The organism is Streptomyces sp. NPDC056738, assembly GCF_042790435.1.
Lineage (GTDB): Bacteria > Actinomycetota > Actinomycetes > Streptomycetales > Streptomycetaceae > Streptomyces.
On the sequence record NZ_JBHTZF010000005.1, the window covers coordinates 250,540 to 303,822 of the forward strand.

Annotated in this window: 59 protein-coding genes; 30 read left to right on the plus strand and 29 right to left on the minus strand. The window is 71.1% G+C overall.

From position 1 onward, the window contains the following. Positions 1–144: 144 nt before the first annotated feature. Positions 145–729, minus strand: a complete 585-nt coding sequence (locus ACFRIC_RS15210) for a dihydrofolate reductase family protein (RefSeq protein WP_382784890.1) — start codon at positions 727–729, stop codon at positions 145–147. 254 nt (positions 730–983) lie between these two features. Between ACFRIC_RS15210 and ACFRIC_RS15215 the strand changes: the two genes are divergently transcribed. Further along, on the plus strand, positions 984–1,994 hold the full coding sequence (locus tag ACFRIC_RS15215; protein ID WP_382784893.1) for a sigma-70 family RNA polymerase sigma factor: 1,011 nt from the start codon (positions 984–986) through the stop codon (positions 1,992–1,994). A 33-nt stretch (positions 1,995–2,027) separates the two neighbouring features. On the opposite strand, the gene ACFRIC_RS15220 is transcribed toward ACFRIC_RS15215, so the two are convergent. Next, the gene (locus ACFRIC_RS15220) at positions 2,028–2,945 is read right to left on the minus strand and encodes an RNA polymerase sigma-70 factor (RefSeq protein ID WP_382784895.1); all 918 of its coding nucleotides are present in this window, start codon (positions 2,943–2,945) and stop codon (positions 2,028–2,030) included. Next, positions 2,942–4,135: an NAD(P)/FAD-dependent oxidoreductase gene (locus ACFRIC_RS15225; protein WP_382784898.1), complete on the minus strand. Its 1,194-nt coding sequence runs from the start codon at positions 4,133–4,135 to the stop codon at positions 2,942–2,944. The genes ACFRIC_RS15220 and ACFRIC_RS15225 overlap by 4 nt, the downstream gene beginning before the upstream one ends. 320 nt (positions 4,136–4,455) lie before the next feature. Between ACFRIC_RS15225 and ACFRIC_RS15230 the strand changes: the two genes are divergently transcribed. Further along, positions 4,456–5,160, plus strand: coding sequence for a Clp protease N-terminal domain-containing protein (locus tag ACFRIC_RS15230; protein WP_382784900.1), 705 nt, complete (start codon positions 4,456–4,458; stop codon positions 5,158–5,160). A 27-nt stretch (positions 5,161–5,187) separates the two neighbouring features. On the opposite strand, the gene ACFRIC_RS15235 is transcribed toward ACFRIC_RS15230, so the two are convergent. Beyond that, entirely contained in the window at positions 5,188–5,484 is a 297-nt protein-coding gene (locus ACFRIC_RS15235; protein ID WP_382784903.1) for a hypothetical protein, read from the minus strand. Positions 5,485–5,698: 214 nt separating this feature from the next. Here ACFRIC_RS15235 and ACFRIC_RS15240 point away from each other — a divergent pair, with 214 nt between their 5' ends. Next, positions 5,699–6,067, plus strand: a complete 369-nt coding sequence (locus tag ACFRIC_RS15240; protein WP_382785914.1) for a hypothetical protein — start codon at positions 5,699–5,701, stop codon at positions 6,065–6,067. A gap of 15 nt (positions 6,068–6,082) precedes the next feature. On the opposite strand, the gene ACFRIC_RS15245 is transcribed toward ACFRIC_RS15240, so the two are convergent. Further along, the gene (locus tag ACFRIC_RS15245; RefSeq protein ID WP_382784906.1) at positions 6,083–8,596 is read right to left on the minus strand and encodes an ABC transporter substrate-binding protein; all 2,514 of its coding nucleotides are present in this window, start codon (positions 8,594–8,596) and stop codon (positions 6,083–6,085) included. Positions 8,597–8,947: 351 nt separating this feature from the next. Here ACFRIC_RS15245 and ACFRIC_RS15250 point away from each other — a divergent pair, with 351 nt between their 5' ends. Then, positions 8,948–9,133 carry a hypothetical protein gene (locus tag ACFRIC_RS15250; protein WP_382784885.1) on the plus strand — a complete coding sequence of 62 codons (186 nt, stop codon included), beginning with the start codon at positions 8,948–8,950 and terminating at the stop codon, positions 9,131–9,133. A gap of 55 nt (positions 9,134–9,188) precedes the next feature. On the opposite strand, the gene ACFRIC_RS15255 is transcribed toward ACFRIC_RS15250, so the two are convergent. The 4 genes from ACFRIC_RS15255 to ACFRIC_RS15270 form a co-directional block, all read right to left on the minus strand. Continuing rightward, a complete protein-coding gene (locus ACFRIC_RS15255; RefSeq protein WP_382784909.1) occupies positions 9,189–11,792 on the minus strand; it encodes a lysylphosphatidylglycerol synthase domain-containing protein in 2,604 nt (867 codons plus the stop codon). A gap of 60 nt (positions 11,793–11,852) precedes the next feature. Beyond that, positions 11,853–12,551, minus strand: a complete 699-nt coding sequence (locus ACFRIC_RS15260; protein WP_382784911.1) for a B3/4 domain-containing protein — start codon at positions 12,549–12,551, stop codon at positions 11,853–11,855. A gap of 117 nt (positions 12,552–12,668) precedes the next feature. Then, entirely contained in the window at positions 12,669–13,316 is a 648-nt protein-coding gene (locus tag ACFRIC_RS15265; protein WP_382784914.1) for an FMN-binding negative transcriptional regulator, read from the minus strand. Between the two features lie 26 nt (positions 13,317–13,342). Then, positions 13,343–14,179: an EamA family transporter gene (locus ACFRIC_RS15270; RefSeq protein WP_382784917.1), complete on the minus strand. Its 837-nt coding sequence runs from the start codon at positions 14,177–14,179 to the stop codon at positions 13,343–13,345. A gap of 117 nt (positions 14,180–14,296) precedes the next feature. On the opposite strand from ACFRIC_RS15270, the gene ACFRIC_RS15275 reads away from it, so the two are divergent. After that, a complete protein-coding gene (locus ACFRIC_RS15275) occupies positions 14,297–14,881 on the plus strand; it encodes a helix-turn-helix domain-containing protein (protein ID WP_382784920.1) in 585 nt (194 codons plus the stop codon). Positions 14,882–15,035: 154 nt separating this feature from the next. Here ACFRIC_RS15275 and ACFRIC_RS15280 read toward each other — a convergent pair whose 3' ends face one another. Beyond that, the gene (locus tag ACFRIC_RS15280; RefSeq protein WP_382784923.1) at positions 15,036–15,998 is read right to left on the minus strand and encodes a Ku protein; all 963 of its coding nucleotides are present in this window, start codon (positions 15,996–15,998) and stop codon (positions 15,036–15,038) included. A 363-nt stretch (positions 15,999–16,361) separates the two neighbouring features. On the opposite strand from ACFRIC_RS15280, the gene ACFRIC_RS15285 reads away from it, so the two are divergent. Genes ACFRIC_RS15285 through ACFRIC_RS15295 form a run of 3 tightly spaced genes read left to right on the plus strand, consistent with a single transcriptional unit; the run spans position 16,362 to position 17,448 of the window. After that, positions 16,362–16,670: a cupin domain-containing protein gene (locus ACFRIC_RS15285; protein WP_382784926.1), complete on the plus strand. Its 309-nt coding sequence runs from the start codon at positions 16,362–16,364 to the stop codon at positions 16,668–16,670. Positions 16,671–16,708: 38 nt separating this feature from the next. Further along, a complete protein-coding gene (locus ACFRIC_RS15290) occupies positions 16,709–16,888 on the plus strand; it encodes a hypothetical protein (RefSeq protein ID WP_382784928.1) in 180 nt (59 codons plus the stop codon). Next, positions 16,885–17,448, plus strand: coding sequence for a DUF4402 domain-containing protein (locus tag ACFRIC_RS15295; protein ID WP_382784931.1), 564 nt, complete (start codon positions 16,885–16,887; stop codon positions 17,446–17,448). The genes ACFRIC_RS15290 and ACFRIC_RS15295 overlap by 4 nt, the downstream gene beginning before the upstream one ends. Here ACFRIC_RS15295 and ACFRIC_RS15300 read toward each other — a convergent pair. The 8 genes from ACFRIC_RS15300 to pnuC form a co-directional block, all read right to left on the minus strand. Beyond that, positions 17,429–18,523, minus strand: coding sequence for a S8 family peptidase (locus ACFRIC_RS15300; RefSeq protein ID WP_382784934.1), 1,095 nt, complete (start codon positions 18,521–18,523; stop codon positions 17,429–17,431). The two genes, ACFRIC_RS15295 and ACFRIC_RS15300, sit on opposite strands and share 20 nt — an antisense overlap. A gap of 185 nt (positions 18,524–18,708) precedes the next feature. Next, positions 18,709–19,209: a hypothetical protein gene (locus ACFRIC_RS15305; protein ID WP_382784937.1), complete on the minus strand. Its 501-nt coding sequence runs from the start codon at positions 19,207–19,209 to the stop codon at positions 18,709–18,711. Between the two features lie 10 nt (positions 19,210–19,219). After that, positions 19,220–19,633 (minus strand): transposase, encoded by a 414-nt coding sequence (locus tag ACFRIC_RS15310; RefSeq protein WP_382784939.1) that lies wholly within the window; start codon positions 19,631–19,633, stop codon positions 19,220–19,222. 76 nt (positions 19,634–19,709) lie between these two features. Continuing rightward, the gene (locus tag ACFRIC_RS15315) at positions 19,710–19,961 is read right to left on the minus strand and encodes a hypothetical protein (protein ID WP_382784942.1); all 252 of its coding nucleotides are present in this window, start codon (positions 19,959–19,961) and stop codon (positions 19,710–19,712) included. Positions 19,962–20,157: 196 nt separating this feature from the next. Then, positions 20,158–20,463, minus strand: coding sequence for a hypothetical protein (locus ACFRIC_RS15320; RefSeq protein WP_382784946.1), 306 nt, complete (start codon positions 20,461–20,463; stop codon positions 20,158–20,160). A gap of 82 nt (positions 20,464–20,545) precedes the next feature. Next, entirely contained in the window at positions 20,546–21,424 is an 879-nt protein-coding gene (locus tag ACFRIC_RS15325) for an NAD-dependent epimerase/dehydratase family protein (RefSeq protein ID WP_382784949.1), read from the minus strand. A gap of 31 nt (positions 21,425–21,455) precedes the next feature. Next, entirely contained in the window at positions 21,456–22,547 is a 1,092-nt protein-coding gene (locus ACFRIC_RS15330) for an AAA family ATPase (protein WP_382784952.1), read from the minus strand. Beyond that, the gene (gene pnuC, locus ACFRIC_RS15335) at positions 22,544–23,152 is read right to left on the minus strand and encodes a nicotinamide riboside transporter PnuC (RefSeq protein WP_382784955.1); all 609 of its coding nucleotides are present in this window, start codon (positions 23,150–23,152) and stop codon (positions 22,544–22,546) included. Before pnuC ends, ACFRIC_RS15330 begins: the two co-directional genes overlap by 4 nt. A gap of 273 nt (positions 23,153–23,425) precedes the next feature. Here pnuC and ACFRIC_RS15340 point away from each other — a divergent pair, with 273 nt between their 5' ends. Both ACFRIC_RS15340 and ACFRIC_RS15345 read left to right on the plus strand, forming a co-directional pair. Further along, positions 23,426–23,956, plus strand: coding sequence for a hypothetical protein (locus ACFRIC_RS15340; protein WP_382784958.1), 531 nt, complete (start codon positions 23,426–23,428; stop codon positions 23,954–23,956). A 112-nt stretch (positions 23,957–24,068) separates the two neighbouring features. Then, positions 24,069–24,536 (plus strand): DUF5959 family protein, encoded by a 468-nt coding sequence (locus ACFRIC_RS15345; RefSeq protein ID WP_382784960.1) that lies wholly within the window; start codon positions 24,069–24,071, stop codon positions 24,534–24,536. Between the two features lie 228 nt (positions 24,537–24,764). On the opposite strand, the gene ACFRIC_RS15350 is transcribed toward ACFRIC_RS15345, so the two are convergent. From ACFRIC_RS15350 to ACFRIC_RS15360, 3 genes are all read right to left on the minus strand, one after another. After that, positions 24,765–26,051, minus strand: a complete 1,287-nt coding sequence (locus tag ACFRIC_RS15350; protein WP_382784963.1) for an MFS transporter — start codon at positions 26,049–26,051, stop codon at positions 24,765–24,767. Next, entirely contained in the window at positions 26,048–26,587 is a 540-nt protein-coding gene (locus ACFRIC_RS15355) for an ArsR/SmtB family transcription factor (RefSeq protein ID WP_382784965.1), read from the minus strand. The genes ACFRIC_RS15350 and ACFRIC_RS15355 overlap by 4 nt, the downstream gene beginning before the upstream one ends. A gap of 158 nt (positions 26,588–26,745) precedes the next feature. Then, a complete protein-coding gene (locus tag ACFRIC_RS15360; protein ID WP_382784967.1) occupies positions 26,746–27,531 on the minus strand; it encodes an AraC family transcriptional regulator in 786 nt (261 codons plus the stop codon). Between the two features lie 105 nt (positions 27,532–27,636). Here ACFRIC_RS15360 and ACFRIC_RS15365 point away from each other — a divergent pair, with 105 nt between their 5' ends. The 6 genes from ACFRIC_RS15365 (at position 27,637) to ACFRIC_RS15390 (ending at position 34,564) form a co-directional block, all read left to right on the plus strand. Further along, the gene (locus tag ACFRIC_RS15365) at positions 27,637–28,446 is read left to right on the plus strand and encodes a sulfite exporter TauE/SafE family protein (protein WP_382784969.1); all 810 of its coding nucleotides are present in this window, start codon (positions 27,637–27,639) and stop codon (positions 28,444–28,446) included. 93 nt (positions 28,447–28,539) lie between these two features. After that, entirely contained in the window at positions 28,540–29,229 is a 690-nt protein-coding gene (locus tag ACFRIC_RS15370; protein ID WP_382784971.1) for a M24 family metallopeptidase, read from the plus strand. Between the two features lie 58 nt (positions 29,230–29,287). Then, positions 29,288–30,535 (plus strand): MalY/PatB family protein, encoded by a 1,248-nt coding sequence (locus ACFRIC_RS15375; protein WP_382784975.1) that lies wholly within the window; start codon positions 29,288–29,290, stop codon positions 30,533–30,535. A 195-nt stretch (positions 30,536–30,730) separates the two neighbouring features. Further along, positions 30,731–31,453, plus strand: a complete 723-nt coding sequence (locus tag ACFRIC_RS15380) for an alpha/beta hydrolase (RefSeq protein WP_382784978.1) — start codon at positions 30,731–30,733, stop codon at positions 31,451–31,453. A gap of 427 nt (positions 31,454–31,880) precedes the next feature. Further along, positions 31,881–32,039 (plus strand): hypothetical protein, encoded by a 159-nt coding sequence (locus ACFRIC_RS15385; protein ID WP_382784981.1) that lies wholly within the window; start codon positions 31,881–31,883, stop codon positions 32,037–32,039. After that, positions 32,036–34,564, plus strand: coding sequence for an FtsX-like permease family protein (locus tag ACFRIC_RS15390; RefSeq protein WP_382784983.1), 2,529 nt, complete (start codon positions 32,036–32,038; stop codon positions 34,562–34,564). The genes ACFRIC_RS15385 and ACFRIC_RS15390 overlap by 4 nt, the downstream gene beginning before the upstream one ends. 77 nt (positions 34,565–34,641) lie before the next feature. On the opposite strand, the gene ACFRIC_RS15395 is transcribed toward ACFRIC_RS15390, so the two are convergent. Both ACFRIC_RS15395 and ACFRIC_RS15400 read right to left on the minus strand, forming a co-directional pair. Next, complete coding sequence (locus ACFRIC_RS15395; RefSeq protein ID WP_382784986.1) at positions 34,642–35,187, minus strand: hypothetical protein; 546 nt, start codon at positions 35,185–35,187, stop codon at positions 34,642–34,644. Between the two features lie 193 nt (positions 35,188–35,380). After that, a complete protein-coding gene (locus ACFRIC_RS15400; RefSeq protein ID WP_382784988.1) occupies positions 35,381–36,094 on the minus strand; it encodes an SDR family oxidoreductase in 714 nt (237 codons plus the stop codon). A gap of 111 nt (positions 36,095–36,205) precedes the next feature. On the opposite strand from ACFRIC_RS15400, the gene ACFRIC_RS15405 reads away from it, so the two are divergent. The 6 genes from ACFRIC_RS15405 (at position 36,206) to ACFRIC_RS15430 (ending at position 40,161) form a co-directional block, all read left to right on the plus strand. Continuing rightward, positions 36,206–37,033 carry a helix-turn-helix domain-containing protein gene (locus ACFRIC_RS15405; protein WP_382785917.1) on the plus strand — a complete coding sequence of 276 codons (828 nt, stop codon included), beginning with the start codon at positions 36,206–36,208 and terminating at the stop codon, positions 37,031–37,033. A 103-nt stretch (positions 37,034–37,136) separates the two neighbouring features. After that, entirely contained in the window at positions 37,137–37,961 is an 825-nt protein-coding gene (locus tag ACFRIC_RS15410) for an SDR family oxidoreductase (protein ID WP_382784991.1), read from the plus strand. 93 nt (positions 37,962–38,054) lie between these two features. Then, on the plus strand, positions 38,055–38,396 hold the full coding sequence (locus ACFRIC_RS15415; protein ID WP_382784994.1) for an ArsR/SmtB family transcription factor: 342 nt from the start codon (positions 38,055–38,057) through the stop codon (positions 38,394–38,396). Positions 38,397–38,399: 3 nt separating this feature from the next. After that, a complete protein-coding gene (locus ACFRIC_RS15420; protein ID WP_382784996.1) occupies positions 38,400–38,906 on the plus strand; it encodes an SRPBCC family protein in 507 nt (168 codons plus the stop codon). Next, a complete protein-coding gene (locus ACFRIC_RS15425) occupies positions 38,906–39,574 on the plus strand; it encodes a dihydrofolate reductase family protein (RefSeq protein ID WP_382784999.1) in 669 nt (222 codons plus the stop codon). The genes ACFRIC_RS15420 and ACFRIC_RS15425 overlap by 1 nt, the downstream gene beginning before the upstream one ends. Before the next feature lie 86 nt (positions 39,575–39,660). Beyond that, the gene (locus ACFRIC_RS15430) at positions 39,661–40,161 is read left to right on the plus strand and encodes a GNAT family N-acetyltransferase (protein ID WP_382785001.1); all 501 of its coding nucleotides are present in this window, start codon (positions 39,661–39,663) and stop codon (positions 40,159–40,161) included. A 43-nt stretch (positions 40,162–40,204) separates the two neighbouring features. On the opposite strand, the gene ACFRIC_RS15435 is transcribed toward ACFRIC_RS15430, so the two are convergent. After that, positions 40,205–40,552 carry a VOC family protein gene (locus ACFRIC_RS15435; RefSeq protein WP_382785004.1) on the minus strand — a complete coding sequence of 116 codons (348 nt, stop codon included), beginning with the start codon at positions 40,550–40,552 and terminating at the stop codon, positions 40,205–40,207. Positions 40,553–40,753: 201 nt separating this feature from the next. Here ACFRIC_RS15435 and ACFRIC_RS15440 point away from each other — a divergent pair, with 201 nt between their 5' ends. Then, positions 40,754–41,344 (plus strand): GNAT family N-acetyltransferase, encoded by a 591-nt coding sequence (locus ACFRIC_RS15440; protein WP_382785007.1) that lies wholly within the window; start codon positions 40,754–40,756, stop codon positions 41,342–41,344. Here ACFRIC_RS15440 and ACFRIC_RS15445 read toward each other — a convergent pair. Continuing rightward, on the minus strand, positions 41,335–41,922 hold the full coding sequence (locus tag ACFRIC_RS15445) for a hypothetical protein (protein WP_382785011.1): 588 nt from the start codon (positions 41,920–41,922) through the stop codon (positions 41,335–41,337). The two genes, ACFRIC_RS15440 and ACFRIC_RS15445, sit on opposite strands and share 10 nt — an antisense overlap. A gap of 491 nt (positions 41,923–42,413) precedes the next feature. On the opposite strand from ACFRIC_RS15445, the gene ACFRIC_RS15450 reads away from it, so the two are divergent. Further along, entirely contained in the window at positions 42,414–43,166 is a 753-nt protein-coding gene (locus ACFRIC_RS15450) for a dienelactone hydrolase family protein (protein ID WP_382785920.1), read from the plus strand. 107 nt (positions 43,167–43,273) lie between these two features. Here the strand turns inward: ACFRIC_RS15450 and ACFRIC_RS15455 are convergent, their stop codons facing one another. After that, on the minus strand, positions 43,274–43,840 hold the full coding sequence (locus ACFRIC_RS15455) for a GNAT family N-acetyltransferase (RefSeq protein WP_382785014.1): 567 nt from the start codon (positions 43,838–43,840) through the stop codon (positions 43,274–43,276). Between the two features lie 305 nt (positions 43,841–44,145). Between ACFRIC_RS15455 and ACFRIC_RS15460 the strand changes: the two genes are divergently transcribed. After that, a complete protein-coding gene (locus ACFRIC_RS15460) occupies positions 44,146–44,781 on the plus strand; it encodes a hypothetical protein (RefSeq protein WP_382785016.1) in 636 nt (211 codons plus the stop codon). 53 nt (positions 44,782–44,834) lie between these two features. Here the strand turns inward: ACFRIC_RS15460 and ACFRIC_RS15465 are convergent, their stop codons facing one another. Then, positions 44,835–45,617, minus strand: a complete 783-nt coding sequence (locus tag ACFRIC_RS15465) for a VOC family protein (protein ID WP_382785019.1) — start codon at positions 45,615–45,617, stop codon at positions 44,835–44,837. A gap of 460 nt (positions 45,618–46,077) precedes the next feature. Between ACFRIC_RS15465 and ACFRIC_RS15470 the strand changes: the two genes are divergently transcribed. From ACFRIC_RS15470 to ACFRIC_RS15490, 5 genes are all read left to right on the plus strand, one after another. Further along, positions 46,078–46,746 carry a DUF4097 family beta strand repeat-containing protein gene (locus tag ACFRIC_RS15470; RefSeq protein ID WP_382785021.1) on the plus strand — a complete coding sequence of 223 codons (669 nt, stop codon included), beginning with the start codon at positions 46,078–46,080 and terminating at the stop codon, positions 46,744–46,746. A 91-nt stretch (positions 46,747–46,837) separates the two neighbouring features. Next, positions 46,838–47,851: an ATP-binding cassette domain-containing protein gene (locus ACFRIC_RS15475; protein ID WP_382785024.1), complete on the plus strand. Its 1,014-nt coding sequence runs from the start codon at positions 46,838–46,840 to the stop codon at positions 47,849–47,851. Next, positions 47,848–48,624 (plus strand): ABC transporter permease, encoded by a 777-nt coding sequence (locus ACFRIC_RS15480; RefSeq protein ID WP_382785027.1) that lies wholly within the window; start codon positions 47,848–47,850, stop codon positions 48,622–48,624. Before ACFRIC_RS15475 ends, ACFRIC_RS15480 begins: the two co-directional genes overlap by 4 nt. A gap of 353 nt (positions 48,625–48,977) precedes the next feature. Beyond that, the gene (locus ACFRIC_RS15485) at positions 48,978–49,784 is read left to right on the plus strand and encodes a winged helix-turn-helix domain-containing protein (RefSeq protein WP_382785029.1); all 807 of its coding nucleotides are present in this window, start codon (positions 48,978–48,980) and stop codon (positions 49,782–49,784) included. Further along, positions 49,781–50,503: a sensor histidine kinase gene (locus ACFRIC_RS15490; protein WP_382785033.1), complete on the plus strand. Its 723-nt coding sequence runs from the start codon at positions 49,781–49,783 to the stop codon at positions 50,501–50,503. The genes ACFRIC_RS15485 and ACFRIC_RS15490 overlap by 4 nt, the downstream gene beginning before the upstream one ends. A gap of 137 nt (positions 50,504–50,640) precedes the next feature. Here ACFRIC_RS15490 and ACFRIC_RS15495 read toward each other — a convergent pair whose 3' ends face one another. Both ACFRIC_RS15495 and ACFRIC_RS15500 read right to left on the minus strand, forming a co-directional pair. After that, positions 50,641–52,038 carry a TfuA-like protein gene (locus ACFRIC_RS15495; protein WP_382785036.1) on the minus strand — a complete coding sequence of 466 codons (1,398 nt, stop codon included), beginning with the start codon at positions 52,036–52,038 and terminating at the stop codon, positions 50,641–50,643. Further along, positions 52,035–53,207 carry a YcaO-like family protein gene (locus tag ACFRIC_RS15500; protein WP_382785039.1) on the minus strand — a complete coding sequence of 391 codons (1,173 nt, stop codon included), beginning with the start codon at positions 53,205–53,207 and terminating at the stop codon, positions 52,035–52,037. Before ACFRIC_RS15500 ends, ACFRIC_RS15495 begins: the two co-directional genes overlap by 4 nt. Between the last annotated feature and the right edge of the window lie 76 nt (positions 53,208–53,283).

Below are 53,283 nucleotides of genomic sequence, written 5' to 3' on the forward strand. Positions count from 1 at the left end.
GTGTCCCCGTGTGGGTGGGGGCCCGGGGGGGGCGGGCGCCCCCGCCCCCCGGGGGGGGGGGGGGCCCCGGGGGGGGGGGGGGGGGGGGGGGGGGGGGGGCCGCCGCCCGGCCCCCCCCCCGCGACCGCGGGCCCCCTCAGCCCCTCAGGGACTCTGGACGAACTCGTACGTCAGGAAGGCCAGCCCGTCGCCGATGGTCCTGGCCTCCACCAGGCGCAGCGGCCTTGTGCCGAGGGCCTCGCCGAAGAACCGCTCCCCGGCCCCGAGCACGACGGGGAAGACGACCAGCCGCACCTCGTCGAGGAGGCCGGCCTCGATCAGCGTGCGACCGAGCCGGTGACTGCCGGGGACGACGATCTCTCCGTCCAGTTCCCGCTTCAGTTGCGCGACCTCGGCCACGGCGTCGCCCCGCAGGACCGTCGAGTTGTCCCAGTCGGGTTCTCCGAGCGTCGAGGACACGACGTACTTGGGCATGCTGTTCAGGCGGTCCGCCAGCTCGCCGCTCCGGGGCCGCCACCGCTCCCCGAAGAACTCGTAACTCTTGCGGCCCAGCAGCCAGGCCTCGGCGCCCAGGGCCTCCTCCAGCGCGATCTTGCTCCACTCGGCGAGATCCGCGCCCCCGTACCGGGGGAACCAGCCTCCGAACGCGAAGCCCTCCGCACCGTCCGGGTCCTGGACCACTCCGTCGAGCGAGACGTTCTGCGGCCCGCTCATCACGATCTTTCCCATGTCCGATCACTCCTCGCGTCTACGTTGTCGACGACCACGTAGATGCAGGCGTCCGCCGGGACGGGAACTGGGCGCCGCCCGACCGCCCAGTTCTCGTCCCGGCCGGCGCCTGTACAGGATGGAAGCGCGGCGGGGCCCGGAAGCGGCAGGGTCCGGAGTCCGCGGGACTCGGATGTGGCGGGCCCCGGAATCCGCGGGACTCGGAAGAGGCGGGGCCCGGATGTGGTGGGGCTCCCAAGAAGGAGACGGTGACGATGGCGGCAGCCGATCTGATCGAGCGGGCGCGGGCCGGGGACGGCGACGCGTTCAGGGAGCTGACCGAGCCGCACCTCCGAGAGCTTCAGGTGCACTGCTATCGCATGCTCGGATCCTTCGAGGACGCCGAGGACGCCCTCCAGAACACCCTGCTCACCGCCTGGCAGAGCCTCGACGGGTTCGAGGGACGTGCCTCGCTGCGCACCTGGCTCTACCGGATTGCGACCCATCGGTGTCTCGACGCGCGCCGCGCGGCCGCCCGGCGCCCGGCCAAGGAGTGGAACGTGCCCGGAGTCGAACCGCCCGAGCCGACCCGGCTCGGCGAGATCGTATGGCTGCAGCCTTATCCCGGCGCCCTCCTGGAGGACGCGGCCGGGGCGCCGCTCGGCCCGGAAGCCCGTTACGAGCGGACCGAATCCGTCTCCCTCGCCTTCGTGACCGCCCTGCAGCTCCTGCCACCGCGCCAGGTCGCCGTCCTCGTCCTGCGTGACGTTCTGGGGTTCAAGGCGAGCGAGGTGGCCGACATCCTGGATTCCACCGTCGACTCGGTCAACAGCGCCCTCAAGCGAGCACGCGCCGGCCTGCGACGCGACCGGCCGTCGGCCGCCGCCGACCCGCCGCCTCCCGCCGCGGGCTCACCGGCCGAGGAAGCGGTCGTGGGGAGGTTCGTCCGCGCGTGGGAGTCCGCCGATGTCGACGCCCTGGTGGACCTCCTGACCGACGACGTCTTCATGTCGATGCCGCCGATGCCGTTCGAATACCAGGGACGGGATCCCGTGGCCCGCTTCTGCGCCGCGCTGTTCGACGCGGGCCGCAGGTTCGACCTCGTGCCGTCGCGAGCCAACGGCCAGCCGGCGTTCGGGGCCTACCTGCGTGGCCCCGACGGCCTCAGCCACGGCGTCGGCCTCTACGTCCTCACGCTCACCGGCGATCGGATCAGCGCCCTGACCCGATTCGACAACAGCGTGCTGCCCTGGTTCGGGCTGCCCCGCTCCCTCCCGAGCCGCTGACCGGAGCCGGCGGGGAGGCACGAGCGGGGGGGCTCAGCGGAGTTCGTACCGGATCCCGTCGGTGATCGCCTGGAGCTTGTCCGGGTTGGCCACGTTGTGGATGGCCGAGATGCGTCCTTCCGGGTCGAAGTCGAACGTCAGCGTGGCGATCACGCGGTCCGGGCCGCGGAAGACCACGCCTGGGCCTCCGTTGACCGAGGTGAGCTCGGCCCGCATCTGTCCGGGCTCGACGCCCTGATAGCTCATGGTGCCGAGCGCGGCGAACCAGCGGGCGACGGTCTCCAGGCCGACGACCGGCTTGAGTGCCTGGCGGACCTTGCCGCCGCCGTCGGTCCACAGCGTCACACCCGGGGAGAGCAGCTCCATGAGGGTGTTGAGGTCGCCGCCCGTGGCCGCCGCGAGGAAGCGCTCGGTGACGTCGCGTCGGCGGGCGCGGTCCCCGGGGTAACGGGGCCTGCGCGCCTGGACGTGCTCGCGGGCGCGGTGCCCGGCCTGGCGGACCGCCGACTCCGAGCGCTCGACCGCCTCCGCGATCTCCCCGTAGCTGAAGGCGAAGACCTCCTTCAGTACGAAGACCGCCCGCTCCAGGGGACTGAGCGTCTCCAGGACGACCAGCAGGGCCATGGAGACGGAGTCCGCCGAGGCGACGCCGTCGGCGGTGTCCGGGCCGGTGAGGATCGGCTCGGGAAGCCAGGGCCCGACATATGTCTCACGTTGACGGCGGGTCGAACGCAGGCGCTCCATCGCCAGGTTGGAGATGATCCGCGTCAGATAGGCCTTGGGGTCGGCGACTTGGGAGCGGTCGGCCGCCGACCACTTGAACCAGGCGTCCTGTACGACGTCCTCGGCGTCGGCCGCGCTGCCGAGCAGGCGGTAGGCGACCGAGAAGAGCAGGGTGCGGTACTGCTGGAAGGCGAGCTGGTCGGGGCCGGCCTGGTGCGGCTGGATCATTTGGCGCTCCGTATCCGGGTGTAGCGGCCGCCGTGCGGCCAGAACGCGCCCATGGCGGGCATCTTCTTCATACGCGCGAAGGTCGGCCACGGCGCGGCGGTGACCGTCTCCTTGTACCTCGCCGCCCGCTCGCCGGTCAGGACGATCCGGCGCGGACGGGTGTCGGGTCGGGTGAACTGCACGACGCCGTCGTTCCGGCCCAGGCTGACGGGCGTGTGGTAGAAGCCGAAACGGAAGGGCCTGGGGTCCTTGCCCGCCGCCACCCGCAGGATCGAGAGGGCCGCGTGCACGCCGGTGGGCATGCCGCCCTGGCAGGTCCCGTGCATCACGCCGTAGCCCTGGCGGACCGCCGCCGCGTCGCCCACGGCGTAGACATCGGGGTGGGAGACCGACCGCAGAGCGCTGTCGGTGACGACACGGCCGCGCTCGTCCACGGTCAGGCCCGCGGCGGCCGCCAGGGGCGAGACGCGGGTTCCGCTGGTCCACAGCACCGCGTCCGCCGGGATCGCGGAGCCGTCCGCGAGCTCGACGCCGTCCGGCAGGACCTTGGACACCTCGACACCGGCGTGCACGCGGACGCCGAGCCGGGCGAGGCCCGCGTCCACGTGGGCCTTGGCCCTGGGGTGCATGCCCGCGCCCGGTTCGTGCCGTCCCAGCAGCACCACCTGGAGCTCGGGGTGCCGTTCGGCGATCTCCGCGGCGGCCTCGACACCGGTGAGTCCGCTGCCACCGACGACGACGGTCCCGCCGCCCAGCCGGGCCAGCCGGCCGGCGAGCAGGGCGGCGTTCTCCGGGCTGTCGAGGGTGTACGCGTGGTCGTCCACTCCGGGGACCGCGACGGTGTCCGCGACGCTCCCCAGGCCGTAGACGAGGGTGTCGTAGCGCAGGACCCGGTCGTCGTCGACGCGGACGGTCTTCGCCCGGGTGTCCACGGCGGTGACCCAACCGCGGACGAAGGCGGCGCCGGTGCCGTCCAGCAGCTCCCTGATGTCCATCTCGGCCGTCTCCTGGCCGGTGGCGGTCATGTGCAGCCGGAGCCGCTCGGTGAAGGTGTCGTAGGGGTTGACCAGCGTCACCCGGAGGTTCCCGCGCTTCCTGGTGCGGGCCGCGAGCTGGATCGCGGCGGCGAGTCCGGCGTAGCCGGCACCCAGGACCAGAACCTCTTGCCGTTGCGCTGTCGTCGAGTTCATCGCGCTGCCACCGCTTTCGTATGGGTCGTTCTCGCTGTGCGGACGACCACCAGACGCAAGCTCCCTTTCCTTTCGTGACATGAGGCCGATGTGACCCGCGCCACGAGATGGCGAGCGGGATCGGTTCTCGCGGTCACTCGTGTTGCCGCTCGTTGTGCCGGCGCTTCGAGCGATTCGGCCACGGATCCCGAGCCCTTCGATCACGACCCGTTCGACCCTAACTGCCGTAACGGTCAGGCAGGTTCGATCGGAGGGCATGGAATCCAGACATGCGTCAATTTCAAGTTGACGATCGACAATCGTCAACTTAAGATTGACGCATGAGTCCACTCGACATCAGCCTCGCCGACCTGATCGCCCGACTCGACGAGGAATTTCCCGAAGCCGACGAACTGGCCCGCATCAGCGAGGCGCGTCTTCGCGCCCAGACGCTGTCCGACCTCGGAGACCAGCTCATCGACCACTACGTCAGCAAGGCCAAGCGGACCGGGGCGTCCTGGACCCAGATCGGCGACGCCATCGGGGTCTCCAAGCAGGCCGCCCAGCAACGCCACGCGCCCGCGCCCTTCGAGCGGTTCACCAACCTGAACCGGCATGGCATCGTGCTGGCGCAGGAAGCCGCCCGAACGCACAAGCACGACTTCATCGGCACCGGACACCTCCTGCTCGGCCTGCTCGGTGAACCACGAGGTCTGGCGTACGAGTTGCTGCTGGCGAAAGCCGAGTCCGAGCAGCGCGTCCGCGAGGCGATCGAGGAGGCGCTGCCGCCGGTGGGGGAGAAGGCGCTGCGAGGTCACATCGCCTTCCGACCGGAGAGCAAGGAGGCCATCGAGCAGGCGCGCCACGCGTCGGCCGACCTCGGCCACGACCGGGTCGGCACGGAACACATGCTGCTGGGCCTGATCCACGCCGAGGAGAGCACGGCCGGGCGGGTCCTGCGCACCCTCGGCTTCACACCGGAGGAACTGCGCGAGACGGTCAGGGCCGAGGCCGCCGCACGGCCCGCCGCGCACGACGAGCGGTAGGGACTCCGTCCGCGGTGTTCGCGGGGGTCAGGCAGGCGGAAGCGGTCCGGCCTTGGCGACGGTGCCGGTCCACCAGTCCGGTTGATCGGATGCCTGCCAGAGGACCTCAAGCCGGCGGCAGGTGAATTCCTCTGCCTTCCGGAGGAGGGCCGTCTGCGCGAGGTCCGGCTCGGACGAGGACGGAGGATCGGCGAGTGCGCCGTCCGCGATGCCGACTGGTCCGGTGAAGTAGACGGCGTACCGCCATCCGTCCGGAGTTCGGTACAGGACGACGTGCGTAGGTGTCCCGAGGGTGCGCCAGTACGGCTTCCGGTTCCTTGCCATACCGGCACGGTACTGCTCCTGGTCGGACTCACCGCGGCGCTGGTCCACGGCCGCCCACCCCGCGGATGCCTTCTCGCGACGCCCGAAGCGGCTGATCCCGGTGCCAATTCCTTTGCGTGACCGTGCAGTTCACCCTAGCGTGCAAGCGCAGAGGAATGGGACGGTGCGACCGGGCAGCGCGCCACACGAACGAGGAGCAACCGCCGTGGGAACCATGGTCTCGGTCAGGGGTTGGCTGGAGTGTGACGACCAACAGCTCGCCCAGATCAAGGAGATCGTGGAAGCGGACGATCCGGAGCACACCTACAGCGGGGGCTGGGCGTTCCCTCCTCGGCAGTACAACTACGTGAAGTGGGCCTTCTACGGAGGCAACATCCGCGCGGTGGCCCTCGACTGGTTCGAGGAGAGGCTTCGTCAGATCGCCCGGATCCCGGCCTCCTACCCGGATGAGAAGTACGACGAGAGGCCCCGTGGGCTGTTTCTGCTCAGCCACGACGTCGACGGCATGAGCGAGTGGCGCGTCTGCGACGGCGGCCTGGTGATCGGCGTCCCGGACGGTGACTACCGCTATCTCGACGCGTAGCCGGATCACGATGCGTCAGGAAGGTGCGGATCCGCTGGTGACGGTGGACCAGCGGCCCCCGGCCACCGAGCACACCGTCAGACCCCGGTTGCGGGTGTCGCCGTACTCGTCGAAGGCGACACGGCCGGTGACACCGTCGAAGTCGAGCCGGGACACGGCCTGTCGCATCTTCGCCCGGGCGCCCTGGGGCAGGGTGCCGCCGTTGTCCTTCACGAGGGACTTCACGGCCTCGATGAGGCTCCAGGTCGCGTCGTAGGCGTACGGTCCGTACCAGTTGGCCGTGTCCTCGTACCCGGCCTCGTCGTACCGGGTGACGAAGTCCGATCCGCCCGCCAGATCCTCGGCGGCCACGCCGATGTTGACGGCGAGGTCGCCCGCGGTCTTCGGACCGGAGGTGATGTATCCCTCGGTGAGGATGCCGTCGCCGCCCATCAGGGGGATGTCGGCTCCGGCCTCCTTGAGCTGTTGGGAGAGCGGCCCCGCGGTGTCGTAGTAGCCCCCGAAGTACACGGCGTCGGCGCCCGATCCCCGGACGCTCGCGGCCAGGTCGGAGAACTCGGTGCCGCCGGGATCGACCTGCTCCGCGCCGACCACGGTTCCGCCGAGCTTCTCGAACTCGGCCTTGAACCCGGAGGTGAGACCGGTGCCGTACACGCTCTTGTCGTCGACGACGTACACCTTGCTCTTCCCGGCCTCGGTGTGGAGGTAGCGGGCGGCGAACGGGCCTTGGTCCACGTCCGTGGCCACCGTACGGAAGTACGTGTCGTACGGGCGGGACTTGGTGCCGGCGGCCCAGTCGGCGCCCAGCGTCAGCTCGGGAGCGGTGTTGCCCGGTGAGACGCTGACCAGGTCCGCCTGGTCCAGAGGGGCCACGAGCGTCCGGGCCACGCTGGAGTTCAACGGCCCGACGACACCGAGCACCTTCGCGTCGGACACGAAAGCGGCCGCGTTCTGCCCGCCCTTGACGGGGTCGGACGCGTCGTCCAGGGTCTTGATCTCGAACTTCACCCCGGGCACGAGCCGCTTCTTGTTCGCGGTCTTGACCGCGAGTTCGGCGGAGTTCCGGATGCCGAGGCCCATCGGGGACATTCCCCCGGTGATCGGAGCGTCCACTCCGATGACCACCGTCACGGCGGACGCCGAGGCGCCGCCGCCGGGCGACCCGTCGTCGCCGGACTTCTTGTCGTCTCCCGAGAGGGTCCAGGTCAGGACGGAGCCGGCCGCGAGCGTGGCCAGTGCCGCGCCCAGGACCACGGAGCGTCGGGTGAGGGCGCGCGCCCGTACGGGCGTCCGCTCGTCCTTCTCGATCCCGGCCGTCGTCCCCAGCGTGACCACGTCCTCGGTCGGGGGCACGGGCACGGGTGCTGGGACGGACGGCGGATCGGTCGGCCGGTCCGGAACAGGGGTCTCGTCCGGCACATGGGCCTCGTCCGGGACGGGGGTCTCGTCCGGGACGGGCGGGTGGTCCGGTAGGTCCGGAACGGGGATCCGGGGGTCGGCCGGGGACGCTCCGGAGTCCAGCACCGTGGGCTCGTGCGGCGTTCCCGGCGCACCGGGCCCTCCGGCCGTGGGAGGCCTGCGGGGCTTCGGGGGCGCGGAAGGCGGCGCGTGCTCCGTAGCCGCGTCCGCGACGGAATCACGCCCGGCTTCCGGACCGTCCTCGGGCCCCGGCTTCCGCTCCACGGCCACCTCGTCCCGCGCCGGGAACGAACGCAGCACCGACGCCAGCATCCCGGCGGCTTCGGCGGCGCCCACCCGCTGCTCCGGGTCCTTCGTGAGCAGCGCCTCCAGTACGGGCGCCAGCGGGCCGGCGTGGACCGGCGGGCGGTGCGGCCGCGTGAAGACGGCGACGGCCAGGGCGTGGAGCCCTTCCGCCTCGAACGGCGGCTGCCCCTCGACGGCGTGGTAGAGGGTGGCGCCGAGCGCCCACAGGTCGTTGGCGGGCGTCGGACGCTTGCCCTCCAACTGCTCCGGCGCCATGTACTGCGGCGTACCGATGACGATCCCGCTGTGACTCAGCTTGGTCGTGGCGTCCGCGAGGTGCGCGATGCCGAAGTCGGTGAGGACGACCCGGTCCTTGGTCAGGAGCACGTTGTCCGGCTTGATGTCGCGGTGGACGATCCGCGCCTCGTGTGCCTCGGTGAGGGCGTCGAGCATGGCGGCGCCGATCTCGGCCACCCGCCGAGCGGGCAGCCGGCCCTGCCCGCGGATCGCGGCGGCCAGCGACTCACCGCGTATGAACTCCATGACGATCACGGGGGCGCCCTGGTGCTCCACGACGTCATGGATCGTGATGATTCCGGGATGGCTGAGAGTCACCGCGGCGCGGGCCTCGGCGGCGAAGCGCCCGAGCAGGGTGGCGCGGTCGCGTTCCTCCATCCCCGGCGGGAAGAGGATCTCCTTGACGGCGACCTCGCGTCCGAAGAGCTGCCGGTCCAGGCCACGCCAGACCCGGCCCATACCGCCCTGGCCGACGCGTTCGACCAGCTCGTAGCGGCCGGCGATGAGTTCGGGATTCTGCTCGGTCACGCGGACACTCTAGGTGCTGTTGTGCCGTTCGTGTGAAGGAAAGATGGCTTGATCGTGCCCCTGGGGGCGAGGTGGGGTGGAAGGGCGGGCGGCGGTCACGGGCCGTGGAGTTGGTGAGGGCGCGTGGCGCTCGCTTCCTCGGCGCGGACCCAGCCTCCGGCCGGGGCCCGGAGCATGCCGGCCGAGTCGGGTTCGTTCCGCCCGGGCCGTCCGGCGATGACCTCCGCCACACCCGTTTGTCCTTCCGATGCGGCCCCGCGCATGTGAAGCTGCTGGATCGTATGAACCATGAACCACCGGTCGGTCGGGGTGCGCCCCGTGTGTGCCGGTGAGGGCAGAGAGGATGGCTGCATGTCGACTGCGAAGCGTCGGTACAGCCTGACGTGGACCGATCCGGACGGTGCGCCGCAGGCCTCCGCGGGTCGCTACGACAAGCGTTCCGCCACGCGGCGCCGCCGTGCGCTGGAGGCGGTCGGCTGTACCCGTGTCGAGGTCGTCGTGGTCGAGCCCGGGGAGCTTCCCGAGCCGGCGATCTGACCCGCGCCCCTCGGCACCCACACCGGGCGTTCGGACGGCCCGTCGAGGACAGCTCCTAGAGCAACTGCTTGCGGACCAGGTGGCTGAAGGCGAGCCAGCCCGGGAGTACCGGAAGCCAGAAGGTGAGCAGTCGGTGCAGCAGCACCGCCGAGAACGCGGTCGCCGCCGGCAGCCCCGCCAGGGTGAGGGCGCTGGCCAGAGCCGTCTCGACGCCCCCGATACCGCCGGGCGTCGGAATGGCCGAACCCGCGGCGCTGCCCACGAGATAGGCGAAGGCCAGGGGTGCGAAGCCGAGCGAGTGGCCGAACGCCCGTACCGAGGCGTCCAGGCAGGCGATGTAGGAGAGATTGAGCAGCAGGATGCCGCCGAATCCGGTGATCAGCTTGCTGGGCCGCTGGAGCAGATCGAGCAGACGCGGCAGGACGCCCGAGAACAGCGCCCGTACCCGCGTGGTGGCGAATCTGCGGAGCCGCGGAACGGCGGCGACCGCCAGCACGAGCGCGGCGACGGCGAGCAGCGCGCCGATCACCAGGGTCGCGCTCGACGGGGAGAACAGGGTGGTGTCCTGAGTGCCCGTCGCATAACCGAAGGCGAGCAGGAGCACCACATGGCCGACGCCACCCGCCAGTTGGGAGGCGCCCACGCTCGCCACCGCGAACCCGGGCCGCACCCGGTTGCGTTGCAGGAAACGGGTGTTGAGCGCGATACCGCCGACGGCCGCCGGAGCGAGCGCGAACGACGAGGCGAGCTGGGCCAGGACGGTCCGGCCGAACGGGATCCTCTCCGGGACGAAGCCGAGCAGGCTCATCGCCGCCGCCACATAGGTCAGGGCGGAGAAGCCCAGCGCGACCACGACCCAGGTCCAGTTGGCCTGTTCGACGAGCGCGCCGAAGTCGAGCGTGACCAGTTGGGAGAGCAGATAGCCGGCGACGGTGACACCGCCGACGAGGGTGATCAGTGTGCGCGGCCTGATCCGCTCCAGCCGGGCCGGGGCGACGGCGGCCTGCGGGCGGATGAGCAGCACCTGCCGGCGGATCCGGGCGAGAGCGTCGTCCTCGTGGGTGTCCTCCGACGTGCTCTCGTCCGCCGAATCGACCGCCGCATCGACGGCCCGTGAGAGTTCCTCGTGCTCTCGTTCCGTACGTTCCTTGGCGAGCCGGCGGAGCGTGGCCCGGGTGGAGCGGCTGAGCGCGATCGGCTGGAGCATCGGCAGGCTGCCGGCGACGGCGTCGGGGCCCAGGATCCGCGTCGCGGAGGCGACCGAGCGCTCGGGGCCGATCCGCAGGGCGAGCGTCGTGAGCAACTGGGCCGTGTCCAGCCGTAGCAGGATATCCCCGGCGGCGATCTCGCCGCGGCCCAGTTCGGTGACGTGGACGGCGCCGGAGTCGTCCACCAGCAGCGCGTCCCCGGTCAGCCGCCGGTGCGCGATGCGCCGCGCGTGGAGCGTGCGGACCTGCTCCCAGATCCCGTCCAGGACCCTGTCGTCGATCTCCTCGTCGGCCAGCAGGTCCAGGGGGCGTGCCTCGATGTGCTCGTGGACGAGCATCACCGCGTCGGGGCCGAGCTCGTAGGCGCCGATCAGCCGCGGCGTGCGCGCTCCCGCCGAGGCCGCCGCGTACGCCAGCAGCGTCTCCTGCTCCATCGTCTGGCGCAGGGACTGCAGACTGCCGCGCTCACTGATCGGGCGCATCACCAGGTGACGCCAGGCGCGGTGCATGAAGTCCTGGGCCTGCTGCTCCCGGTCGACGACGGTGACGTCGAGCGGCGGGCCGTCCTCGCGTTCGACGCGGTACCGGCGGCCACGCTCGGCGGGGGAGGACTCGGGGCCGTCGGCCAGCCGCCGGGCGGTGACCGCCGTCAGGCCGGCCCGCCGCAGCGCCGCCGGCAGCGAGAGGGCGGTGGGTCGCACGTTCGGTGACCCGACCACGTAGACCGTGCCGCAGCCGACGCTCCAGCCGATCAGCAGAGTGAGCACCACGGAGGACAGCGTGGCGTATCCCCCGGCCAGCATCGCGAAGGCGTTCAGTACGAGCACCGCCCACAGCACCGCCCGCCAGCGGGGGCGCCGCGCCATGCCCACCGCCGTCATGAAGGCGACGGCCGGGGCGGCGTATCCGTGCACCGGGTCGGTGATGCCGCCGTCGGGTGCGGCCCGGGTGAGCGCGTCGTGGACGGCGAAGGGCGCGAGGGTCGTCACCCACAGGCCGGTGCCGAGGGCGACGGCGTGCGCGAGGACGGCGGCGAGCACTCCGTCAGGGACGCGCGCGCCGTCCCGCCGGATCAGCCGTTCGACGGCGAACACGACCGGGACGAGAAGCAGGGCCAGGTTGGCGGGGAGGCCGAGGAAGCCGGTCAACAGGCGGGACGTGTGGGTCGTGGTGCGCGAGACGTCGTGCTCGACACCGGACGTGGTGGCGTGCGCGCCCCAGGCCACGATGAGAAGCAGGGCGATGCCGAGCACGCCTATGAGGAGGCGCAGCAGGTCGTCAGGACGGCGGGACCGGGCCGCGAGCGGAGGCTCTTCACTGCCGATCCGGTCCTCGGTGCGGACCGTGGGCGACTTCAGGCTCGGTCGGTTCAACTGTTCGGCCTCAACGGTCCGGTGACGTCCTCTCGCGTACGGCTCGTCCTCACCGGACCGCCCCCTTTTGCCCGGCATACCCTACCCGCGCTCCTCGACGTCATGGTCGACTCCGCGGCAGGGGCGAGCGCCGGTGGATCAGGCGTCGGCGCCCGGGCCGAGGTAGTCGACCGTCGTCCGCGTCGCGTGCGGGGCGAGCAGCTCCTGGAGTTCGGCTGCCGAGGTCGTGAGGAGGTGGCCGTCGCGGCCGGCGTGCAGCGTCTCGAGGATGAACGCGACGTGGGTGGAGTCGTGGGTGACACGGGTGCGGTGCGCGTCGCGGTGGTTCCAGTGCCGGGTGAGGACGCCGGTGGTGTCGGCGTAGACGACCTCGCCGGGGCGGGGGTTCTCGACGGTGTCGGGCTCGCCGAGCGGGGTGAAGGTCTCGCCGCCGTCGGCATGGCGGATCTCGACATCACCGGTGACGTGGTCGAGGTCGAAGGCCCCGGCGGGCAGCCCGTGGCGGACGGAGACGACGTTGTACGAGTCGACGGCCGCGTTGATACGTGGCAGCGCGCCCTTCTTGGAGAGTCGGCGGCCGAGGGCGTCGACGCTGGGCCGGGTGCGGCGGGGGTTGGTGCCGAAGGAGCGGTAGGCGGTGTGCCATGCCTCGATGCGCGGATCGCTCTCGTCGGCGGGAGCCCAGGAGGCGTCGGCGAGCTGCCGCTCCAGCTCCTCGACGGCGGTGGTGGTGGCGGGCCACGGCTCGTGGCCGCGCAGGCCGGTGGCGGTGACGACGGCGATGAGCGAGTCGGGGAAGTCGGCGGCGACGGCGGGGCTGATGCGGAAGGTGGTCATCCGGGGGTCCGTTCCGGGTGGAGGCCGAGATGGAAGTGATGGACGCGATGGACGCGATGGAAGTGAAGTGATGGAAGGTATGGACGCGACGGAAGTGGCGGTGTCCGAGGGGTGCGGTCAGGGTGTCCAGGGCCCGATGCGGTCCAGGCGGCGGAGCTGCTGTGTCGCGGTGGGTGCGTCCAGGCCGGTGCCGCGTTCGGTGAGCCGGCGGGCGGTGTCGGTGCGCTGCTCGACGGGCTTGTGGTCGTCGTACTTGAACTTCGCGCGCACCGCGGTGACGTCGAGGCGCAGGCCGCGGATGCCGGTGAGCATCCGTCCGTAGGGAGGCCGGCCGGGTTCGATGGGGGCGTGGTCCCCCTCGGGCTGGAAGTGGGCCATCTGGCGGCGCAGCAGTTCGGCCTTGGCCTCGGGTTCGTCGACGATCGCCGCCCGGCAGGTGAACTGGACGGCCGCGTAGTAGCTGGTGGGGACACCGTCGGTGGGCGGGATGCCGGGCTGGGCGCGCCAGGGCCCGGGGACGAAGGCGTAGTCGCCGCTCACGGAGAACGTGACGTTCGGATCGGCCTCGATCGCCTTCCAGACGGGGTTGGGGCGGGCGAGATGGACGAGCAGGCACGTGTCGTCGACGACGAAGTGCGTGGGCACGACGGCGGGTGCCTGTCCGGGGAGGCCGTTGACGCTGAGGATGCCGAAGTCGTGGCCGTCGGCGATCCAGGTCCGCCATTCGGCGTCGTCGAGGGCGGCGTCCCAGGGCTGGATGAACATGCGGGTCCTTCCGGACGCATACGGGATCAGGTGAGGGCGAGTAGGCCGACGGCCACGGCCGCGGTGCCGAGCCCGACGAGCTGTCCGCGATGGATCCGCTCGGCGAGCACACCGCGGGCGAGCAGGACGGTGCCCGCCGGGTACAGGGCGGTGATCACGGCCACGACGGCCAGATCGCCGCTGCGGGCGGCGAGCAGGAACAGCAGATTCGCCACCGAGTCCAGCACACCGGCGGTCATCGACATCGCGTACGCGGGCTTCTCCGAGCCCAGCCGGCGACGCGCCAGTCCGGCCGCCGCGAGGACGACGGCGGAGGAGACCGCGCGTCCGACGACGAGTGGTCCGACGCCGCTGTCCGAGGGCGCCTGGTGCAGGAACACGAGCTGCAGCGCGATCGCGGCCCCGGCGCCGAAGGCCAGCAGCAGCGCGGTGCGCGACGGCCGCGTGGTCCCGGTGCCGCCTCCGGCGCTGACCAGGACGACCGCTGCCAGTGCCAGCGGCAGCCCGATCAGCCCGGCCGGGCCCAGGTTCTCGCCCTGCAGCATCCCGACCCCGGCCGGCAGCAGGGCCGAGACCAGCGCGGTGAGGGGCGAGAGGACGTTCATCGGGCCGATCGCCAGGGTGCGGTACAGCAGGGCGAACGCGGCGGCCGACGCGAGACCGGACGCCGCGCCCCAGGCGAGTGTCGCGGGGGAGAAGGAGGCGCCGAGGAAGGGCCACAGCAGCAGTTCGACGGTGAGCGAGGCCGGGGCGGCGATCATCACGGTGCGCAGGACGTGGGCCTTGCGGGCGCCGAGGCCGCCGAGGAAGTCGGCGCATCCGTAGGCCAGGGAGCTGCCCAGGGCCAGCAGCAGAGCGATCACGGGTACATCCCTTAACATCAATGGAACGACTACACCGTACAACGCACCGACCGACTCGTGTCAACCGAACGACCGTGTGGTGCAGTGCAATGAACGCGCCGCCAGGAGGGGAGACCGATGACCGAGACCGATGCGGCCCTGCGGACGCTCGCGCAGAACGTCAGGGCCGCCCGCACCCGCGCCGGGCTGTCCCTGGACGAGCTCGGCCGCCGCGCCAAGGTCAGCAAGGGCGCCCTGGTCGGTCTGGAGAAGGCCCAGGGCAACCCGAACTTCGCCACCCTGGTCCGCCTCGCCGACACCCTCGGCATCTCGGTGTCCGCCCTTATGGAAGGACCGACCGAAGGCCGTGTCCGCGTGGTGAGCGCCGATGCCGTCATGCCCCTGTGGGCCGGGGAGAAGGGCAGCGAGGCGCGGCTGATGCTGACCACCTCGGGACCCGCCCCGGTCGAGGTGTGGCGCTGGAAGCTGGAACCGGGCGACGAATATCCCAGTCACCCGCATCAGGCGGGCGTCGTGGAGACCGTCAGCGTCACGGCCGGACGGATGGTGCTCGTCGTGGACGGCACGGAACACGCCCTGGAGACCGGCCAGACGGCCACCTTCGACGCCGACACCCCCCACACCTACCGCGGATCGGGTGACCGGACCTGTCACCTGATCATGACCGTGCACATTCCGCTGGCTCCCGGCTCCACGGGGTGACGTGCTGCCCGGACCGCCGGGCGGAAGCGTCGTCCCACAGGGGGGCCGGGCGGGCAGGCTCGGCACCCGCGGGGTCGTGGCGTCGGAGAGGCCTGTGCCGAACCCCGGTGTGAGGCGCCGCGCCGGCGGGGCCGGCCCCCGCGGAACCCCGGATTCAGGCGCTGCGCCGCGGTTTGCGCGCCGCCGTCTTCTTGGCCGGCTTCTCGGCGGGCTGCTTCTTCGCCGTCCTCGCGGTCGCCGTCTTCTTCGCCGCGCTCTTCTTGCCCGAGGTGCCCGCGGTCTTCTTGCTCGCGGTCTTCTTCCTGGGCATGTCGTGGACGGTGGCGTCGTCGCCCCGGGACTTGCGGGCCTTGGCCACGGACTCCTTGAGCGCCGCCATGAGATCGACGATCTGCCCCGGCGCCTCCGCGGGCTCCTCGGCCGTGGGCGGTTCGCGGTGCTCGCGCTTCGCGTCGATGAGCTGCTCCACCGCCTCGGTATACCGGTCGGTGAACTCCTCGCCCTCCAGATCGTCGCGGGTCAGCCGTTCGATGAGCTGCTCCGCCTGGGTGATCTCGGCGTCGGTGAGTTCGATCTCCTCCGGCCTCAGTTCCGCGGGGTCGCGGATCTCGTCGGACCAGCGCATCGCGTGCAGCACGATGACGTTGTCGCGGACCCGGAGCAGACCCAGCCGCTCACGACCGCTCCAGGCGTACTTCGCCACGGCCACCTTCGACGACCGCTCCAGGGCCTTCCGAAGGAGCGTGTACGGCTTGACGGCCACGTTGCCGTCCGGCTGGAGGTAGTAGCCGTCGCCGATCTGGATCGGGTCGATGGAGTCCAGCGGCACGAACGCCTCGATCTCGATGGCCTTCGCGGTCGGCAGCGGTATCTCCCGCAGCTCCTCGTCGAGCACCGGGATGATCGTGTCCTTGCCCCACTGGTAGCCCTTGCCGATCTCGGACTGCGCGACCTCGCGGTTCTCGATCTCGCAGATCTTGCGGCTCCGGACCCGCCCCATGTCCTCCAGGTGGACCTGGTGGAAGTGGATGCTGTGGTCCTCCCGGGCGTTGACCACGTGGATCGGCACGGTGACCAGGCCGAAAGAGATGGCGCCGGACCACACGGTTCGGGGCATGGGGGACCTCCGCGACAGGAGCCGAGGATTTCGGCTCTGCAGGCGCACTCAGGGGTGGACGGTCGCGGAACGGACGGCTGCACGCCGCCCGCGGGCTCGACCGTCGGCGAGCTCACGCCGTGACCCCACAGCGTGCCTGCGCACCACGCTACGAGGGGGAGGCCGCCTGTGCCACTCACGTCGGCGACGGTGGTGCTCTCGCCGGCACGCAGGTCAGAGGCCCTGCCGGCCGAGCGGACGGCGACCACGGCCGAGGACGGCCCCGCCCCGCCGCCGTGGCGTCCGGCGGCTAATCTGCACCTCGGGATCTTGCCTCACCGGTCCGCGGCACGGGTGCGGCAACCGACGACGAGGAGATCAGCCATGACGACGACCGCCCGCGCCACCGTGCAGCACGAAGACGAGCGGATACGGGTCACCCGCTGGGACTTCGAGCCCCAGGAGAGCACCGGCCGCCACGTGCACGAGTACGACTACCTCGTCGTCCCCGTCACCGACGGGCACACCGACGTGATCACCCCCGACGGCACCGTCACCACCGCGCAACTGCGCGCGGGCGAGTCCTACACGCGTCCGGCCGGCGCGGAACACGAAGTCGTCAACGCCGGCACCGCCGCGCTGGCCTTCGTCGAGATCGAACTGAAGCGGCCGGCCTCCGAAGCCGGCGAATAGGCCGAGCACCCGGTGCCCCGCGCGGCTACGGTACGGCGATGACCCGAACCCGTCGTCCGGCCCCCGCGAGGATCGCCACTCCCACGGCCACTGACGGCATCGTCTCCATGTCGACCACGGCCTTCTTCCACGATCCGCTGTGGGGCCCGGCCTTCCCCGACACCTCGGGACGCCCCGGGTGTGCGGCGGCCACGCGGCGCCCGGCCCCGGCTCGTTGACCGGCGAGCCCCGCGAGTCCGACGGCGCGGACCGGGAACCGGACGAGCACATCCGCTTCGCCGCCTACCTCGTCCAACTGGATCAGGTCGCCGAAGCGGACGAGATCGACCTGGTCTGCCATGTGCTCAGCGACCCGGACCGGACGATGGCCCAGTCCGCCGTGGTGCGGCACGTGGACCGGCGGGCCGAGGACCTTCACCTCGGGCCCGCCTACGAGGCTTGGGCATTGGCGATGGCCCAAGCCGCCGGCGACCGTCCCTTCCTGATCCGCCGCCTGGAGGAGTGGTCGCTCTTCCGCGCCGTCAGGCTCGGCCTGTCCTGGGACGCGGGCGACCTGATCGGGGCGTCCGACTGGCTGCAGCTCAAGACCGCAGCGATGTCGGACGTCGTGGCCCCGTCGGGAACCGCGGTCTCGTCGGGCACACCAGCCGCGTCCGGTACCCCGGCCGCGTCGGCCGCCGCCTTCGAAGTTCTCGCCGAAGGCGGCCGCACCCGGCGGATCCGCAACACCGCCGCCGGAAGTCTCCGGCTCGGTCGGGTCAGAGGCCGCCGGTGTTGAGCAGCCTGTTGGGGGTGTCGGAGCGGACCCCGTGCAGGACGCCGGTGGTGGCCGTGTGGTCGAGCCAGACGTGGACCTCGCGGGCCGTGGCGTGGGGGTGCGCCGACAGGTACAGCGCGATCACGCCGGTCGCGTGGGGCGCGGCCCAGGACGTCGCCCCGTCGTTCTCCGTGGTCGTACCGCCGCCGGCGAGGGCCGCGGTCACCTTCTGGCCGGGCGCGTACAGGTCCACGCATCGCCCGTAGCCGGAGCCGTAGGAGCCGCTGTCGGTCCAGGGGCGGTCGTTCGGGGTGGAGGCCGCCACGACGATGGTCCCGGGGACGCCGGCCGGGGAGTGCTTGCAGGCGTCGTCGTGGAAGTTGCCGGCCGACACCACGGTCGGGATGCCCGCGTCGACCATCTTCTTCACCGCGGACTCCAGGGTCGCCGACCGGTGGGCGAGGTTGAGGGACATGTTCACCACCGCGGGCTTCTGCGCGTGCGCGGTGACCCACTTGACCGACTTCACCAGGGCCGCCTCGGCCGCCGCCGCGGAGCCGCCGCCCGAGCTCTCGCAGACGATGCCCTGGACCCGTACGAGATCCGCCTTGGGCGCCACCCCGTACTTCTTCCCGCCGATGATGCCCGCGACGAACGTGCCGTGACCGGTGCCCGCCTCGCTGAAGCAGTCCCCGGAGTCGCGCGATCCGACGAAGTCGGCGCCGAGGTGGGCGCGACCGCCGAACTCCGCGTGGGCGATGTCCAACCCGGTGTCGATGACGTAGACGTGGACGCCCTTGCCCGTCGCGGTGGTGGTGAGCTTCCCGTTCAGGGGCCGCGACCGCTGGTCCAGGATGTCGAGGTTCCACGGCACATGCCGGGTGGTGGGTGCCGCGGCGGTCAGCGCGGTCTTGGACGACGTCCCCGAGTCACCGCCGGACGTCGGCGCCCATCCGGACGAGGCCTTGCCCGCATAGGGCGCCACGTCCCCGCCCGAGCCCTTGCCGTCCGCCGCTCCACCACCACAGGCCGAGGCCCCGAACACCGCCGCCAGAGCCACCACCACAAGCCCGGCCTTCGTCACGTTCCGCGTCACGATTTCCCCCGTTTCCCTGCCACGTACACAGTCAGCGCACAAGACGACCACAGGGGGCGGGCGGTTCCGGCGGGCCGTGGGCGGGTGCAACCGGCCCGCGCCGACGGCCGAGGGCGACCGTTCCGAGGTAGATGTATCCGCGCTTCCCAGGGCAAGTGGCCAGGGCCCGGGACCTCGATGCCCCCTCACTGCAGGGCTCCTGCGCGGCGGCCCTCGGTGAGCAGCGTTTCCACCAGCCGCGATTTCACGCCCGGTGCCAGGAACGTGAGGGGTTTGGCGGTCTGGTTCCGGTGGATCTCCATGCGGTGCCCTGCCATGTAGAGGTCCACGACGGTTGTCTGCTGGATACCGGTCACGTCGCTCCAGGCCACGGAATCGGTCACCCGGCCGAAGCGGTTGGTCATGGCCACCCCCTCCGCCAGGAGGTAGCACCGGTTCATGCCGAGCCGGGCGGTCAGCAGACGCCATCCGAACGTCACGGTGTAGACCGCGATCACCACCGCCGTCGTCCAGGCTAGGTTCCCGTCGACCTGGTCGGGGGTGAACACGGTGAAACCGGCCATGAAGACCCAGGCGATCAGCAGGAATCCCCGGAGTATCTGCAGCAGGGTGCCCGCCAACGGGGTCATGAGGGCGTAGTCCCTTCGGATCGGACCGAGGCCCAGTCCGGACACGCGAGTGCGCACGATTCCCCCATCAGCCAGATCCTCCGAGCCCTGACGTGCGGTCGGCAAGGCAGGGCATACCCCTGCGCACGAGGGATCGAACAGGCTTGACCTGGATCGTGCCGGCCGGTCCCGGCGCAGGGGCACGGAGGCGGGACCGGCCGACGCGGTCGTCTCGGGCATCACCGTGTACGAGACTGCCGTCTTCCCGCTCACGCCCGCAAGTACCGTTCCGCAGCCACCGACGGAACAGGTCGTAGACCCGGCTCCACGGTCCGTACTCGACAGGGGCGTTCCGCCATGGAACACCGGTCCGGACACGGAACCGTACGCCGTCGATCAAACCCCGCCGAGGCCGGACGGGCGGCCGTCCCGCCCTTGCACCCTTCGGCAACAACGTTTCCAGCGCCCCCCATTGCTCGTCCGTGAGTTCTCCCCGACCCATGAACCGTGATCATTCACAGCCTGAGATCCACTTTCGACTCACGCCCTAGGTCGCGGCCCCCGACCTCAGTGTCGGGTCAGCGGTGTTGGCCGCCCTTCTTGAAGGACCGGAGTTGGGAGCGACCGTCGGGGTGCGGCCGCCTGCGGCGACTCGCCTGGAGTACCAGGTGCGTGACGACGGTGGTCGGGACGAGGAAAGCGGCTATCCATGACGTGCGCAGTGTGATGTCGGCCAAGGACGTGGCCGTCTTCCAGCCGTGGGGCAGACCGAGGAGAAGGGCCGAGATGAGCAGCGAGAGCACGGCCGACGCCAGCACGGCGACAGCCACCCGGCGAGCAAGCCCTTCCCGCCACACGCTTGCGGCATCCCGAGCCATACTGCCTCCCTCACCCGTCGTGCGGGCATTCTTGCTCAGTACCTACGCCGGGCGACAGAACACCGTCAACTAGGCAGTACGAAAAGGCCGAGCCGGCGCACACCGTTGCTTGACGATCAATTGGAGCTCCTGGACGAGGACTTGGTGCCTACCAGAAGGTGCGGGTGACCCTGTCGGGCAGGTGGCCCTGTCGCTCTGTCTCTCGGAGTACCGCCGCTGCGGCAGTCAGGAATGCCCGGCGGAGTTCCGGGTTCGGATCGGGGTTCTCGACGGTTCCGACGTTCTTGTCGAGGCGGGTCTCGCCGAGGGGCGTGCCTTCCGGTGTGCACGGGCGGGCGAGCGTTTCCTCCGGGTCGATCAGGAGGTGCCCGGTCGCGCCTTCTATGGATTCCCAGGCGTAGACGGTTCCCGCTTCGAGAGAACGGGTCTTCCTGCACGCCAGTGAGGCTGTCACGGGGATGTCCTCCGGTTCGTACGGGTCAGCGATGCGATCGCCCGAAGCCTAGTTACAGCCGTCCGCCGTGGGGCCCGCGCGCTCATGAGCTCTGACCATCGGCCGTGTCGCGCAGGAGTTGACGGACTCCGCGAACAGGGCGGTAGCCGAAGGCGTTCGCGGCGGCGGTCGAGTCGTAGACCCGGTCCAGGCGATCGGGCACCGGCCATCCTCGGTCACGGAACGCCTCGACGACGCCCGGAGCCCGACGGGCGAGGACGGCGGTCGCGTCACGGTGAAGGGAGAGGCAGTCCTCTCGGCGGAACGGGTGTGGTCCGGAGATGTTGAACGTGCCGGTCACGGACGGGTCCGTCGCGGCCAGGACACCCGCTGTCGCGACGTCGGTCACGTCGACGGCCCGGTGCAGCAAGTGCCCCGCCAGCACGGGCAGTGGCTCCGGAAAGCATCGCGCTATGCGGAGCGTGACCGAGGAGACGCCGCCGGCGGCGATCAGGTCCTCGGCGGCCAGCTTGGTCTCGTCGTAGATGTCCCGGGGGAGCGGGGTGAGTTGCTCGTCCACCCAGACCGCGCGGTCGGTGGGCACCAGGGCATGGCCGTAGACGCTGGTACTGCTGATGTAGAGGACACGCCGGACGCCGAAGTGGGCCGCGTCGTCGAGGAGTTCCGCCGTCACGCCGACGTTCACGGCGCGGAACTCTTCGTCGGCCACGCGCCCGACGTGCGGGGCGTGGAGCGCGGCCGCATGGACCAGGACGTCGGCCGACCGCAACACGCTGCGCCGCGCGCGGCGAACTCGTAGATCCGCGACAGCAGTTGTCCAACGGCCCGGCACCCGGTCCAGGCCGTGGACCACCCAGCCGGCCGCGTCGAAAGCCGCGGCCAGAGCCGACCCGACCCGGCCCGAACTCCCCGTGATCGCGACAACCCCGCCAGGACCACCCTCCCGCTGCCCCAAGCGCATCCCCAGATTGTGCGTCAGACCCGTGCGGTCGTCACCGGTTCTCCGGAAGCGGGTCGGAGAAGTGCCAGCCCTCGGCGAGTAGGTCGTCCACCGCCGCCACCGCGGTGCGCAGCCGCTCCTCGGGGCTGCCGGTGACCAGCAGGAACCGGCGGCCGGTGCGCTCCAGTTCCTCCCGGAACCGGCCCGTCATCCACGGGCGCAGGTGCGGGCCGTCACGCAGGCCGTCGTCCTCGAAGGGAACGCCCTCGTGGTCGGTGAGCAGGTACAGGTGGCGCCGGGTGCGCTCGGCGACGGCCGCCACCTCGGGGCAGGGCGCTCCCAGGTAGCGCTCGTGCCAGATCGCCGTGGCGAACGAGTCGGTGTCGCAGAAGAGCACCGGGGAGCCGCGGCGGGCCGCCCGCTGCTCGTCGTCGTCCTGGCGGCGGGCGATGACGGGGAACTCCTCGGAGGTGAACTCCACTTTGCTCCAGTCGGCGCCGGGATCGGTGGCCCGCAGGGCGGCGAGCTTCTCCTCGCTGAACGCGCGCCCGTACTCGGGCACCCAGCCGGTGTCCGCCCAGACACCGCCGCGCGCACGGTAGTGGGCGGCCAGCGCCCGCGAGAGGGTGGTGGTTCCGGTGGACTCCGCGCCGAGGACGACCACGCGCCGGGTGAGCGCCGCGCGTACCCCCGGGCCGAGAAACGTCCAGCAGCCCACCGGATCCTTGCGTACGGCCGTGCCGGAGACGGGGTACGTGGTCCGGTCGAGGTCCACGCTGACCTCCGCCGCCCCGAACCGGCGGGCCAGCTCGGTGCCGTACGACTCGGAGGTGAACACGGCGTCCACCGGATCCGGGACGGCCGAGCGGAAGACCGCCATGTGGGCGTCCCACACCGCGGGGTCGTGCAGGTCGACCGCGTGGTCGTCGACGGCGCCGACGACCTCGGCCTCCGGGTGGGCCTCCCGCATCCACGCCACCCGGTCGGCGAGCGGCACCGACTCCACGGAGGCGGCGCAGACGAGGACGGTCAGCCGGTCGCACTGCGCGAGGGCGGTGCGGACGAGGTGGTGGTGGCCGGCGTGCGGCGGATAGAACTTGCCCAGGACCAGGCCGTGTCGGTACGTGCGGGCGACGGCGTTCACGCGGCCACCACCGTCGCGGAACGGGAGCCGGCCGCCACCAGGGTGCGCCGCCAGCCGAGCAGGCCGGCCACGCACAGGGCGAGGAAGCCGACGTACAGCAGCGAGGTCAAGTACAGGCCCTTGTAGGCGTACAGCGGGATGTAGACCAGGTCGGCGGCGATCCACAGCCACCACGACTCCAGCAGTTTGCGGCACTGGCCGTAGGTGGCCGCGAGGGAGAGGGCGGTGGTGAGCGCGTCCCAGAAGGGGACGGTGGAGTCGGTGGCCCGGTCCAGCAGCAGGGTGAGGGCGACCGTGCCCAGCACTCCGGCCGCTGCCAGCCAGGTCCATTCGGCACCTGTGGTGCGGCGCACCGGCAGGGATCCGGCGGTGGCCGGTCCGGCACCGCGGGCCCACGTCCACCAGCCGTAGGCGGCCAGCGCGATGAAGACGACCTGGAGACCGGCGTCGGCGTACAGGCCGGCCTGGACGAAGAGCACGATGAAGAAGACGTTGTTGGCTATGCCCACAGGCCAGTTGGCGATGTGCTGGCGCGCCACCAGCCAGACGCAGACGGCGCCGCTGGCGAAGCCGAGCGCTTCGGTCAAGCTGAGGTTCCAGTTCACGGACCCACTCCTTAATAGTCGCCCTGACTATAAATAGAAGGGTGCGTGGGGGCAAGGTATTTGCATGCGCTCGCAGGGGCCCCGTGGCGGTCGCCCGGACGGCCGGAAGGCCTGGCGCTGATGCCGCGGATGCGTCACGGGTGGACCAACCGACGGCCAACAGTGCATGTCTGTATGGGAGTTGGGGAGGTGCGTGATGCGTCGGCGTAGATGTCGGCGGCATAGTGAAGGTCGCACGCGTCCAGGGAACAGTGCGGGCGGAGGGGGGAACTCGTGGTGCGCTACGCCCACTTCCAGTTGATGGCCGCCGTCGAGTCGAGCATCGCCCTGGCCGTCGCGGCGCCGGTGGTCCTCGGTGTGCGCGGGCTGTCGTCCGTCGAAGGGTGCGACGTGACTTACGCCGTCCTCGGCGTTGCGGGGTTGAGCGCCTTCTTCGGCCTGTCGGCGGGCCTGACACGAGTGCGTTGCCTCGGCGGCGAAAGGCACTACTTCGACGCCGCTGTGCCCCTGTTGGACCCCGGGGCGGTGCTCCCCTCCACGCGACGGTCTCTGCGCCACAGCTTCGATGGCAGCTCCGCCGTCGTCTTCGGACTGCTGTTTCTGGTCATGGGTTTGGTCTGGAACTTCTGGACCGTCCTCTTCGCCTACGGCCTGGTGGCGCCGGAGCGGGTCGCCCGAGGCCTGTCCGTGCTGCTCTGGGAGCGGCGCCACGGCCTTCTTCTCTGGCGGGGCCGAGTCGAGGAACAGCTTCTGGAGCACTGGCGATCGCTCTATTCCTCGCCCCGAGCCACGACGGCGGGCTGACTCCGCTGACCGGGCCGACCGGGCTGAGAACCTTTGACGCAACGCCCCCGTACAGCCGAGCTCTAGTGCAGATGCATGATGGCGAGGGTCGATGCGAGAGTAGGGAGCGAGGGTGGCCGAGGGCAGCACCGTGGATCTCATCCGTCTGGCCGACGGTGAGAGCAGTCTCGAGGTTCGGGTTCTCGGCCGGACGATGCCGGGGGTGTTGACCCTGCACGACTACCTCGATGCGGAGATCGTCGTCACGAGCAGGTTCGCCCGAGGCCGCCTCGACGTGTGTCTGGCGCCGGACGACTTGGACAGTTGGTCACAGGTTCTGGGGGAACTCGCGGCCGGGCGGGACGCCGTCTGGATGGATGACGGGCGCAACCCCGAGATCCGCTTCGAGCGGGCCCGTCAGGAAGGGCTTGCCGTGTTCGTGGTGGAGGACGCGGCAGCATCAGGGACGTCCGTCCGTGTCCCGGTGCGCCTGGCCGGTGGATGGGTCGATGAGCACCACGAGCGCCTGCGGCGGGTCCGTGCCGCTTGGCCCCAGGAGGTCGTGGAGACCTCTCCCGGCGCCTACGAATGGCGGCGCTGAGCCGTCGAGAACCGGCGCCGGCCGATGGGTGCGCCGGCCAGGGTGAGGAAGGCTTCGTGGACGTCGTCGCGGATCTCGCAGCGGATCCGCAGGCGGCGGGAACGCACCCGGGAGAAGTCCAGGACGTTCGCGCCGCGCGCAGCTTCGGGAGGAGGGTCCCATGCGGCCGGGGCCAGTTCTGACACCACCACCCGCGGTCGGCTTCGTCCTCGATCACCTCGCGGAGCCCTACACGGCACCTTCCTGAACGGGCTCCGAGGATGCCGGGTGATCGGGGGCATCGGCCTGGGCGGCGGCCCGTAGCGCGGCCTCGACCTGGCGGTTGCTGGTCATGGTCGCCGTGACGGCGGTCATGGTGAGGAGGAGGCCCGCGGCGGTGTAGAGCGGAGTGCGTACGTCGTAGGTGGTGGCCAGCCAGCCGCCGAGGAAGGCGCCGAACGGGGCGGCGCACATGGCGAGCATGCGGGAGGTGGAGGCGACCCGGCCCATCAGGTGGGCGGGGACGACCGTCTGCCGGAGGGAGGGGCCGAGCACCATCGTGGCACCCATGGCCGCGCCGCAGACGGCGAGCGCGAGGCCGGCGACGTACGGATTCGGGGCGACGGCGAGGCCCAGGATGGCCAGTCCCTCGACGGCGGCGGTGCAGGTGAGCGCGAGGCCGGTGCCGAGGCGCCGGCCGAGGAAGGAGGCGATGCCCGCGCCGAGAAGGCCGCCGGTGGCCTCCGCCGTGAGGAGCAGACCGAAGCCGAAGGTGCCGATGCCGAGACGATCCTGCGCGAAGAGGGCGAGGACGGTCTCGACGGCGATGAAGGCGATGTTCCCGACCGCCGGACGCAGCGCGAGCCCGAGCAGCAACCGATCCCGGAACACGTACGAGGCGCCGTCCCGCGCCTGCCGCAGCAGCGACTCGCGGGCCTGCGGCACGGGCCGGGGTACGGCGGGCAACGACCGTACGAGCAGCGCGGAGAGCGCGAACGACACCGCGTCGGTGAGCAGCGGAACCGCCCGCCCGAGCGCGAGCAGGGCGCTGCCCGCGGGCGGCCCGGCGAAGCCGGACGCGGCGGTCTGGGCGCCGCGCAGACGGGCGTTGGCGCGCTCCAGGACCGTGGAGTCACGGCCGAGGAGGTCCGGCAGATAGGCCGTGGCGGCCGTGTCGAAGAAGAGTCCGCCGAGGCCGAGCAGGAAGGCGACGGTCGCGAGCAGGGGAATGCTCAGCAGGTCGAGCGCGGCCGCCGCCGCGGGTATCGCGAGCAGCACCGCACGGGCCGCGTCCGTGACCCACATCGTGCGCCGACGGTCCCAGCGGTCCACCAGCGCACCGCCGAGCACCCCGAACAGCAGCCACGGCAGCGTTCCGGCGGCCGTGACGACGGCGAGCGCCATCGGGTCGCGCGTCAACGTCAACGCGATCAGCGGGAGCGCGGCATGTGTCACGCCGTCCCCGAGCGAGGACACCGTCTGTGCGGTCCACAGCCGTCCGAACCCGGTCGGCAACTTTCTGACGTCTGAGCTCACTTGGCGTCCCCTTCGGCCTGCTTGGGCGATGACGGGTGGAACAGTGCGAAGACGAGTGACGTGTCCGGCAGCGAGGGATCGGACAGCTCCCGGTACTCGGCCGCCAGTGCCTGCAGCCGCGCCCCCAGCTCCGTGAACTGCTCGTCGGTGAGCCGCAGATGCATCATCCCGACGTGCCGCTCGCTGTCCGCCGGCGACTCCTCCAGGTCCGCCACCGCATGCCGCATCAGCACATCCGGGCCTCCCTCGCCCGGATCCGGCAGCTCGATCGACCGCGCCGCCATGGCGTAGTACCGCTCGGTGACCCCGCGGACCTTGCGCGTCCGGACCACCTTCACCAGGCCGGCCCGTTCGAGAAGGCGCACGTGGTAGCTGGAACTCCCCTTGGCAAGGCCCACTCGCTCGGCGATCTGCGTGATCGTCGCGGGCTCGAAGCGGAGCATGGCCATGATCCGGTGACGCGTGAGATTGGAGACGGCGCGTAGCTGGTCCTCGGTGGTGACGTGGAACGTCTCAGGGAGATCGTCGGTAGGCATGGCCTAATGGTCAACGATTCTTGACCATTAGGCAAGCGGTATTGCCCGACTTTCCGGAATCGGCTCTCTGGCATGGGAGTTCTTCACTCCGGCGCCCTCGTCCCGACCTCGCCCGACCGCACCCCGACCGCCTTCGCCCCGCCTTCGCCGCGCGCCGGTCAGGTGCCGGCTCGGGTGCTGCCGGGGCTCCGGTACGCCGTCGGCGGCCGGCCCAGGAGTTTCTTGAACGCGGCCGTGTACGCGGCGGGGTTCTCGTAGCCCAGGAGACCCGCGACGCGGGTGACGGGCATGCCGGCGGAGAGGTGTCGCAGGGAGTGCAGGATGCAGGCGCGTTGCCGCCACTGGGAGAAGCTCAGGCCAGTGCCGCGCAGGAACAGGCGGGCGAGGGTGCGCTCGCTGACGTCGAGGACCGCGCACCAGCGCCCGGGCGCGTCGTGGATGGCCGGCTTCCGCAGGAAGTCCTCGCACAGGGCTCGCAGCCCTGGATGGGACGGCAGCGGGACATCGAGGGGCAGCGGCGTGAGGTTCTTGAGCTCGTGCAGGACGAGGGTGGCGATCGCCGCGTCGCGGCTGTGCTCGGTATAGAGCGGCTCCATCTCGACCGCTTCCAGGATCAGTGCCCGGAGCAGGGCGGAGACGTCGACGGCCTGGCAGCGGCGCGGGAACCACGGCGCGGCGGCGGGCTCGATGTAGAGGCTGCGCGTACTGACGCCCGTCATGGTGACCTGATGCCGGGTCATGGGCGGGATCAGTACGGCGCGCGCAGTGGGGATCGTCCAGTCGTCGTCGTCCGTCTCCACCCGCATGACGCCCGTGGCCGCGTACAGGACCTGCGCACGCCGATGCTCGTGCCAGACGAGCAGGTGGTCCTGGGGGTAGTCGGTGCCGATGGCCAGCACGGCACGGTCGAGGTCGTCCACGTCCGCGACCGGGATGTTGCGCATGCCGCGAGGTTACGGCGGATCGTGCGTGGGTGGTGTCCGCTACGCGTAGGAAGTCGGCGGTTCATCGATTGCCCGCCATACGGCGTGATCTCTAGCGTCGGATCCATGCCGACCTCGTTCTCCCTCCTCCTGCTCTTCGGCTGCCTGACCGGCGTCACGACGGTGCTCTTCGGCTTCGGCGGCGGATTCGTCACCGTTCCCGTCGTCTACGGCGTCCTGACCGCCGCGGAGCGTCCGGGGACCGGCGCGGACGCCATGCACGTCGCGGTGGCCACCTCGGCGGCGGTCATGGTGGTCAACGCCGCGGTGGCCGCGCTGGTCCAGTGGCGCGCGGGTCGGCTGCTTCGTGCGTACGTCTGGCCGCTGGCGGGATTCATCGCCGCCGGTGCCGCCGTCGGCTCCTTCGCGGCGACCTTGATCGGCGGTACGGCGTTGCGCCTCCTGTTCGCCGCCTACCTGCTCGTGACGATCGCCGACAGCCTGTTGCGGAAGGGCTTTCTCGTCGCGGCACCCCGGACGCCCCTCAAGCCTTTGGGGCGAAGCACCGTCACCGCAGGCGGCTTCGGCATCGGTCTGGTGGCCGCCGGGCTGGGCGTGGGCGGCAGTGTCATGACGGTTCCGCTCCTGCGCCGCAGAGGCCTTCCCATGGCCGACGCGACCGCCACGGCCAACCCCCTCAGCGTCCCCGTCGCCCTGGCCGGGACCCTCGTCTACGCCCTCACCCCCACCACGACCGCCGCCACCGGCCGCCTCGGTTACGTCGATCTGGCCGCCGGTGCCGCCCTGCTCCTCGGATCGCTGCCGACCATCGCCGTGGCGCGCCGGGTCGCCGGCCGGGTCCCGGACCGCGTCCACTCCGCCGCGTACGTCGGCCTGCTCGTGGTCGTCCTGCTGATCGTGGCCGTGGGTGTCTGACGAGCCGGGCCATGCCGGACGGGGCCTGCTGTACCGAGCCCTGGAGTGCAATGTGATTGACTCCAAAGTCCAGTGCAATCTACCGTCCTTGGTATGGCTCATGACGAACAGACGCGCGCGGCACGGCTGTTGGACGCGCAGGCGAAGGCCGAGCGGCTCTTCGCGGAGATCGAGAAGCGCGGACTGGTGGCGCCGGGACAGGGCGAGCGGGCCGTCAGCGACCGGGTTCGCGACCTGGCGAACGAGCTCTTCGGGACCACCCGGCACTGGCACAAACGGATCGTGCGCTCGGGCCCGAACACCCTGAAGCCGTACAAGGAGAACCCGCCGGACCGGGTGCTGGGCCCGGACGACATCGTGTTCGCCGACTTCGGGCCCGTCTTCGAGGAGTACGAGGCCGACTTCGGGCGTACGTTCGTCCTCGGCGACGACCCGGTCAAGCACCGGCTGCGAGCCGACCTGCCGCAGATCTTCGCCGCCGGCAAGCGGCACTTCGCCGACACTCCGGGCATCACCGGCAGGCAGTTGTACGCCGAGGTCGAGCGGCTGGCCATCAAGGCCGGGTGGGAGCTGGGCGGCTGGCACGCCGGACATCTGGTCGGCGAGTTCCCGCACGAGTGGATCGACGGCGCGGACGTGGAGTCGTACATCGCCCCCGCCAACGACACGCCCCTGCGCCGCACCGACAAGGCGGGCCGCGTCTGCCACTGGATTCTGGAGATCCATCTCATCGACCGGGAGCGTGAGTTCGGCGGCTTCCACGAGGAGCTGCTCACCCTCTGACCTCATGGCGGGCGAAATCCGCAAACCGCATGTCCACCTGCGTGACTAGCATCCAGCCATGGCACCTGACACCGCCCCCCACGGCCGGACAGCACGGAACGCCCCCGGGACCGGGACCGGATCGATCTTCGACGTCGTCGTCGACCGCAGGCACAGCAACTCCATGAAATGGGCCCGTGCCCAGGAGTTCCTGACGGTCGATGAGATCGCCGCCGATCCGCTGCCGATGTGGGTCGCCGACACCGACTTCAGGGCGCCCCAGGCCGTGCTCGACGCGCTCCACGAGGCCGTGGACTTCGGCGTCTTCGGGTACCCCGGCGGTGCGACCGACAGTTACGTCGACGCCGTGACCGGCTGGCAGGCCAAACGGTTCGGCTGGGAGGTCCCCCGGGAGTGGGTGCTGCAGACCGCCGGGATCATCACCACGCTCAAGACCATCGTGCAGGCGTTCTCCGCGCCCGGCGACTCGGTCCTCATCCAGCCCCCGGTCTACGTCCATTTCCACGAGGACGTCCTGCTGAACGGCCGCCACCTCGCCTTCGCGCCGCTGCACCGCACCGACGACGGCTACGAGTTCGACGCCCGCACCTTCGAGGCCGCCATCCGCCCCGACACCAAGGTGTTCATCCTCAGCCACCCGCACAATCCCACCGGCAACGTGTGGACGGAGGACGAACTGCGGACCATGGGCGAGATCTGCGCCCGGCACGGCGTCCTGGTCGTCTCCGACGAGGTCCACCAGGACCTCGTCCTGAACCCGGAGCGCGAGCACATCCCCTTCGCCTCGCTCGGCGAGAAGTTCGCACGCAACAGCATCACCTGCACCGCACCCAGCAAGACGTTCAACCTCCCCGGACTGCAGAGCGCCAACGTCTTCGTGCCCGACCCCGGGGTGCGGGCGGAACTGGAGCGCCAGTACGACCGGAACATGTTCCCGCTGGTCAACCTGCTGGGCATGGTCGCGGCCGAGGCGGCGTACACGCACGGAGAGCCCTGGCTGGAGGAGTTGCTCACCTACCTGCGCGGCAATCACGCGCACTTCGCGGAGTCGGTCAACTCCGCCACCTCCAAGGTGCGGGTCCTGCCGACCGACTCCCTCTATCTGGCGTGGATGGACTGCCGGGGACTGGGGCTGGACGCCGAGTCCCTGGACAAGTTCATGCTCACCAGGGCGCGGCTGTGGCTGGACAAGGGCCAGAAGTTCGGCAGGGAGGGCCACGGCTACATGCGGGTGAACCTGGGCTGCCCCCGCTCCACGGTCGACGAGGCGGTCGAGCGTCTGCTCGGGGCTGTCGAGTCCATGTGAGGGGGAGCGCCGTGACTACCGAAAACCCGTTGGCTGGTCACGGCGACCGCTGCTACCTTCCGGGAGGCCGTGCGAGAGAACGAGGAGGTGGTACCCGTGAACGCAGTATCGACATGGGTGCTCCCCTCTGGGGCCACGGTCGGGCGATAGGTCGTCCGGGAGCGCCGTTCCAGAGCACTCCCGAAAGGCACGACCATGCACTTCACTTCCGAACAGCGCCTCGACGACGGCGTCCTCGAGCGCGACTTCAGCCTCGGCGAGATCCCCGGTGTCCTGTGGACGTCCGGATCCGCGCCGGCCCCCCTCATCCTGATCGGCCACCCCGGTGGCTTCCACAAGCGGCTTCCCCGGCTGGTGGCCCGGGCCCGACACTACTGCGCCCAGTACGGCTTCGCGGTGGCCGCCATCGACGCCCCCGGGTGCGGTGACCGGCCCCGTTCCGCCGTCGACGAGCAGTACCGCGCCGACCTCCGCCGGGCCGCGCAGGCCGGTGAGCCGCTCGACGAGATCCTCGACGCCATGATCGTCCCGTTGGTCGAGAGGGCGGTCCCGGAATGGCGGACCACCCTGGACGCCCTCCTCGCGCTGCCCGAGATCGGCGGTCCGGTCGGCTACGAGGGGATGGTCGCCATCGGCATCCGGCTCGCGGTGCTCGATCCGCGCGTCTCGGCCGCCGTCTTCTTCGGCCAGACCTTCGTACCCGACTCCCTGCGCGAGGACGCCCGGCGGATCACCGTCCCGCTGCAGTTCCTCATGCAGTGGGACGACGAAGGGATGGAACGGCAGCCGGTCCTGGATCTGTTCGACACCTTCGGCGCCAAGGAGAAGACCCTGCACGCCAATCTGGGCGGCCACGCCGGCACCCCGTGGTTCGAGGTGGAGGACGCGGCCCGCTTCTTCAGCCGCCATCTGAACTGAGCCCACCTGGCACCTGACCTGAGCCCACCTGCCACGTGACCTGAGCCCCGGCCGTCGGGCCGTCACCAGGTGACAGGTCACCTCGCCCGGTTGCCGGCGGACGGCAGGTGGCAGGCCGCTTCGCAGGGCCGCCGCCCGTCGAGGAGAGACCCCGGTCCTCTTCGGCGGACGGCGGTCGGCGGTCGGCGGTCGGAACCCAGTCAACCGTCCCGACCGCGACGGCACGGATCAGGCAGTAGCGGTCGGCTCGGAGGGCTTCGCGGGGGAGTGCCCGGACTTCTCCTGACGACAACGGGGCGGGCCCGTAAGGAGAATGTGCCGCTGGCCGCTCTGAGAAGCCTGTTTCCACCAGGTAGGGCTAACCCCCTGCCGCGGACGCCGGTCCACCGCAGTGCGCGGAGCCCTGTGCACAGACGACTGTGTACGCATGGCACGCGAACCCGGAACCACCGGACGGCAGGGCGACGGCGACCTCGGCGGACAGACCGACGGCGACGGACAGGGCGACGGCGACCTCGGCGGGTGGGACCTCCGTGCCGCGCACTCCACGAATCCGCCCACCGTGAAGAGGACCGAGCACTCATGATGCTGCGCTACGCCCTGAAGTCGGTCCGTGCCCGCAAGGGCGGGTTCCTCGGTGCCTTCCTCGCCCTGATGTGCGCCGCCGCCCTCATCACCGCCTGCGGCACCCTCTTGGAGACGGGACTGCGCGGGACGATCCGCACCGAACGCTACGCCGCCACCCCCGTCGTGGTCTCGGCCGACCAGAACATTCACCGGACCACCGTCAAACACAAGAAGGGCAAGACCAAGGTCAAGCACAAGGCGAAGCCCATCGCTGAGCGGGCCTGGCTTCCGCAGAGTCTGCGAGGCACCCTCGAACACGCCCCGGGTGTCGCCCGGGTCGTGCCGGAACTGACCTTCCTCGCCCAGCCGTCGACGCCGGGAGGCACGGGCGGTCGCACTGCCTACGGGCACGCCTGGGACTCCGCCGCCCTGACGCCGTACCGGCTGACCACGGGCCGTGCCCCGAAGGCGGCGAACGACCTCGTCATCGACTCCTGGCTCGCCCAGCGGGCCGGCTTGGCGGTCGGCGACCGGCTCACCGTCCAGTCGACCCAGGCGCCGCGCGCCTACCGCGTCTCCGGAATCGCCGCGCCGGCCGCGGACGTACGGCATCAGACGTCGCTGTTCTTCTCCACCACCGAAGCCCGCAGGCTGGCCGCACATGCAGGGTCCGTCTCCGCGTTCGGCGTGTTCCCCGCCCCGGGTACGGACGTCGGCCGACTGCACTCGGCCGTGGCGCAGGCACTGCGCGGAACCACCGCGCAGGTCAGCGGCGGGGACGCCCGTGGCGCCGTCGAATTCCTGGACGCCGCCTCGGCCCGCACCAAGCTGGTGAGCCTCGGCGGCGCCATGGGCGGCACCTCGCTGCTGGTGGCCGTGCTCGTGGTCGTCGGCACCTTCGCCCTGACCGTGCAGCAGCGCCACCGCGAACTCGCCCTGCTGCGCGCCATCGCCGCCGGCCCGGGCCAGATCCGGGGCCTGCTGGGCCGTGAGGCGTTGATCGTCGGCGGGGTCGCCGGTCTCACGGGCGCCCTGCTCGGACTGCCACTGGGCAGTGCGCTGCACAGCCGATTCGTGGCCATGGGCGCCGTCCCGGGGACGCTTGAGCACACCGCCGGCGTCTTCCCCGTCGTCGCGGGCGTCACCGCGACGCTGGCCGGAGCCTGGGCCGCCGCCCGGGTCGCCTCCCGCCGGATCGTCCGGATCCGGCCGGCCGAGGCGCTCGCCGAATCCCGCACCGAACCAGGGCGGCTCCCCTGGGGACGTGTCCTCGCGGGACTCCTCCTGCTCGGCGGAGGCACGGCTCTCGTCCTCGTCCTCACCTCCCTGCACACGGAGCCCGCGTCAACACCGGTCACCTTCCTGGCAGTTGTGGTGCTGTCCACGTCCGTCGCCCTGCTGGGACCACTCCTGGTCAAAGCGGCCATGCTGCTGCTCGGCGGCCCGCTGCGGCTCACCGGGCCGGGCGGCCGGCTCGCCACGGCCAACCTGCGCGGCAACGCCGCCCGTATGGCCGCTGTCGTCACCCCTCTCACCCTCCTCGTCGGCATGACCTGCACGGTCCTGTTCGTCACGCCCACCCTCGGCAACGCCGCCCGAGCCCAGGCCCGTGAAGGAGTGCGCGCGGACTGGGTCGTGGTCTCTGCCGGACCGGGCGTCCCTGCCGGAGCGGCACGGGAACTCCGGGCGCACGGTGACGTGGCGACCGAAGTGGTACGTACGACCGTCCGGGTCGGCCTCGACAAGTACGCGGCGCAGGGCGTCACTCCCGCCGGACTCACCCGCACCTGGGATCCGGGCGTCACCGCAGGCTCCCTCGCCCGGCTCACCGATCGCACCGTGGCAGTGAGCGAACTGGCCGCAGGACAGCTCCATTTGAAGCCCGGCAGCACCCTGAAGCTCACACTTGGCGACGGCACACCGGCCGAGCTGACCGTCGCCGCCGTCTACGCCAAGGGGCTCGGCTTCGGAGACCTCACCTTCGCCCACGACCTGGTCGCACGCCACGTGGACAACCCGCTCGCCGCATCCGTCCTCGTCCGTACGACCCGTAGCCGACCGCAGATCGCGGCGGCGCTGCGTGATCTGCCCGGCGTCCGGGTCGTCTCCCCTCGGACCGCCGACCACCTCCAGGCCGAGCGGCAGCAGTCGAACGCGGAGGTGAACTACGTGGCCATGGGACTGGTCCTGATCTTCACCGCCATCGCCGTCGTCAACACGCTCGCCATGTCGGTCTCCGAACGTGTCCGTGAGTTCGCGTTGCTCCGACTCGCGGGGGCCACCCGACGGCAGGTGTTGCGCATGCTGCGCACCGAGGCCCTGTCGGTGCTGCTTCTGGCCACCGTGCTCGGCAGCGGAATCGCGCTCGCGGTCCTGACCGCGTTCAGCGTCGGGATGACCGGCCGCCCCGCCCCGGCCGTCGTCCCGCTGCTGTACGTCACTGTCGTGGGGGTCGCCGGCCTCCTCGCCCTGGTCGCCACCGCGCTGCCCGGACGTGCGGCACTCCGGGTGCGCGCGGTGACGGTGGCCACCGCCAAGGAGTAGGCGCAGGCGCCGGGCACGCGGGCTGGGCGGGGGACTGGGCCGGGGAGGGGCGCTCAGACGGCGGTCGGGTGGCGCTCTCAGATACGTCGAAGGTGCCGTGCGAACAGGTCGCGCGCCCGGACGACGTCGTCCTCCGAGGCGGCACCCTGTTTGGGCAGCACGAAGAAGTACCCCAGGCTTCCGGTGAGGACGAACAGCTCCGGCGTCTCGAACCACCACGGGTACGCGTGCCAGTCGGCGCTGTCGCTCTTCCCGCTCTCGCCTGTCGTCGTCACGCCGGTCTCGGTGAGCAGGGTGTGACAGGAACCGTAGGCCGCCCAGTCCTCGTACTGGCGCCGCACCCGCTGCTTGCGGAAATGGCCGCGCACCATGAACACCGCGATGACGCACAGCACGCCCGCGGCGATGATCTGGATCTCGTCGAGGTGCCAGACCAGGACCCGAACAAGGAAGGCCGCACCCCCGAACGCGACGGGAAGCAGAAGGGAACCGGTGCGCCCCGGCCAGGTCCCCAGCGAGAATCGCCGAAGCGCCCGGTCGTAGTCCGCCGCGTCGGGGGTGTAGTCGAACCGGGCTGTGTCCTGCGCCGCTATGTCGGCTGACCCGGCCTCATCTCTGCTCATGGCTGCGCAGGTTAACGCACGGCTGGGCGGGCCGGACGACCGCCTACGGGGATCGACCGTCCGGCCTGTGAGCTGCGCGATTGCGGGGGTCCTGGCGCCGGCATACGGGGGTGCCAGGTGCCTGGTGCCTCTTACCGGTCCCGGGGGCTCGGGTTCCGAGTCCCGGGGCCGGTACGGGGCGTCCAAGTGCGGGTCAGGTGATGCGATGTCCTCCGTCGACGTGCAGAACGGTTCCGGTGATGAATCCGTTGCGCATCACCGAGAGGAACGCCTGCGCGATGTCGTCGGGGGTACCGATACGGCGGGCCGGGAGCCTCGCCGCCAACTCGGTGAAGGCGGCCTGCTTGTCCATCCCGAGCTGGTCCCAGATGGGGGTGTCCACCCAGCCGGGGGAGACGACGTTCACGCGCACCGGCGCCAGTTCGATCGCCAGCCCGTACGCCAGTGACGCGAGCGCGCCGTTGGCCGCGGCCATGATGGTGTTGGAGCCGTTGGGACGGTACGCGTTGATGCCCGAGGTGTACGTGATCGAGCCGGTGACCCGCCCGGCCGCGTACTTGCCGATGAGCCAGGCACCGAGCAGCTTGGTGTCCACGACGGTCCGTGCGGTCGCGGTGGGAACGTCGGTGGTCCGCCCGTACACGCCGGTGGCGTCCGCCGCGGTGACGACCACGTGCTCCACGCGCCCTACCTTGTCGAACAGTTCGGCGATGTCCTCCTCCCGCCCCAGGTCGGCCGCGATCGTGTCGATCCGCCCGTGCCCGGCACCCTCCAGTTCCTCCTTCGCCTTCGCGAGCCGGTCCGCGGACCGGCCGACGATCGCCACATCCATTCCCTCGGCCACCAGAGTCCTCGCGAGGGCGAGGCCCATGCCGGAGCCGCCGCCGATGATGATCGATTCAGTCATGATCCGAGGCTGCGCCGCCGGAGCTTCCCCGAGAAGGCCGCGTGGTTCCTGGGTGTGACACGGCCACCCTGGAGGAGACCGGCCGATGGCAGACTTCACGCCGTGAACGTGATGGCCGAGTTCCTCCGGATCCGGCGCGGGCGGATCGGCCCGGCCGACGTCGGGCTGCCCACCGGGCCGGGCGTCCGGCGTACACCAGGGCTGCGCCGCGAGGAGTTGGCCGTGCTGGCCGGCGTGAGCGTGGACTACTACATCCGGATCGAGCAGGGCCGGGAGAGGGCGCCCAGCGACGCCGTACTGGACGCGCTCGCCCGGGCCCTCCGGCTGACCGACGACGAGCACGCCCATCTGCTCGGCCTCGCCGACCAGGTCGCCGGGCGGACCCCGCGCCGCCGACCGTCCGAGCCGCGGCCGGCGGGCACGGGCCTGCACCTGCTGCTGGCGTCGGTCCGGCCCAGCCCGGCGTACGTGCTCGACGAGGTCAACGACGTTCTGGCGGCGAACCCGGAGGGCTTCGCGCTCATGCCCGGGCTCGGCGACTGGCCCGCCGGACAGCGCAACACGATCCGGTACACCTTCCTGCACGCGGCCGCGCGGACCCTGTTCACCGACTGGGACCGGGTGGCCCGCAACTGCGTCGCGCACCTGCACACCGCCGAACTGACCGCCCCGGAACGGACCGCCGCGCTGGTCGCCGAACTGACCTCGGCCAGCGGTGAGTTCGCCGCCCTGTGGCGTCGGCACGAGGTGTGGATCAAACGCGCCGGCGAGACCGCGTTCCGGCATCCGGTGATCGGCCCGGTCACCCTCGCCAACGAGGTGCTCAGCCCCGCCGGCGACGGCCGACGCATCCTGCTCTACCAGGCCCCTCCCGGCACGGCCGAACACGACGCCCTGGTCCTCCTGGCGATGACCACCGAGGACGCGACAACACCGTGAACTCGCCTTCGAGCCAGAGACGTTCGCGTTGCCGCGCTTACGAAGGCGACTGCCGACGGCCGATCGGACGGAGCGGATGAGCGCTGCCCTACCGTCGGGAGCCATGAGGATCCTGATCGTCGGCGGCAGTGGATTTCTGGGAACGGAGCTCGTACGTCAGACAGTTGCCGCGGGCTGGGAGACGGCCGCGACGTCCTGTTCCTGGCCGGGGTCCCTGCCCGGCGTCGCGTGGTACGAGCTCGACCTTCGTGTCCCCGGGCGGCTCGACGACGTACTGGCGGAGGTTGCTCCCCTTGTCGTCGTCAACGCGACGAGCGGAGGTAGCGACTGGACGGTCACCGCCGACGCCGCCTTCCATCTGGTGGCGGCCGCGGCGAAACGCGGTTGCCGGCTGGTCCACGTCTCCAGTGACGCCGTGTTCTCAGGCGCCCGGATCCACTACGACGAGACCTGCCTGCCTGACCCCCTCACCCCCTACGGTGCGGCGAAAGCCACCGCTGAAACCGCCGTGCGGCTGCTGGCGCCGGACGCCGCGATCGTTCGTACATCGCTGATCGTGGGGCATGGCCGATCCGCGCACGAGCGCATGGTCCACGACCTGGTCGCGGGCGCCCGCGACGGCGTCCTCTTCACCGACGACATCCGCTGCCCCGTACATGTCGACGACCTCGCATCCGCAGTGTGCGAACTCGCCGCGTCCGACCACGCGGGGACGTTCCACGTTGCCGGAGCGGACGCCCTCAGCCGTCACGAGCTCGGCGTTCTCATCGCCGGGCGCGACGGACTCGACGCGAGCCGACTGCCCACCGGGCGCCGAGCCGACTCCTTCGTGCCCGGAGCCCTGGACGTCCGCCTCGACAGCAGCGCCGCCCAAAAGCGACTGCGCACGCGGCTGCGCGGAGCGCGAGAGTTCCTAGGGTCCGTGTGAGCGGGCGTTCCTGGGGCTGGGTCGCGTCGTACGACGTGACCCGCCCCTTTCTCTTCGCTTGACGCATGCCGATATGGGAATATGATGGCTGGCATGGCACGAGCAGCGACGACATCGGACGTCTTCAACGCGATCGCCGAGCCGCAGCGCCGGGACATACTGGCGCTGCTGCGGGCGGGTGAACGGCCGGTGACCGACCTGGCCCAGGAGTTGGGGATGACTCAGCCGGGGGCGTCCAAGCACCTGCGGGTGCTCAGGGAGGTCGGGCTGGTGCGGGACCGCAAGGTGGGCAAGCAGCGCCTCTACGGCCTCGATGCCCGCGGGCTGCGACCGGTGCACGAGTGGACCGGCGGGTTCGAGCGGTTCTGGAACGAGAGCTTCGACCGGCTGGACACCTACGTCCAGGACCTCAAGCAGGCACGGCAGGAGGACTGACCGATGGCGGGAGCGAGGCAGGAGACGCCGACGGCGTCGACGACGGCCGACCGGGAGATCGTGATCTCCCGGGTCATCGACGCCCCACGGGAGCTGGTGTTCGAGGCGTTCACCGAGGTCCGGCACCTGTCGAAGTGGTGGGGCCCAGAGGGGTTCACCACCACCACGAAGTCCTTCGAGTTCCGTGAGGGCGGGGAGTGGGACTTCGTCCTGCACGGGCCCGACGGCACCGACTACTCCGAGTGGATCCGCTGGGTGCGGATCGCCCCGCCGGAGCGGATCGCGCTGCTGCACGGTGAGGTCCGGGACGACCCGAACGCCTTCGAGTCCGTCATCGCGTTCGCCCCGGACGGAGCGGCGACCCGGATCGAGATGCGGACAGTGTTCCCCACCAAGGCGATGCGCGACGAGGCGATCGAGAAGTACCACGCGATCGAGGGCGGCCGGCAGACCCTGGGCAACCTGGCGGCCTACGTCACCGAGACCCTGCGGAAGGGAGCTGAGGGCTGATGGCCGGGAAGGTGTTCTTCAGCGTGTCGATGTCGCTGGACGGCTTCATCGCGCCCGAGTCCGTGCCCGTAGAGGGCGAGCTGTTCGCGCCCGACAAGCAGGACGATCCGCGGGTCCGGCGCTGGATGGCGCAGTGGATGGAGCTGCAACAGTGGATCTTCCCGTTGCGGTTCTTCCGGGAGAACCTGAAGCTCGGCGAGGGCGGTGAGGAAGGGCGCGACAACGACATCGCGCGGGAGACGTTCGAGCGTACTGGCGCGAGCGTGATGGGCCGGCGCATGTTCGACCTCGGCGAGCAGTCGTGGCCGGAGGACGCGCCCTTCCACACCCCGGTCTTCGTCGTGACGCACACCAAGCGCGACCCCTGGGAACGGCTGGGTGGCACGACGTTCCACTTCGTCGACGACGGCATCGAGCACGCCCTCGACCAGGCTCGCGAGGCCGCCGGCGACCGTGACGTCCGGATCGCAGGCGGCGGCGCGACGATCCTGGAGTACCTGAACGCCGGCCTGGTCGACGAGTTCTCGATCACGCTGTCACCCGTGCTGTTCGGCTCCGGCACCCGCCTGTTCGACGGCGTGGACGCCTCCAGGATCGCCCTGGAGCCCCTCCGCTCGGAACCGTCGCCGCGGGTGACACACCTGACCTACGCAGTGCGCCCTCGCTAGCCACGCCCACTGGCTCCTCCCTGGTGTGGCGAGCACTCACCGCCTACACGGACTGGGCCCGGTTCGTCCCGTGTGATGCTGACGTCATGACTGATCATGGCGAGGTTTCCGTCGTCCGCTGGCCAGGCCGGACTCCTTTCGTCGAGGACGGACTGCCTGATCTGCTGGCGGCCTATCATCTGCGGACGGAGGCTGAGAAGGGTGAGTCCGTCGCCACGGTGGACGGACTGCCGGACCGCTACCGGGCGGAGATCTCGGACCCGCGGACCGCGTTCGCCGACGATGCGGTGCTGGTGGCTCTGAGCGGAGGCGCCACGGCGGGCTGTCTGGTGGTGACCGCCCCCGCTGACGGGCGGTCGGAGATCAAGCGGCTCTGGACAGATCCGGAATTCCGGGGCCGGGGCATCGCGTCGAGCCTGCTCGGTGCCGCGCTCGCCCATGCCGCGGAGAGCGGCGCGGGCACCGTTCGTCTGTCGGTATGGGAATGGCGGACCGGGGCCATCGCTCTGTACGAGCGGTTCGGCTTCGTCGTCACCGAGTCATGGGACGACCGGGATCAACTGGTCTGCATGGCGCGTGCCGTGTGAGCGGTGGTGATCAGCACCGCTCACGACGAGCAGCGGGGCCGGGTCAACGGTGGCCCAGCACGTTGATCACCCGGCCGTTGGGGTCGCGGACGAAGAAGCGGCGTACTCCCCACTCCTCGTCCTGCAGCGGATGCACGATCTCCGCGCCCTGCTCCCGCATGACCGCGTAGGCGGCGTCGACGTCGTCCACCTCCACACTCATGTCCGGCGTGACCGGCGCGGTTTTGTCCCTGGCCATGAAGCTGACCTGTGCCGTCGGATGGGACGGGGAGGCGAGCGTCATGATCCAGCCGTGGTTCATGACCTCCTCGAAGCCCAGCAGGCCATAGAACTCCCGGCTCTCCTGCACTGCCTCCGACTGAACGTTGGGCACGACACGGCGAACGGTCATCGACGACTCCGAGCGAGTAGGGGTGCGACACTGGGGAATTTTCAGGAGTACTACGGCATGCCCGTCTCCACGACCGGGTTACAGACGAAGTACGTGAGGCGCGCCAGTCCGGACAAGGATTTGGGCCTCGAGCTGATCCGGACGCGGGCCCAGGGCAAAAACAGATTGCCCCGGGACCAGCGCTCGCGTTGGCTGGGCGGTATGGCTGAACTGCGTACCGACCGCCTTGTCCTGCGCCGATGGCGTGAGTCCGACCTTGAACCGTGGGCGGCCATGAATGCCGATCCCGAGGTGCGAGAGCACTTGGGCGACCTGCTGACCCGCGACCAGAGCGATGCCTCGGTGGCGTTGTTCCAGGCCGAGTTCGACCAGCGGGGCTACGGGTGGTGGGCGGTCGAGGTGGAGGCCACGGGCGAGTTCATCGGCTTCGCCGGCCTGGACGACGTGGACGACGAGATGCCGTTCACCGGAGTGGAGATCGGCTGGCGGCTCGCCCGCTCGGCCTGGGGCCACGGCTACGCCACCGAGGCCGCGCTGACCGTCCTGTCCCACGGCTTCGACACCCTTGGGCTCCCTGAGATCCTCGCCGTCACGACAGCCACCAACGTGCGGTCGCAGGCTGTGATGCGTCGGATCGGCATGACCCGGGACCCGGTCGACGACTTCGACGACCCCAGCGCGCCCGAAGGGCCCCTGCGCCCGAACGTGCTGTACCGCATCGCTCGTCGTACGGACGTCTCTGACGGTCCCGGAGGCGCGCCCGGCGTGTCTCCGCACCGGGCTCAGGAGTAGGCCATCGGGCAGCCGCGGCGTATGGAGTGCTGGGCGGCGCGCAGGGACAGTGCGACGTAGAAGGCCGTGTCCAGGTCGTCGCTCCAGGGGCCCGGTCGGGCAGCGGCCAGTCGTTGCGCCGCTCCGTCCCGGAACCAGGTGGTCAGATCGAGGTTGTCGCACATCTCCGGTGTCTCGGGCGGCAGCTCGATGGCCGCCGCCAGTCTCTCCGCGATCGCCAGCAACCGGGGCGCGCCAAGCACGACGGTCGAGTCCGAATAGCCGGACTCGACCGGCAGCGTGATCGTGTCGTCGAGCGAGAACGGCACGAGGAGTGTCCAGTCGCAGACGATCTCCGCGTCCTCCTTGGACAGTCGGGCCTGGCACAGCGCCCAGAAGCCGTCCATCGAAGGGATCAGTTTCTCCTCGAAGGCCTGCCCCGAACCGCGGACGAAGTCCGTCTCCTCGGGCACCGACTCATAGGGCGGCAGCCCCCGTTGCCGCAGTTCCTCGTTCAGTGCCGAGGCCACGTCCCCCCACCCGTCCTCACCCTCGGTGAACCAGTCCTCCGCACAGACACTGACCAGATAGACGCCCATGACCGCAACGTACAACCCGCCACTGACACTCCGGGCGGCCCGGACGCGCCGCCCTCGGAGGTTCCGGACCCGCCGGGGCGGCTCGGGACCGCGTCCGTGACCCCACCGACACGCACGTGACCCGCTCAAGATCTCTTCAGTTCGCCCGGTCGTGGCCGCGCGCGCCTAGGGCCTGTCTGACAATTCCCGTCTGCCCGGCGACGCCATGCACGCACTCTCGCCGCACCGGCCCCAGACCCGAGTACGTCCAGTACGCGGGTCTGGGGCCGGCACGCCGAGAGCACGCGCCTGACGCCGCCGGGCCGCCCTTCGGGCGACGACGGGAATTGTCAGACAGGCCCTAGGATGAACCGACAGCAGCGTCCGGGGTGTTGGAGCCGGCCGGCCGTGAACCGGTACGACGATCACGCTGTGCTGGATCCACCGGACCGCGGCCGTGTGCGCGCGGACGGTTCCGCCCCGGTCATCGGTCCGAGGAAAGAAGATCCGTCATTCCCGTCGTCAAGGCACTGCAGATCCCGACTCCGGACGGCCGGGCCGACGCCCTCGCCGCCTTCCCCGACAACGGCGAGCGGCACCCGGGGGTGTTGCTGTACATGGACGCCTTCGGCGTACGGCCCGTGTTGGAGGAGATGGCCCGCGAGCTGGCCGGACACGGCTACTACGTCCTCGTCCCCAACATCTTCTACCGGCACAGCCCGGCCCCGGTGTTCGACCTTCCCGAGCACATCACGCAGGAGGCCCGGCCCGCGGTCTTCGCCCAGGTGATGCCCCAGATCCAGGCGCACACCGTCGAGCGCGTCCTGAGCGATGCCGACGCCTACCTCCGGTTCCTCACCGCACAGCCCGAGGTCGTCGCCGGACCGGTGGGTGTCATCGGCTACTGCATGGGCGCCAACGTGGCCGTCCGCACCGCGGCCGCCCACCCCGGCCAGGTGGCCGCCCTCGCGGGGTTCCATCCCAGCCCGCTGCTGAGTGACGCCCCCGACAGTCCGCACCTCCTCTTCCCCGAGCTCACCGCGCGGGTCCATCTCGGCATCGCCGAGAGCGACATGACCCCCGAGGTGGTCGGCAAGCTGGACCAGGCCTTGGAGGCCGCGGGCGTGGAGCACAGCTGCGAGATCTACCCGGGAACGGTCCACGGCTTCACCATGGCCGACACCGACGCCTTCGACCCCGCCGCACTGCGACGCCACTGGGACCGCCTGCTTCCCCTGCTGGAGAGCGCCCTGACCAAGCCCTGAGCGCCTCCTGGGCGGCACGGGCACGACGTACGCCACGCTCTCGATCCACATGCTCGAGGTCCGGGCGGCTCCCCGAAGAAGGACGATCGCGGGGCGGCCGCCCCGACCTACGGCGTGTGCCCGGGTGACTGAGCGGTGGAGACAGGCGTGACCGTGGGCCGCATGCCGAGCCACTGCTCGGCGCCCCAGGCCTCGAATCGTTCCACCTCCGTGAACCCGAGCTTCGCCGCGAGACGCATCGAGCCCGCATTGGCGGTCTGGGTGGCGAGCACCACGGGTTCGCCGGGAAGCGCGTCGGCGAGCCAGTCGAGGGCGGCCGCACAGGCCTCGGCGGCGTACCCGGATCCCCAGGCCCGCGGCAGGAACAGGTAGCCGAGGTCGACCTTCCCCGCGGCGGCAGGGCGTCGGTGCCCGGTCGCTCTCCTGAGCAGGATCTGGCCGATCATCGCCCCGTCGAGCTCGACGACGAAGCTCCCGGGCCACCGCTCCGGCACCTCGGGCGTCTCGCGCTCCAGCTCGTCGCGCGGCCGGGGGCCGCCGAGGTAGGTGTGCACCTCCGGCGAGGCGAGCAACTCGATGAACGCCGCGCGGTCCCGGCCCTCGGGCTCACGGAGCACGAGGCGCTCGGTCCTGATCGGCTCGGGCGGCCATATGACGGGTCCAAGATCTTCCATCCGCGCACGCTAACAGCCGGTCGAACCAGCCGTACGGGACTCGTCGCCCACCCGCTCGGTTCCGGGCCCGCGTGCCGTCCCGCTGTAGCGTTCAGCCTCTTCCAATGCAACGGCGACGGCTCGGTCTGTTGCGTTAGACCTATAGCCATTGCAACAATTTATCGACAACCACCTGCGCATATAGCGCTGTACCGCAATTAATCCGTTGCTGGATCCATGAACGCAACGTAGCGTTTCCGATATCAGAAACGATGGCGAGTCGGCCTCGTCGATCGGTCGAGCGAACGGACAAAGGGGTGGGGATCATGGAAACTGCGCAGAGCCGGCGGCAGGCCGCCGCTCCGGGTGCCTTCACCGCCTTCGCTCGCTTCGTGCTCTGCGGTGGGGGAGTGGGGCTCGCCTCCAGCTTCGCCGTGGCGGCCCTCGCCTCCTGGATTCCCTGGAGCCTGGCCAACGCCCTGATCACGGCGGCCTCCACTCTCCTGGCCACCGAACTGCACGCCCGCTTCACGTTCGGTGCGGGCGGGCGCGCCACCTGGAGTCAGCACGTGCAGTCGGCCGGGTCCGCCGCGGCCACGTACGCGGTGACCTGTATGGCGATGGTCGTCCTGCATCACGTGGTGGCGTCGCCCGGTGCCGCGGTCGAGCAGGCCGTCTACCTGTCCGCCTCCGCGCTCGCCGGCGTGGCCCGGTTCGTGGCGTTGCGTCTGGTCGTCTTCGCCCGCGGCCACGCACAGAACGCGGCGGGCACCGCCCGCCGTGCCCCCGAGCCGGGTTCGGTCGCCGTCCGTCGCGCCGCTGTGCCGGGTTCGGTCATTGTCCAGCGCACCCCCGTGCCGGACACGGACGCCGTCCGCACCGCCTGCCCGGCGTCCACAGCGGGGGCCACGGTCCGCGTCCCGGCGCCGGCCGGTCAGGTAGCGCTCTGCCGCGCCGCCTGACCGGCTCGACGCGGCGGGATGCCGGGCGGAGCGCCCTGCATCCCGCCGCGCCGTCACATCCGCGGGTCGGGCTTCAGCAGGGCGAACGTCGCGCCGAAGGGGTCCGCGAGCCAGGCGATCCGGCCGACCTCCGGGACGTCCGCCGCCGGCATCAGGACGGACCCGCCGTTCGCCGTGGCCGCCGCGGCCGTGGCGTCGGCGTCCTCCGCGAAGAAGTACGGCACCCAGCGCGGCCGTTCGCCCTCGCCGTCACCCATCGGCGCGACCCCGCCGAAGGAGGCGTCCTGCTGGTCTCCGTCCTTGGTGCTCAGCACCCGGTACGTCATGCCAGGCGCCTGCATGTCCTGGCTGCGCCAGCCGAACAGGCCCTCGTAGAAGGTGATGGCGGCGAGGGGGTCGGGGACGTGCAGCTCTGCCCAGAGCAGCGTGTTCGGGGCGGAGGCGATCCCCAGTCCGGTGGTCTTGCCGGGCTGCCAGAGCGCGAACTCGGCGCCCTGCGGGTCGGTGGCCTGTGCCAGGTGGCCCTCGCCCATGACGTCCATCGGCTCCATCCGGACGGTGCCGCCACCGGCCGTCACGGCCGAGACCGTGGCCTGGATGTCCTCGGCCTTGAAGTGGATCATCCAGGCCGACGTCGCGCCCTCCTGGGTGAGCGGTCCGAGGGCCGCGACGGTTTTCCCGTCGATCTGGAAGAACCCGTACCCGCCCGCCTCCGGTCCGGCGGAGACGAACTGCCAGCCGAAGACGGCGCCGTAGAACGCGGCGGCCGCCTCGGTGTCCGGGCTGCCGAGGTCGAGCCAGTTGGGTGATCCGAGGGCGAAGTCTGTGCCGAGCATGGGGAGTCCTCCGGGGGCGTCGGTCGAACGGGCGGGGGCAACGATGCCGACCCGGCCCGTGACCGGCCACCTGTGACCACCGGCGGACCCCCAGGCTTCACCCGTACGGAGTAGTTCGTACGGAGCAACTCGCACGCCGAGCTGTCGTGTTCGGCGGCGGGTGCGGGCCCCGGCAGACGTCACGGAGGTCACGGCTCTCGGCCCGGTGCCCCGACGGCTCCACCACTGCGCACCCCCTCGACGCGAGACATAGCGTTCACCTGCATCCATTGCAACGGATTCTGTGAGGCTGTGTTGCGTTAAGCGGAAGACCGTTGCAATGAAATTGGAGTCGCTGCCTGCGTCTATGGTAATCCTGCGCAACATTCGTGTTGCTGGATGTGTGAATGCAACGTAGCGTTTCTGTCATCGGAAAGCAGCGTGCCGACCAGGGCGCGCGATGCCGGAGAAGGAGAGCATCATGCAGAAGTTCGACACCCCCGCCCCCGTCTCGGCCGTCCTCGACATCCCCGCGGGGCGCATCCAGGTCATCGCCGCCGACCGATCCGACACCACCGTCGAGGTCCTGCCCGCCAACCGCTCCAAGGGCCGCGACGTGAAGGCGGCCGGACAGGTCCGGGTCGCCTACGCCGACGGCGTCCTGCGCGTCGAGGCCCCGGAGGCGAAGAACCGGATCCTCGGTCCGTCCGGGGCCGTCGAGGTGACCGTGCAGCTCCCGGCCGGCTCCCGTGTCGAGGCGAAGGCGGCCGCCGCCGAGTTCCGCGGCGTGGGACGCCTCGGCGAGGTCACCTTCGAGGGCGGCCACCGCTCGATCAAGATCGACGAGGCCGACAGCGCCCATCTGACCGGCCTCGACGCCGACATCACCGTCGGCCGGCTGCACGGTCCGGCGGAGATCAGCACGCAGAAGGGCGATCTGAACATTACCGAGGCCGCGCGTGGGCAGATCACGCTGAGCACCCAGATGGGTGACATCACCGTCGGCGCCGCTCCCGGGGTCTCCGCCGCCCTGGACGCCGGCACCACCTACGGCCGGATCAGCAACACGCTCAAGAACGCCGACGCCACTCCTGGCCTGACGATCCGCGCGACCACCGCTCACGGCGACATCACCGCTCGCAGTCTCTGATCCACAGTCTCGTCGATCCACAGTCTCGTCGATCCGCAGTCTCGTCGATCCACAGCCTCGTCGACCCACAGCCCGACAAAGGAGCACCCCCATGACCGACCCGGCCATCGCCGCACAAGGACTGCGCAAGTCCTACGGCGACAAGACCGTCCTGGACGGCATCGACCTGGCCGTCCCGGAAGGCACGGTCTTCTCCCTGCTCGGCCCGAACGGCGCCGGCAAGACCACGGCCGTCAAGATCCTTTCCACGCTCATCTCCCCGGACCCCGGTTCCGGCCCGATCCGCGTCGGCGGTCACGACCTGGCCAAGGAGCCGCAGGCGGCGCGTGCCGCGATCGGGGTCACCGGGCAGTTCTCCGCCGTCGACGGCCTGATCACGGGTCAGGAGAACATGCTCCTGATGGCCGACCTGCACCACCTCTCCAAGGAGGAGGGTCGACGTGTCAGTGCCGAACTCCTGGAGCGCTTCGACCTCACCGAGGCCGCGCAGAAGCCCGCCTCCACCTACTCCGGTGGCATGAAGCGCCGCCTGGACATCGCCATGACCCTGGTCGGCAGTCCTCGGATCATCTTCCTCGACGAGCCGACCACCGGGCTCGACCCCCGCTCGCGCCACAACATGTGGCAGATCATCCGCGAACTCGTGACCGGCGGCACCACCGTCTTCCTCACCACCCAGTACCTGGAGGAGGCGGACGAACTCGCCGACCGCATCGCGGTCCTGAACGACGCCAGGATCGTTGCCGAGGGCACCGCGGAGGAGCTCAAGCGGCTCGTCCCCGGCGGACATGTCCGTCTGCGCTTCACCGACCCGACCGCCTACCAGTCGGCCGCCACCTCGCTGGGCGACGCCTCCCGCGACGACGAAGCCCTCGCCCTGCAGCTCCCCAGCGACGGCAGCCAGCGCGAACTGCGCGCCGTACTCGACCGTTTGGACGCGGCCGGTGTAGAGGCCGACGAACTGACCGTGCACACCCCCGACCTCGACGACGTCTTCTTCGCCCTCACCGGCCCCACCACCGTGCCGAGCCAGCCGAGTCCGAGTGAGCCGAACCACCCGAGTGAGCCGAGCCGGCCCAACCAGACCAAGGAGACCCTCCGATGAGCACCATCTCCCTCGCCGTGCGCGACTCCTCCACCATGCTGCGCCGCAACCTGCTGCACGCCCGGCGTTATCCCTCGCTCACCTTGAACCTGCTGCTGACTCCCGTGATGCTCCTGCTGCTGTTCGTCTACATCTTCGGCGACACCATGAGCGGAGGCGCGGGCCGCTCCGCCTACATCGCCTACATCGTGCCCGGCATCCTGCTGATGACCATCGGTTCCACCGTCGTCGGCACCGCCGTGTCCGTCGCCACCGACATGAACGAGGGCATCATCGCCCGCTTCCGCACGATGGCCATCCACAGAGGTTCCATCCTGTTCGGGCATGTCGTCGGCAGCGTCCTGCAGTCGGTGCTGAGCGTCGTCCTGGTCGGCGCGGTCGGCGTGGCCATGGGCTTCCGCTCCACGGACGCCACCGTCGTGGAATGGCTGGCGGCCTTCGGGCTGCTCGCCCTGTTCGCCCTGGCCTTCACCTGGATCGCGGTCGGCATGGGCATGGGCAGTCCCAACGCCGAAGCGGCCAGCAACAACGCCATGCCGCTGATCCTGCTGCCGCTCATCTCCAGCGCCTTCGTCCCGCTGCACTCCATGCCCGGCTGGTTCCAGCCGATCGCCCAGTACCAGCCCTTCACCCCCGCCATCGAAACCCTGCGCGGACTGCTCCTGGGCACCGAGATCGGCAACAACTGGTGGATCGCCCTGCTGTGGTGCGTGGGCCTGAGCGTCCTCGGCCACCGCTGGTCCAAGGCGCAGTTCGACCGCGACCCCGCGTAGCGACCACCGCACGACCACGGCGACACGGTCCGGCCCCGCGACCCCGTCCCACCCCCGAGGTGGGGCGGGGTCGCGGCCTTGGAGAGACGGTCGAGAAGGACTGGACCAACGAAGCCGGTGGTGACGTCCGGTGTTACGTTTTTCAACGTTGTCCTTGGCGACGAGTACAAGAGCCCTCCGCACCGGCCCGGCCGTACCCCCGGAAGCTCGCGAGAGACCGGTGACGGCCGCCGGGCTCGGCCGAAGCGGTTCGGCCGTCGCCGCGATGGGGCGGTGATCGAGGCGCGTGCCGAGCGGGTTGGCCCACGCGCCGGCGGCGGCACAACGTTGCGCGACGGGGAGGCGTCAGGTCCATGAATGTTCTGATCGTCGAGGACGATGACGGGGTGGCCGACGCGCTCCGGGAGGTGCTGAGCGGTCACGGCTACCAGGTGCACCGCGTGGCCACCGGCCTGGAGGCCATGGAGCACATCACGTCGGCCCAACTGGTCCTGCTCGACCTGGGCCTGCCCGACCTGGACGGCCACGAGGTCTGCCGGCGCATCCGCGAGCACTCGTGCGTACCCGTGATCACCCTCAGCGGGCGGGCGAGCGAGATGGACCGGGTGATGGCGCTGCACATGGGTGCCGACGATTTCGTGGCCAAGCCCTTCAGCCGCTACGAACTGCTCGCCCGCATGCGCGCCGTCCTCCGGCGCACGACCCCGTGCCCGCAGCACCCTCAGGCCGCGACGGCCGGCCCGCGGTCCGTGCCCGTCCCGCCCGATTCACCCGAGCCCCGCTCGGCCGCGCCCCGTACGGTCGCGGGCCGGGAGACGGACCGTACGGCCGCACCCCCGCCCCCGATGTGTGCCGGGCCCCTGCGGCTCGACCCGCGCACCCGCCAGGTGCTCCTGGACGGCACGGAAGTCCGCGTCACACGAAGGGAGTTCGACCTGTTGGCGATGCTGATCGAGGAGCCGGGAACGGTCTGGGAGCGCGAGGAGATCATGGACCGTGTGTGGGACGAGAACTGGTTCGGATCGACCCGCACCCTCGACGTCCACGTCGGCTCGCTGCGCACCAAGCTGGGCCACAAGGACTGGATCGAGACCGTACGAGGAGTCGGCTACCGCCTGACGGTGTCGGCCACGCCCGAGCCGTGCGGGGAGTCACGATGACGGCCACCCGGGTGGCGCCTCGGCTCCGGCCCCTGCCGGCGCTCGACGGTGGCGACGCCCCGACGGTCGCGGCGGCCGCCGCCCATCAGGTGCGCGCCCCGCTGTCCTCGTTGCGGCTGCGCCTGGAGACGCTCCGGGAGCGGCTGCCCGTCGGCCCGAACGCGCACGCCCGGCGTGAGGTGGGCGCCATCCTGTACGAGGTGGACCGGCTCGCCCGGATCCTGGAACAGGTGCTGACCTGGGGATCGGCCACGGAGCCACGGGCCCCCGCCGAGCCCGTCGACGCGCTGGGCATCGCCGCCGCCCGGGTCGACGCGTGGGCCCCGCTCGCCCGTTCCCGCGGCATCCGGCTCGAACTGGACGGGATCGCGGTCACCGGACTGGAGGCGGGCGGCGCTCTGGAGCAGAGCCTGGACGTCTTCCTCGACAACGCCCTGCACCACTCGCCCGGCGGCAGCGAGGTACGTGTCGTCGTGGACGGCAGGGGATCGGAGATCGAGGTGCGGGTGCGCGACCGGGGGCCGGGCATGACGGACGAGGAGATCGCCCGCGCGGGCACTCCGTTCTGGCGGGGCAGCTCCGCCCGAGGCCACGCGGGAACCGGCCTGGGGCTGACGATCGCCGCCGCCCTGCTCACCGCCTCCGGAGGCCGGCTCGAACTGAGCCGGGCCGAGGGTGGCGGCCTCTACGCGGCCGCGGTGCTGCCCGCCGCGCACTGACCCGGCATCAGACGCCGCTGCCCGCCGCACCGTGCCGACGGCAGAGCCGACCTCGCGTGGGAGGCCGGAGGCCGCCGCCGGGGCGAGGACCCGTCGCCGTACCGGACCTCGCGCCGGGTGCCGGTGGGCCGAGCGGGTCACGGCCGGCCCTGTGTCGCCCGTACGCCGTGCAGGGCCAGGAAGCGGCGGGCTGTCTGTTCGGCCTCGGCGAGGGAGACGAACCCGCGGTCCCGGGCCGCCGCCAGCAGTTCGGCGGAGTCCCCGCACTTCCAGACGTCCGCGAGATGCCGCCGTACGACGGCCGCGGGCACCCGGTCCGGCACACGGTGCGTCCCGGACCGGGCCACGTGTTCGTTGAGCAGGTCGGCCGCGGCCACCGCGGACGCGCCCGCCGCCCAGGCACTCTCGCCTCCGCGCAGCTCGACGGGGACGCCGTGGAAGGTGCCCACGCCCGGCTCGACGCGGAACGAGCGCACCAGCAGCCGTACCAGTCCGTGCCGCGCACCGTCCTCACGCTGCTCACGCGGCGTCAGCCAGTAGTCCCACGTCTCCTGCGGCAGATGCGCGGCGGTGGTCTCCGGGGCGGCGGTGGTCTCGGGGGTGCCGGCGGTCTCCGGGGCGGCGCCGACGGCCGACAGCGCGACCCGCACCGGATCGCGGTCCGCGCCGGCCGGCACACCCCATGTGATGCGCTCAAGGGCGTAACGGCGGTAGCGCGCGGGGAAGTCGGGGTCGTAGACCTGCTGGAATCCGAGCACGTCCCGCTCGGACACGATCGGCACCCGGCGCGTGGGCACCGCGGGGCGATGTGCGCCGCGCTCGCGTTCCATGGGACAGGTGCGAGGGGTGAGAGCGGCCCGGGCCGGCCCGGCGGCGTCCGGCGCGTGCTCGGCCCTCGTCTGTTCCAGTGCCAGCAGCGCGTCCTCGCGCTGGAGATCGGCCAGTCGGGGGTGCTCCGCGGTGAACCGCCGCAACGTGCGGGCGGCTTCGCCCGTACGCGCGCAGGTGAGCTCCGCGCGGTGCAGCAGGGCGGCCCAGTTCCGGCGGGTGTAGTGGAGCTGCCGGGCGGCGTGCAGGACGGGCGCCGCCTGGTCCTCGGGTATCAGCCGCCGGGCCACCGCCTGGACGAGTGCCCAGCGCAGATTCACCAGCGCGAGGGTGAGCGCCGGGAAACCGCAGGGCGGGTACTCGACCGCGACCTCGTCGTCCGCGTCCAGCGCGCCGCCCCGGTACATGCTGAAGACGTGACCGACGCCCCGCATCCCGTACGGGCCCAACTCGGCGGCGCGCAGGGCGCCCAGGCCCGCGGCGCCCATCACCCGGGTACCGCGGCCGAGGACGTCGAGGATCTCCTTGTGCCGCACCGGCTCGGCATCGCGCAGCACCCCGTCGATGATCAGTACGGTGTCCTCGCGGCGCGGATCGAGGAGCCACAGGTCGCCGTGGCGCACCGGGGGATGGACGATCGCCTCCGGCACAGCGTCGAGCACGTCGCCCACCGGAAGCGTGGGCCCGGCGTACACATGGACGGTCATCCGGCCCCTTCCGGAGCGGCGGCCGACCGCAGGCACGCGGCTCCGGGGACCCCACGGCGTGGTGCGGAGCCGACCAGTACCACCTTGACCACGCTGAACGCGGGATGGGTGCTCAGGTCGACGACGACCGGCGCACGGCCCGTGATCCTGCGCACCACGCTCGCCAGCCACAGTGCCTCGGTCTCGTCCTCGGCGAACCGGATCGCCGGTGCGGCCACGTCCTGCCACGACACGGTGCGGCCGTCCCGCGTCGAAGCGGCGGGGCGCGGGACGACGGCGGACGAGTCCGGGGCGGCGGGCAGGTCGTCACGGCTGCGGGTGATCGAGGTGAGCCGTCTCTCCGCCGCTTCGGTGAGAGCCCGGCACAGGGCCGTCGCGGCGTTGCTGTGCGCCCCGGAGCCGACGGCCGGTACCGGATGGTCGGGCGACCACACACGGGTGACGAAGCAGGGCAGTTCCCAGCGGTCGGACAGGTCCACGATCTCCAGCCGCGTGCCGGAGAGTTCGAGCCGGCGCAGCACCTGGGCGCAGGGCTCCTCGCGCACGCTCCTCGGGTCCACCCACCGTCGCTCGGCCGTGAGCGGCGCGGCGGCCGACGCGCACTCGCGTTCCACCAGTTCGTACAGGGCGTGCGTCACTGCCTCGTGGTGGCTGTTGCCGCCGGCCAGTCCGTCGGCGGTGCCGGTGAGCAGCGGCGGGCTCCACAGGGCGCCGGCCTCGTGGTCGACCCGTACGCAGTCCCGCGGCACCAGGGTGGCGACGCCGGTGACCGCGTCGACGGCGGCGACCCAGTCCAGCGGGGTGCGGTCGGTCAGCAGGCTGCCCGCGTTCCGGCGCAGGCCGCGCACGTCGTAGGGAAGGCCCAGTTCACGTGCGGGGGTGCCGGTCACCCGGGGCGGGGGACAGGCGTACTCGGCGTGCCACCGTTCCAGGGACTTCATGACCGCGGAGACACGGGCGAGCAGTGCCGACACGCCTCCGCCCTGGGTGACCGTGAGCGTACGGGCTCCCGGACGGACCGCCTTGGCCACCGGTACGCCCAGGCGGTCCATGCCCGTCACGTCGGCGACCCGGGTGATCCCGTAGCTGTCGCGCAGCGGGTCGAGAACGGCCCAGGTGTCGGCGGGGCGCCGGACGCGATGCGTGCCGTCGAAGTGAACCTTCCTCACGCGTCCTCCCGTTGCGCTCGGCTGGCATCAGCTTCGGTGATGCCGTGCAAGCGGCCGGAAAGGCGGCGGGAAGTAT

What these genes read in the sequence shown, in the direction of transcription:
- ACFRIC_RS15480 (WP_382785027.1), top strand. Translation starts at nt 47,848, where the DNA reads ATGAGCACCATCTCCCTCGCCGTGCGCGACTCCTCCACCATGCTGCGC.
- ACFRIC_RS15460 (WP_382785016.1), top strand. Translation starts at nt 44,146, where the DNA reads ATGGAAACTGCGCAGAGCCGGCGGCAGGCCGCCGCTCCGGGTGCCTTC.
- ACFRIC_RS15210 (WP_382784890.1), bottom strand. Translation starts at nt 729, where the DNA reads ATGGGAAAGATCGTGATGAGCGGGCCGCAGAACGTCTCGCTCGACGGA.
- ACFRIC_RS15385 (WP_382784981.1), top strand. Translation starts at nt 31,881, where the DNA reads ATGGCACGCGAACCCGGAACCACCGGACGGCAGGGCGACGGCGACCTC.
- ACFRIC_RS15490 (WP_382785033.1), top strand. Translation starts at nt 49,781, where the DNA reads ATGACGGCCACCCGGGTGGCGCCTCGGCTCCGGCCCCTGCCGGCGCTC.
- ACFRIC_RS15395 (WP_382784986.1), bottom strand. Translation starts at nt 35,187, where the DNA reads ATGAGCAGAGATGAGGCCGGGTCAGCCGACATAGCGGCGCAGGACACA.
- ACFRIC_RS15220 (WP_382784895.1), bottom strand. Translation starts at nt 2,945, where the DNA reads ATGATCCAGCCGCACCAGGCCGGCCCCGACCAGCTCGCCTTCCAGCAG.
- ACFRIC_RS15230 (WP_382784900.1), top strand. Translation starts at nt 4,456, where the DNA reads ATGAGTCCACTCGACATCAGCCTCGCCGACCTGATCGCCCGACTCGAC.
- ACFRIC_RS15240 (WP_382785914.1), top strand. Translation starts at nt 5,699, where the DNA reads ATGGTCTCGGTCAGGGGTTGGCTGGAGTGTGACGACCAACAGCTCGCC.
- ACFRIC_RS15215 (WP_382784893.1), top strand. Translation starts at nt 984, where the DNA reads ATGGCGGCAGCCGATCTGATCGAGCGGGCGCGGGCCGGGGACGGCGAC.
- ACFRIC_RS15420 (WP_382784996.1), top strand. Translation starts at nt 38,400, where the DNA reads ATGGCGGGAGCGAGGCAGGAGACGCCGACGGCGTCGACGACGGCCGAC.
- ACFRIC_RS15455 (WP_382785014.1), bottom strand. Translation starts at nt 43,840, where the DNA reads ATGGAAGATCTTGGACCCGTCATATGGCCGCCCGAGCCGATCAGGACC.
- ACFRIC_RS15435 (WP_382785004.1), bottom strand. Translation starts at nt 40,552, where the DNA reads ATGACCGTTCGCCGTGTCGTGCCCAACGTTCAGTCGGAGGCAGTGCAG.
- ACFRIC_RS15360 (WP_382784967.1), bottom strand. Translation starts at nt 27,531, where the DNA reads ATGCGCAACATCCCGGTCGCGGACGTGGACGACCTCGACCGTGCCGTG.
- ACFRIC_RS15405 (WP_382785917.1), top strand. Translation starts at nt 36,206, where the DNA reads ATGGCCGAGTTCCTCCGGATCCGGCGCGGGCGGATCGGCCCGGCCGAC.
- ACFRIC_RS15465 (WP_382785019.1), bottom strand. Translation starts at nt 45,617, where the DNA reads ATGCTCGGCACAGACTTCGCCCTCGGATCACCCAACTGGCTCGACCTC.
- ACFRIC_RS15280 (WP_382784923.1), bottom strand. Translation starts at nt 15,998, where the DNA reads ATGCCCCGAACCGTGTGGTCCGGCGCCATCTCTTTCGGCCTGGTCACC.
- ACFRIC_RS15370 (WP_382784971.1), top strand. Translation starts at nt 28,540, where the DNA reads ATGGCTCATGACGAACAGACGCGCGCGGCACGGCTGTTGGACGCGCAG.
- ACFRIC_RS15250 (WP_382784885.1), top strand. Translation starts at nt 8,948, where the DNA reads ATGTCGACTGCGAAGCGTCGGTACAGCCTGACGTGGACCGATCCGGAC.
- ACFRIC_RS15440 (WP_382785007.1), top strand. Translation starts at nt 40,754, where the DNA reads ATGGCTGAACTGCGTACCGACCGCCTTGTCCTGCGCCGATGGCGTGAG.
- ACFRIC_RS15415 (WP_382784994.1), top strand. Translation starts at nt 38,055, where the DNA reads ATGGCACGAGCAGCGACGACATCGGACGTCTTCAACGCGATCGCCGAG.
- ACFRIC_RS15285 (WP_382784926.1), top strand. Translation starts at nt 16,362, where the DNA reads ATGACGACGACCGCCCGCGCCACCGTGCAGCACGAAGACGAGCGGATA.
- ACFRIC_RS15445 (WP_382785011.1), bottom strand. Translation starts at nt 41,922, where the DNA reads ATGGGCGTCTATCTGGTCAGTGTCTGTGCGGAGGACTGGTTCACCGAG.
- ACFRIC_RS15375 (WP_382784975.1), top strand. Translation starts at nt 29,288, where the DNA reads ATGGCACCTGACACCGCCCCCCACGGCCGGACAGCACGGAACGCCCCC.
- ACFRIC_RS15355 (WP_382784965.1), bottom strand. Translation starts at nt 26,587, where the DNA reads ATGCCTACCGACGATCTCCCTGAGACGTTCCACGTCACCACCGAGGAC.
- ACFRIC_RS15310 (WP_382784939.1), bottom strand. Translation starts at nt 19,633, where the DNA reads ATGGGTCGGGGAGAACTCACGGACGAGCAATGGGGGGCGCTGGAAACG.
- ACFRIC_RS15265 (WP_382784914.1), bottom strand. Translation starts at nt 13,316, where the DNA reads ATGTTCATCCAGCCCTGGGACGCCGCCCTCGACGACGCCGAATGGCGG.
- ACFRIC_RS15380 (WP_382784978.1), top strand. Translation starts at nt 30,731, where the DNA reads ATGCACTTCACTTCCGAACAGCGCCTCGACGACGGCGTCCTCGAGCGC.
- ACFRIC_RS15255 (WP_382784909.1), bottom strand. Translation starts at nt 11,792, where the DNA reads ATGCCGGGCAAAAGGGGGCGGTCCGGTGAGGACGAGCCGTACGCGAGA.
- ACFRIC_RS15495 (WP_382785036.1), bottom strand. Translation starts at nt 52,038, where the DNA reads ATGACCGTCCATGTGTACGCCGGGCCCACGCTTCCGGTGGGCGACGTG.
- ACFRIC_RS15365 (WP_382784969.1), top strand. Translation starts at nt 27,637, where the DNA reads ATGCCGACCTCGTTCTCCCTCCTCCTGCTCTTCGGCTGCCTGACCGGC.
- ACFRIC_RS15485 (WP_382785029.1), top strand. Translation starts at nt 48,978, where the DNA reads ATGAATGTTCTGATCGTCGAGGACGATGACGGGGTGGCCGACGCGCTC.
- ACFRIC_RS15475 (WP_382785024.1), top strand. Translation starts at nt 46,838, where the DNA reads ATGACCGACCCGGCCATCGCCGCACAAGGACTGCGCAAGTCCTACGGC.
- ACFRIC_RS15275 (WP_382784920.1), top strand. Translation starts at nt 14,297, where the DNA reads ATGACCGAGACCGATGCGGCCCTGCGGACGCTCGCGCAGAACGTCAGG.
- ACFRIC_RS15235 (WP_382784903.1), bottom strand. Translation starts at nt 5,484, where the DNA reads ATGGCAAGGAACCGGAAGCCGTACTGGCGCACCCTCGGGACACCTACG.
- ACFRIC_RS15400 (WP_382784988.1), bottom strand. Translation starts at nt 36,094, where the DNA reads ATGACTGAATCGATCATCATCGGCGGCGGCTCCGGCATGGGCCTCGCC.
- ACFRIC_RS15470 (WP_382785021.1), top strand. Translation starts at nt 46,078, where the DNA reads ATGCAGAAGTTCGACACCCCCGCCCCCGTCTCGGCCGTCCTCGACATC.
- ACFRIC_RS15390 (WP_382784983.1), top strand. Translation starts at nt 32,036, where the DNA reads ATGATGCTGCGCTACGCCCTGAAGTCGGTCCGTGCCCGCAAGGGCGGG.
- ACFRIC_RS15430 (WP_382785001.1), top strand. Translation starts at nt 39,661, where the DNA reads ATGACTGATCATGGCGAGGTTTCCGTCGTCCGCTGGCCAGGCCGGACT.
- ACFRIC_RS15325 (WP_382784949.1), bottom strand. Translation starts at nt 21,424, where the DNA reads ATGCGCTTGGGGCAGCGGGAGGGTGGTCCTGGCGGGGTTGTCGCGATC.
- ACFRIC_RS15260 (WP_382784911.1), bottom strand. Translation starts at nt 12,551, where the DNA reads ATGACCACCTTCCGCATCAGCCCCGCCGTCGCCGCCGACTTCCCCGAC.
- ACFRIC_RS15225 (WP_382784898.1), bottom strand. Translation starts at nt 4,135, where the DNA reads ATGAACTCGACGACAGCGCAACGGCAAGAGGTTCTGGTCCTGGGTGCC.
- ACFRIC_RS15290 (WP_382784928.1), top strand. Translation starts at nt 16,709, where the DNA reads ATGACCCGAACCCGTCGTCCGGCCCCCGCGAGGATCGCCACTCCCACG.
- ACFRIC_RS15410 (WP_382784991.1), top strand. Translation starts at nt 37,137, where the DNA reads ATGAGGATCCTGATCGTCGGCGGCAGTGGATTTCTGGGAACGGAGCTC.
- ACFRIC_RS15425 (WP_382784999.1), top strand. Translation starts at nt 38,906, where the DNA reads ATGGCCGGGAAGGTGTTCTTCAGCGTGTCGATGTCGCTGGACGGCTTC.